The 57,671-nt window shown below is 63.0% G+C and carries 47 protein-coding genes, 1 tRNA gene and 2 pseudogenes (2 of these 50 only partly in view); 28 read left to right on the plus strand and 22 right to left on the minus strand.

Annotated features, from left to right (window positions below; genetic code table 11):
- A protein-coding gene (locus tag AC07FD_RS21535; RefSeq protein WP_478351461.1) for a KpsF/GutQ family sugar-phosphate isomerase crosses the window boundary here: on the minus strand, positions 1-297 show its start. Its footprint begins 705 nt before the window's first position; only the first 297 of its 1,002 coding nucleotides appear in the window; it begins with the start codon at positions 295-297; the stop codon falls past the left edge of the window.
- A gap of 227 nt (positions 298-524) precedes the next feature.
- On the opposite strand from AC07FD_RS21535, the gene AC07FD_RS21540 reads away from it, so the two are divergent.
- Complete coding sequence (locus AC07FD_RS21540; protein WP_478351462.1) at positions 525-2,315, plus strand: outer membrane beta-barrel protein; 1,791 nt, start codon at positions 525-527, stop codon at positions 2,313-2,315.
- Between the two features lie 70 nt (positions 2,316-2,385).
- Here AC07FD_RS21540 and galU read toward each other — a convergent pair whose 3' ends face one another.
- Complete coding sequence (gene galU, locus AC07FD_RS21545; protein WP_457150800.1) at positions 2,386-3,291, minus strand: UTP--glucose-1-phosphate uridylyltransferase GalU; 906 nt, start codon at positions 3,289-3,291, stop codon at positions 2,386-2,388.
- A 209-nt stretch (positions 3,292-3,500) separates the two neighbouring features.
- Here galU and AC07FD_RS21550 point away from each other — a divergent pair, with 209 nt between their 5' ends.
- Together AC07FD_RS21550 and AC07FD_RS21555 are read left to right on the plus strand one after the other, a co-directional pair.
- Positions 3,501-4,721: a lytic murein transglycosylase gene (locus AC07FD_RS21550; RefSeq protein ID WP_477228003.1), complete on the plus strand. Its 1,221-nt coding sequence runs from the start codon at positions 3,501-3,503 to the stop codon at positions 4,719-4,721.
- Positions 4,722-4,847: 126 nt separating this feature from the next.
- On the plus strand, positions 4,848-6,071 hold the full coding sequence (locus tag AC07FD_RS21555) for an SGNH/GDSL hydrolase family protein (RefSeq protein WP_478351463.1): 1,224 nt from the start codon (positions 4,848-4,850) through the stop codon (positions 6,069-6,071).
- Between the two features lie 95 nt (positions 6,072-6,166).
- On the opposite strand, the gene AC07FD_RS21560 is transcribed toward AC07FD_RS21555, so the two are convergent.
- Positions 6,167-7,621 carry a glutamate synthase subunit beta gene (locus AC07FD_RS21560; protein WP_478351464.1) on the minus strand — a complete coding sequence of 485 codons (1,455 nt, stop codon included), beginning with the start codon at positions 7,619-7,621 and terminating at the stop codon, positions 6,167-6,169.
- 141 nt (positions 7,622-7,762) lie between these two features.
- Positions 7,763-12,493, minus strand: coding sequence for a glutamate synthase large subunit (gltB, locus tag AC07FD_RS21565; protein WP_478351465.1), 4,731 nt, complete (start codon positions 12,491-12,493; stop codon positions 7,763-7,765).
- A gap of 468 nt (positions 12,494-12,961) precedes the next feature.
- Between gltB and AC07FD_RS21570 the strand changes: the two genes are divergently transcribed.
- On the plus strand, positions 12,962-14,011 hold the full coding sequence (locus AC07FD_RS21570; protein WP_095084577.1) for a threonine aldolase family protein: 1,050 nt from the start codon (positions 12,962-12,964) through the stop codon (positions 14,009-14,011).
- Between the two features lie 9 nt (positions 14,012-14,020).
- The gene (locus tag AC07FD_RS21575; protein WP_478351466.1) at positions 14,021-14,917 is read left to right on the plus strand and encodes an MBL fold metallo-hydrolase; all 897 of its coding nucleotides are present in this window, start codon (positions 14,021-14,023) and stop codon (positions 14,915-14,917) included.
- A 54-nt stretch (positions 14,918-14,971) separates the two neighbouring features.
- Here AC07FD_RS21575 and AC07FD_RS21580 read toward each other — a convergent pair whose 3' ends face one another.
- Positions 14,972-15,439, minus strand: a complete 468-nt coding sequence (locus AC07FD_RS21580; protein WP_023759726.1) for an Hsp20 family protein — start codon at positions 15,437-15,439, stop codon at positions 14,972-14,974.
- 481 nt (positions 15,440-15,920) lie between these two features.
- Here AC07FD_RS21580 and AC07FD_RS21585 point away from each other — a divergent pair, with 481 nt between their 5' ends.
- Complete coding sequence (locus tag AC07FD_RS21585; protein ID WP_478351467.1) at positions 15,921-16,898, plus strand: alpha/beta fold hydrolase; 978 nt, start codon at positions 15,921-15,923, stop codon at positions 16,896-16,898.
- Between the two features lie 18 nt (positions 16,899-16,916).
- Here the strand turns inward: AC07FD_RS21585 and AC07FD_RS21590 are convergent, their stop codons facing one another.
- Entirely contained in the window at positions 16,917-17,429 is a 513-nt protein-coding gene (locus AC07FD_RS21590) for a DUF1579 domain-containing protein (protein ID WP_478351468.1), read from the minus strand.
- Positions 17,430-17,604: 175 nt separating this feature from the next.
- Between AC07FD_RS21590 and AC07FD_RS21595 the strand changes: the two genes are divergently transcribed.
- The 3 genes and pseudogenes from AC07FD_RS21595 to AC07FD_RS21605 all read left to right on the plus strand — a co-directional run bounded on the left by AC07FD_RS21595 (position 17,605) and on the right by AC07FD_RS21605 (position 19,049).
- Positions 17,605-17,760, plus strand: a complete 156-nt coding sequence (locus AC07FD_RS21595) for a hypothetical protein (RefSeq protein WP_478351469.1) — start codon at positions 17,605-17,607, stop codon at positions 17,758-17,760.
- A 3-nt stretch (positions 17,761-17,763) separates the two neighbouring features.
- On the plus strand, positions 17,764-18,015 hold the full coding sequence (locus AC07FD_RS21600; RefSeq protein ID WP_478351470.1) for a DUF1127 domain-containing protein: 252 nt from the start codon (positions 17,764-17,766) through the stop codon (positions 18,013-18,015).
- A gap of 205 nt (positions 18,016-18,220) precedes the next feature.
- Positions 18,221-19,049 (plus strand): annotated as a pseudogene (locus tag AC07FD_RS21605) (helix-turn-helix transcriptional regulator).
- Between the two features lie 15 nt (positions 19,050-19,064).
- Here AC07FD_RS21605 and hisN read toward each other — a convergent pair.
- Positions 19,065-19,838 carry a histidinol-phosphatase gene (gene hisN / locus AC07FD_RS21610; protein ID WP_095084986.1) on the minus strand — a complete coding sequence of 258 codons (774 nt, stop codon included), beginning with the start codon at positions 19,836-19,838 and terminating at the stop codon, positions 19,065-19,067.
- Between the two features lie 316 nt (positions 19,839-20,154).
- Positions 20,155-21,096, minus strand: coding sequence for an N-formylglutamate amidohydrolase (locus AC07FD_RS21615; RefSeq protein ID WP_478351471.1), 942 nt, complete (start codon positions 21,094-21,096; stop codon positions 20,155-20,157).
- Positions 21,097-21,259: 163 nt separating this feature from the next.
- Here AC07FD_RS21615 and cpdR point away from each other — a divergent pair, with 163 nt between their 5' ends.
- The gene (gene cpdR, locus AC07FD_RS21620) at positions 21,260-21,622 is read left to right on the plus strand and encodes a cell cycle two-component system response regulator CpdR (protein ID WP_006199474.1); all 363 of its coding nucleotides are present in this window, start codon (positions 21,260-21,262) and stop codon (positions 21,620-21,622) included.
- A 198-nt stretch (positions 21,623-21,820) separates the two neighbouring features.
- Positions 21,821-21,895: transfer RNA gene (locus AC07FD_RS21625), tRNA-Val, on the plus strand.
- A gap of 62 nt (positions 21,896-21,957) precedes the next feature.
- Here AC07FD_RS21625 and AC07FD_RS21630 read toward each other — a convergent pair.
- Both AC07FD_RS21630 and AC07FD_RS21635 read right to left on the minus strand, forming a co-directional pair.
- A complete protein-coding gene (locus tag AC07FD_RS21630) occupies positions 21,958-22,764 on the minus strand; it encodes a M15 family metallopeptidase (RefSeq protein ID WP_478351472.1) in 807 nt (268 codons plus the stop codon).
- 73 nt (positions 22,765-22,837) lie between these two features.
- Complete coding sequence (locus tag AC07FD_RS21635) at positions 22,838-23,998, minus strand: dihydrodipicolinate synthase family protein (RefSeq protein WP_478351473.1); 1,161 nt, start codon at positions 23,996-23,998, stop codon at positions 22,838-22,840.
- 240 nt (positions 23,999-24,238) lie between these two features.
- Here AC07FD_RS21635 and AC07FD_RS21640 point away from each other — a divergent pair, with 240 nt between their 5' ends.
- From AC07FD_RS21640 to AC07FD_RS21705, 14 genes are all read left to right on the plus strand, one after another.
- Positions 24,239-25,297 (plus strand): LacI family DNA-binding transcriptional regulator, encoded by a 1,059-nt coding sequence (locus tag AC07FD_RS21640; RefSeq protein ID WP_478351474.1) that lies wholly within the window; start codon positions 24,239-24,241, stop codon positions 25,295-25,297.
- Positions 25,294-26,310, plus strand: coding sequence for a Gfo/Idh/MocA family protein (locus AC07FD_RS21645; RefSeq protein WP_478351475.1), 1,017 nt, complete (start codon positions 25,294-25,296; stop codon positions 26,308-26,310). The genes AC07FD_RS21640 and AC07FD_RS21645 overlap by 4 nt, the downstream gene beginning before the upstream one ends.
- Positions 26,307-27,908 carry an acyl CoA:acetate/3-ketoacid CoA transferase gene (locus AC07FD_RS21650; protein ID WP_478351476.1) on the plus strand — a complete coding sequence of 534 codons (1,602 nt, stop codon included), beginning with the start codon at positions 26,307-26,309 and terminating at the stop codon, positions 27,906-27,908. The genes AC07FD_RS21645 and AC07FD_RS21650 overlap by 4 nt, the downstream gene beginning before the upstream one ends.
- The gene (locus AC07FD_RS21655; protein ID WP_478351477.1) at positions 27,901-28,677 is read left to right on the plus strand and encodes an enoyl-CoA hydratase/isomerase family protein; all 777 of its coding nucleotides are present in this window, start codon (positions 27,901-27,903) and stop codon (positions 28,675-28,677) included. The genes AC07FD_RS21650 and AC07FD_RS21655 overlap by 8 nt, the downstream gene beginning before the upstream one ends.
- Before the next feature lie 14 nt (positions 28,678-28,691).
- Positions 28,692-30,203, plus strand: coding sequence for an aldehyde dehydrogenase family protein (locus AC07FD_RS21660; RefSeq protein ID WP_478351478.1), 1,512 nt, complete (start codon positions 28,692-28,694; stop codon positions 30,201-30,203).
- 59 nt (positions 30,204-30,262) lie between these two features.
- Positions 30,263-31,516, plus strand: a complete 1,254-nt coding sequence (locus AC07FD_RS21665; RefSeq protein ID WP_478351479.1) for an ABC transporter substrate-binding protein — start codon at positions 30,263-30,265, stop codon at positions 31,514-31,516.
- A 114-nt stretch (positions 31,517-31,630) separates the two neighbouring features.
- Complete coding sequence (locus AC07FD_RS21670; RefSeq protein ID WP_478351480.1) at positions 31,631-32,587, plus strand: carbohydrate ABC transporter permease; 957 nt, start codon at positions 31,631-31,633, stop codon at positions 32,585-32,587.
- Positions 32,584-33,528, plus strand: a complete 945-nt coding sequence (locus AC07FD_RS21675; RefSeq protein WP_478351481.1) for a carbohydrate ABC transporter permease — start codon at positions 32,584-32,586, stop codon at positions 33,526-33,528. The genes AC07FD_RS21670 and AC07FD_RS21675 overlap by 4 nt, the downstream gene beginning before the upstream one ends.
- A 4-nt stretch (positions 33,529-33,532) precedes the next feature.
- On the plus strand, positions 33,533-34,648 hold the full coding sequence (locus tag AC07FD_RS21680; RefSeq protein WP_478351482.1) for an ABC transporter ATP-binding protein: 1,116 nt from the start codon (positions 33,533-33,535) through the stop codon (positions 34,646-34,648).
- 3 nt (positions 34,649-34,651) lie between these two features.
- The gene (locus AC07FD_RS21685) at positions 34,652-36,169 is read left to right on the plus strand and encodes a GMC oxidoreductase (RefSeq protein ID WP_478351483.1); all 1,518 of its coding nucleotides are present in this window, start codon (positions 34,652-34,654) and stop codon (positions 36,167-36,169) included.
- Positions 36,166-36,927: a 3-ketoacyl-ACP reductase gene (locus AC07FD_RS21690; protein WP_478351484.1), complete on the plus strand. Its 762-nt coding sequence runs from the start codon at positions 36,166-36,168 to the stop codon at positions 36,925-36,927. The genes AC07FD_RS21685 and AC07FD_RS21690 overlap by 4 nt, the downstream gene beginning before the upstream one ends.
- Before the next feature lie 13 nt (positions 36,928-36,940).
- A complete protein-coding gene (locus AC07FD_RS21695; protein WP_478351485.1) occupies positions 36,941-38,569 on the plus strand; it encodes a GMC family oxidoreductase in 1,629 nt (542 codons plus the stop codon).
- Between the two features lie 9 nt (positions 38,570-38,578).
- Positions 38,579-38,896, plus strand: a complete 318-nt coding sequence (locus AC07FD_RS21700) for a Dabb family protein (RefSeq protein WP_478351486.1) — start codon at positions 38,579-38,581, stop codon at positions 38,894-38,896.
- A 90-nt stretch (positions 38,897-38,986) separates the two neighbouring features.
- Positions 38,987-40,204: an MFS transporter gene (locus AC07FD_RS21705; protein ID WP_478351487.1), complete on the plus strand. Its 1,218-nt coding sequence runs from the start codon at positions 38,987-38,989 to the stop codon at positions 40,202-40,204.
- A 62-nt stretch (positions 40,205-40,266) separates the two neighbouring features.
- Here AC07FD_RS21705 and AC07FD_RS21710 read toward each other — a convergent pair whose 3' ends face one another.
- From AC07FD_RS21710 to AC07FD_RS21720, 3 genes are all read right to left on the minus strand, one after another.
- Positions 40,267-41,112 (minus strand): EamA family transporter, encoded by an 846-nt coding sequence (locus tag AC07FD_RS21710; protein ID WP_478351488.1) that lies wholly within the window; start codon positions 41,110-41,112, stop codon positions 40,267-40,269.
- 7 nt (positions 41,113-41,119) lie between these two features.
- The gene (locus AC07FD_RS21715) at positions 41,120-42,031 is read right to left on the minus strand and encodes an endonuclease/exonuclease/phosphatase family protein (RefSeq protein WP_478351489.1); all 912 of its coding nucleotides are present in this window, start codon (positions 42,029-42,031) and stop codon (positions 41,120-41,122) included.
- A gap of 92 nt (positions 42,032-42,123) precedes the next feature.
- Positions 42,124-43,674, minus strand: coding sequence for a cation:proton antiporter (locus AC07FD_RS21720; protein ID WP_478351490.1), 1,551 nt, complete (start codon positions 43,672-43,674; stop codon positions 42,124-42,126).
- Between the two features lie 126 nt (positions 43,675-43,800).
- Between AC07FD_RS21720 and AC07FD_RS21725 the strand changes: the two are divergent.
- Positions 43,801-44,428 (plus strand): annotated as a pseudogene (locus AC07FD_RS21725) (glutathione S-transferase family protein).
- A gap of 39 nt (positions 44,429-44,467) precedes the next feature.
- Here the strand turns inward: AC07FD_RS21725 and AC07FD_RS21730 are convergent.
- From AC07FD_RS21730 to AC07FD_RS21770, 9 genes are all read right to left on the minus strand, one after another.
- Entirely contained in the window at positions 44,468-45,532 is a 1,065-nt protein-coding gene (locus tag AC07FD_RS21730) for an ABC transporter ATP-binding protein (RefSeq protein ID WP_478351491.1), read from the minus strand.
- Between the two features lie 30 nt (positions 45,533-45,562).
- Entirely contained in the window at positions 45,563-46,354 is a 792-nt protein-coding gene (locus tag AC07FD_RS21735) for an ABC transporter permease (RefSeq protein ID WP_184876711.1), read from the minus strand.
- Positions 46,351-47,265, minus strand: coding sequence for an ABC transporter permease (locus AC07FD_RS21740; RefSeq protein ID WP_478351492.1), 915 nt, complete (start codon positions 47,263-47,265; stop codon positions 46,351-46,353). Before AC07FD_RS21740 ends, AC07FD_RS21735 begins: the two co-directional genes overlap by 4 nt.
- A 63-nt stretch (positions 47,266-47,328) precedes the next feature.
- Positions 47,329-48,435 (minus strand): ABC transporter substrate-binding protein, encoded by a 1,107-nt coding sequence (locus AC07FD_RS21745; RefSeq protein WP_478351493.1) that lies wholly within the window; start codon positions 48,433-48,435, stop codon positions 47,329-47,331.
- A gap of 241 nt (positions 48,436-48,676) precedes the next feature.
- On the minus strand, positions 48,677-49,849 hold the full coding sequence (locus AC07FD_RS21750) for an iron-containing alcohol dehydrogenase (protein WP_477395283.1): 1,173 nt from the start codon (positions 49,847-49,849) through the stop codon (positions 48,677-48,679).
- Positions 49,850-49,866: 17 nt separating this feature from the next.
- Positions 49,867-51,255 (minus strand): aldehyde dehydrogenase family protein, encoded by a 1,389-nt coding sequence (locus tag AC07FD_RS21755; RefSeq protein ID WP_478351494.1) that lies wholly within the window; start codon positions 51,253-51,255, stop codon positions 49,867-49,869.
- 182 nt (positions 51,256-51,437) lie between these two features.
- Entirely contained in the window at positions 51,438-52,808 is a 1,371-nt protein-coding gene (locus tag AC07FD_RS21760; protein WP_128303146.1) for a glutamine synthetase family protein, read from the minus strand.
- 87 nt (positions 52,809-52,895) lie between these two features.
- The gene (locus tag AC07FD_RS21765; RefSeq protein ID WP_095084609.1) at positions 52,896-54,452 is read right to left on the minus strand and encodes an amino acid permease; all 1,557 of its coding nucleotides are present in this window, start codon (positions 54,450-54,452) and stop codon (positions 52,896-52,898) included.
- A 23-nt stretch (positions 54,453-54,475) separates the two neighbouring features.
- Positions 54,476-55,294: an N-formylglutamate amidohydrolase gene (locus AC07FD_RS21770; RefSeq protein WP_478351495.1), complete on the minus strand. Its 819-nt coding sequence runs from the start codon at positions 55,292-55,294 to the stop codon at positions 54,476-54,478.
- Between the two features lie 238 nt (positions 55,295-55,532).
- On the opposite strand from AC07FD_RS21770, the gene AC07FD_RS21775 reads away from it, so the two are divergent.
- Positions 55,533-56,360, plus strand: a complete 828-nt coding sequence (locus AC07FD_RS21775) for a MurR/RpiR family transcriptional regulator (RefSeq protein ID WP_457150364.1) — start codon at positions 55,533-55,535, stop codon at positions 56,358-56,360.
- A gap of 260 nt (positions 56,361-56,620) precedes the next feature.
- On the plus strand, positions 56,621-57,671 hold the 5' portion of the coding sequence (locus tag AC07FD_RS21780; RefSeq protein ID WP_478351496.1) for an efflux RND transporter periplasmic adaptor subunit. It continues 113 nt past the right edge of the window; the window shows 1,051 of its 1,164 coding nt (coding positions 1-1,051); its start codon is at positions 56,621-56,623; its stop codon lies beyond the right edge, outside the window.

The following is a 57,671-nucleotide window of genomic DNA, read 5'->3' on the forward strand; positions in this document are numbered from 1 at the left end:
GAGATCGCCGTGATTGGCTTCGGCGGGATGGACGAAAAAGGCCGGTGTGCCGGTCGAGGCTAGCGTCGCCGCGATCTTCGAACCGATATGGCCGCTTTTGCCGACGCCGGTGACGATCAGCCGACCCTCGATCTTCGAGATCATCTCGACGGCCTGGGCGAAAGGCTCAGCCAGTCCGTTCTCGAGTGCCTCGGCAAGGGCCGCGACACCAGCCTGCTCCGTTGCCACCGTTCTCAGCGCCGAAGCGATCGCGGCTTGCCTGTCCAAAGGCTTCTTATTCAGGGATCCCGCATGCATGGCTGATGCGATTAGCGCGTTGCCGCCCGCCTGTCCAACAGAAATGGCCCCACGATGGCTAGGGACAGTGACAAGCACGCAAGCAAAAGGCTTAACGCACGCCGTGAAACCCTTTGGAAATCGGTACTTGAGGCCGCTGACGACCTCCAGCCTCAACCCTCCGTTAACCATCCCCATTTACGGTTCGGTAAGTATGGCGCGCGTGCGCCGCGCAAGCAGTGGTGACGATGTCCGGGGGCCAGCCAGAAAAATCAGGAGGACGAAAGGGCAAGGCTGCCTGCGCCTTGCTGCTGGCGACCAGCATGCTTGCCTTGCTGCGCCCGACGGCGCTCCATGCCCAGGAAACGGAGCTGCGCGGCGAGGTTTCCGAAACGGCAATCCTGTCCGACCAGCAGCGCAAGGCGAGGCAGCTGGCTCTGGCAGCCCAAGGCCAGCAGGCGCCGGTCAACGCGGCGCAGGACAATGCGCCGGCACGAACCTACCTGCCGGCCAGCGCCGGCGCGGTGCCTGATGACACGGACGCCGGCGCCGCGACCGCGATCGGCAGCGTGTTCGATCCGCCTTCGGCCACCGACGATACCTCCGCCGATGCCGCGGCACCGCCAAAGCCTCGCCGCCGACCATCAACCGCCAGCCAAAATGCAGCGGATCCGGCCAAGGACAAGGCGACCGGCAAGTCGAGGAAGAAAAAGTCGACGACCGCGGCCACAGACGCCACGACCACGGGCGCCACCACCTCTACGACGGACGACGACACCACCGAAACGGATCAGGAGGCAGCCAGCCGCCGCGCCGTCACCATCGACAGCGTCGACAGTCAGAAGCTTGACCGCGGCGCCGAACGCACCGCCTCCATCGAAGGCCAGGACACGAAGGCCGAGGACGATCCGTTTGCCGCCACCGGCGTCAAATGGGGCTCTTTCGTCATCCGGCCGACGATCGAACAGGGCCTGACCGCCACCTCGAACGGCGATGCGAGCAGTGCCGGCACGTCGGCGCTGCTGTCCGAGACGGCGCTGCGCTTTTCCGCCGCCTCCGACTGGCGCGAGAACTCGGCGACGATCGACGGCTACGGCCTTTTCCGCGAGACCGTGTCGGGCTATTCGGTTCATGATGAGCAGGGCCGCATAGAAGGCCAGCTCAACGTCGACCTCGACAACGAGCTGCGTGCGATTGCCAAGCTTGGCTACGAGGCTGTACCGGAAGATGCCTCCTCGCCGAACGCCATTGTCGGTGTCTCCACACAACCGCTGCGGCAGACCATCGACGGCAGCCTCGGCATCGAAAAAGACGTCGGCAAGATGCGCTATGCATTGACCGGCGCGGTGACGCACGACTTCTATGGCGACGCGGAGCTTTCGGACGGCACCTCGTTGTCGCAGAAGGACCGCGACTCCACGCTCTATACGGCAACCCTGCGCACCGGCTACGAGATTTCTCCGGCACTCACCCCCTTCACCGAAATCGAGGTCGGTCGCCGGACCTATGATCAACGCATCGACACCGATGGCTTCGAGCGCTCCTCGACGCGCCTCGGAGGCCGCGCCGGCCTTGAGCTCGACATGGGCGAGAAGCTGTCGGGCGAATTCTCGGCCGGCTGGCTGCGGGAGGCGATCGACGACGATCGGCTCGAAGCGATTTCGGGGGCGACCGTCAACGCCGACCTCAAATGGTCGCCGGAACGCGGCACCACGATCGGCCTGACCGGCGTGACCACCGTCGAGCCCACGACCATCGCCGGGCAAAGCGGCGATATCCTTTATTCAGGCCGCTTGACGGGCGAGCGGCAGATCCGCGCCAACCTCACCGGAAATGCGGCTCTGGGCCTTGATTGGCGCGATTATATCGGCGTCGAGGGCCATGACAGGACCCTGAGCGCCGAGGCGGGCCTGACATGGTGGCTGAACCGCTATGCCGGCCTCACCACCCGGGTGAGGACCGAAAAGCTGACCAGCAATCTGCCGGGCCGCGACTACACCGCCAACAGCATCTTCCTGGGCGTAAAGGTGCAGCGCTAAGGTCTGCACACGCACCAAGCCTATGCCGAGATTCAGGTGAGCCCGGCATCACCTTGATATCGACATAGCCTTAGAAGGCGGCACCGCGACGCTCTGATGGCTTCAGTTCGTCGAGAAGCGTGCGGATGACGCCGGCCATGTTCTCGTTCATGTCGCTGCGCCACAAAGCGAAGGCGACGTTGGCCTCGACGAAGCCTTCCGGCGATCCGCAATCGAAGGTACGGCCCTGATAGTGGTAGCCGTAGAAGGGCTGCTGCTTTTCCAGCTTCAGCATCGCGTCGGTGAGCTGGATCTCGTTGCCGGCGCCCTTTTCCTGGCCTTCCAGGATCTTGAAGATCTCGGGCTGCAGGATGTAGCGGCCGTTGATGTAGAGATTGGACGGTGCGGTGCCGGTCTTCGGCTTTTCCACCATCTCGGTGATGCGGAAGCCGTGATGCGTGTCCTCGCCACGGCCGACGATGCCGTATTTGTGGGCTTCGGCCGGGTCGCATTCCTGCACCGCGATGATGTTGTTGCCGGTTTCCTGGTAGAGCTCGACCATGTCCTTCATGCAGCTCTGTTCTGACTGCATGATCATGTCGGGCAACAAAAGGGCGAACGGTTCGTCGCCGACCAGCTCGCGCGCGCACCAGACGGCATGGCCAAGGCCGAGCGGCACCTGCTGGCGGGTGAAGCTGGTCTGCCCTGGCGCCGGCTGCAGGCGCTGCAGGCGGGCGAGCTGGTCGTCCTTGCCGCGCTGGGCCAGCGTGTCATAGAGCTCGAACTGGACGTCGAAATGGTCCTCGATGACGGCCTTGTTTCGGCCGGTGACGAAGATGAAATGCTCGATACCGGCCTCGCGCGCCTCATCCACCACATATTGGATCACTGGCCGGTCGACGACCGTCAGCATTTCCTTGGGGATGGCCTTGGTGGCCGGGAGAAACCGTGTGCCGAGACCGGCGACCGGGAAGACTGCCTTGCGAACTCTCTTCATGCTGTCAATTATCCATTTGATGGCCTGCTCCGCAATCCCCGTTTCAAGACATTTTCACGCCGGAATTGAGGACTACCGAGCAACTGAGGGGAACATTCCCCGGTAAAGCTTTGAGGCGTCTTTTCGTTCCCGGCAGCACCTATGGTAAACTAATTCCTAACCTGGTTCGGCGATGAATGGTCTTTCCTGAGACAGAGAAAGGGGAAAAGATGTCCGTTCGCAGTGCCGCAAAGCGTTTTACCAGCGTCATCGCGGCAGCCAGCCTCTCGCTCGCCCTGCTGATGCCCGGCCCGGCTTTCGCCGATGCCGGTTTCCGGCAGTGGGTCGCCGGCTTCCGCGCCACAGCCGTGCAGAGCGGCGTTTCCGGTGCCCTCTACGACCAGGCCTTCAGGGACATCAGGGATATCGACCCGGTGGTGCTGGAAAAGGCGCGTACGCAGCCTGAATTCACCGCGCCTGCCTGGGACTATTTCGACAACCGCGTCCATGACCAGTCTGTCGCCGTCGGCCAGCAAATGGCCAAGAAGTGGAAGCCATGGCTGGACAGGATCGAGGCCAGGTTCGGCGTCGACCGCTACATCCTGCTCGCCATCTGGTCGATGGAATCGAACTATGGCGAAATCCTCAAGCGCGACGACATCATGCGCAACGTCGTGCGCTCGCTGGCGACCCTGGCCTATGCCGATCCGAAGCGGGCAAAATTCGCCCGCACCCAGTTGATCGCCGCGCTGAAGATCCTGCAGACCGGCGATATCGACGAAAGCCATCTGAGCGGATCCTGGGCCGGCGCCATGGGCCACACCCAGTTCATCCCGACCAGCTATCTGCACTATGCCGTCGACATGGACGGCAACGGCAAGCGCGACATCTGGAATTCGATCCCCGATGCGCTGGCGACGGCGGCCAACCTGTTGAAGAAGAATGGCTGGCAGGCCGGCAAGACCTGGGGCTATGAGGTCACCTTGCCGGCCGGCAAGCTTCCTGGCGGTTCTAAGACGCTGTCGCAATGGCAGGCGCTCGGCGTTGCCAGGGCCAACGGCAAGCCGTTCAAGAACGGCTCCGACAAGGCGACGCTGAAAGTGCCGGACGGTCGCGGCGGGCCAGCCTTCCTGATGGTCAAGAATTTCTCGGTCATCAAGGCCTACAACAATGCCGACAAATATGCGCTTGCCGTCGGTCTTCTCGCCGACGAAATCGCCGGCTCCAGCGGTCTCGTGCAGGACTGGAAGCGGCCTTTCACCAAGCTCACTTTCGAGGAAAGGCAGGAGCTGCAGAAGCGGCTTTCCCAGCACGGGCTCTACGACGGCAAATTCGATGGCAAGATCGGCGACGGCTCGAAAACCGCCATCATGGCCTTCCAGGCCAAGGCCGGATTGGCCCAGGACGGCTATCCGAGCATGGAAGTGCTGAAGTGGCTCAGGCAGAAATAGGGCCACCTGCGGTGCCACGCGGCCTTTCGGACGCGCAAAGGACACTGTAGCAATCTGTATGGTGCAATGACCTTCGAAAGTCGACGCGACTTTTCAAGGCAGTGCGCCACGGGATGGAGGAAACGATTGGCTTCGGCTGCGCGCATCGCAGGGCTTGTTCGTCGCATGCCGGTGCTGATTCTGGCCGTCGTCGTTATCGCCGTCGGCTTGGCTGGCGCCTTCCATGCGCCGGCCATGGCGCAGGAGCAGCAATACCGCGGCTGGTCGTTGCGCGACCTTTTGTTCCCACGCCGCAGCGAGCGGATCGAGCCGCCGCTGAACATCCAGAAGGCGAAGCCAAAGCCGCGCAAACCCCGCGTCCCGCGTGCGCCGGCCGAGCCGCAAATGCCGATCGCCGAGAAAGTCCCGGATGCCCGTACCGTCCTGGTGGTCGGCGATTTCATGGCGTCCGGGCTTGCCGAAGGCCTCGACACCGCCTTTGCCGAGAACACCGGCATCAGGATCGTGGCTCGCAGCAATGGCTCGTCCGGCTTCGTACGCGATGATTTCTACAACTGGCCCGAACAGATCAAGGCGCTGATCGATACCGAAAAACCGGCCGCCGTCGTCGTCATGCTGGGTTCCAACGACCGTCAGCAGATGAAGGTGGGGGATGTGCGCGAGCAGCCCCGGTCCGAGAACTGGACCAAGGAATACGAGCGCCGCACCGATGCGCTCGGCAAGGCCATCGCCGACGCCAAGGTGCCCTTCCTGTGGGTTGGCATGCCGGCCTTCCGGGTGCCGAAGATGACCTCCGACATGTTGGCCTTCAACGACATCTACCATCAGGCCACCGAAAGCCATGGCGGCGAATTCGTCGACGTCTGGGACGGCTTTGTCGACGAGAACGGCGCCTTCGTCACCAGCGGCCCCGACATGAACGGCCAGCCCGTGCGGCTGCGTGCCGACGACGGCATCAACGTCTCGAAGGCCGGCAAACGCAAGCTCGCCTTCTATACCGAAAAGCCGCTGATGAAGATCCTCGGCCTCGCCGCCCCCGGAAGCGTAACCCCGGCGACCGCACCGGCGGGCGCGCCCGTCGAGGCGCCTGGGCCGGCCGCCGCGCCCATCGTCATCGACCGCACCGCGCCGATGCTGCTCAGCGATCCGGCACTCGACGGCGGCTCCGAACTTCTGGGCGCGGCGCCGCAGCCAAAGCCCAATCAGGATCTGCCCGGTGAAAAACTGGTGGTCGAAGGCAAGGCCCCGGAAGCCTCGCCCGGCCGCGCCGACGATTTCTCCTGGCCACCCCGGCCGCAGCCTGCGGCGGCTGTGGCCGCACCCGGCACGACGACGTCGATAAACCCTTAGAAGCTCCCTGAGCCCGTTTCGAAATTCGCTCCCGCGAGCACCGGAAGCGCAGAAAACGCCTCCAGATGGCTGCGGGAGTAGAATTTCCAACGGGCTCAGCTGGGCAGTACGGTGGACCCCATCAAGGCCTCGTCGATCGAGCGCGCCGCCTGGCGACCCTCGCGGATCGCCCAGACGACCAGCGACTGGCCGCGACGCACGTCGCCCGCCGCATAGAGCCTGTCGACGCTGGTCCTATAGTCGCGATCATTGGCTTCGACGTTCCTGGAACGGCGGCTGTCGGTGACGATCTTCATCTGGCCGTCCAATTCCGACACCAGGCCGGCGATGGTCGGGCCGGCAAAGCCAATGGCGATGAAGGCGAGATCTGCTCGGATGACGAATTCCGTGCCGGCGATCGGCTTGCGCTTCTCGTCGACCTCGCAGCACTTGACGCCGGTCAGTTGACCCTCCTCGCCGATGAACTCGAGCGTCGCCACCTGGAATTCGCGCTCCGCCCCTTCGGCCTGCGAGGACGAGGTGCGCATCTTGGTCGCCCAGTAGGGCCATACCGACAGCTTGTCTTCCTTCTCGGGCGGCTGCGGGCGGATGTCGAGCTGGGTGACGCGCACGGCGCCTTGGCGGAAGGCGGTGCCGACGCAGTCGGACGCGGTATCGCCGCCGCCGACGACGACGACATGTTGGCCGCCGGCGATGATCGGATGTGACGGCCAGGCCACGGACTGGATCGGCTCGCCGCCGACCCGCCTGTTCTGCTGCACCAGATAGGGCATCGCATCATGCACGCCGCCGAGATCGTCTCCCGGGATGCCGGCCGCGCGCGGCGTTTCGGAACCGCCGCAATAGAGCACGGCGTCATGTTCGGCGAGCAGCTCGGCAACCGGCTTGTCGACACCGACATTGACGCCGCAATGGAAGGTCACGCCCTCGCCCTGCATCTGCTCGATGCGCCGGTCGATATAGTGCTTCTCGATTTTGAAGTCGGGAATGCCGTAGCGCATCAGCCCGCCCGGCCGGCTTTCGCGCTCATAGACATGAACGTCGTGGCCGGCGCGGCCAAGCTGCTGGGCAGCCGCCATGCCGGCCGGACCGGAGCCGACAACGGCGACGCGCTTTCCCGTCTTCTTCTCCGGCGGATAGGGCCTGATATGGCCGGTCTCATAGGCCTTATCGGCGATCGCCTGCTCGACCGTCTTGATGGCGACGGGGATGTCCTCGAGGTTCAGCGTGCAGGCTTCCTCGCAGGGCGCGGGACAGATGCGGCCGGTGAACTCCGGGAAGTTGTTGGTCGAATGCAGGTTGCGGATCGCGTTGTCCCAATCGCCATTGTAGACGAGGTCGTTCCAGTCCGGGATCTGGTTGTGGATCGGGCAGCCTGTCGGTCCGTGGCAGAACGGAATGCCGCAATCCATACAGCGCGCGGCCTGTTTCTCGACCTCCTTGTCCGACATCGGCAGCGTGAATTCGCGGAAATGCCGGATGCGGTCAGAGGCCGGCTGGTACTTGTGCACCTGCCGGTCGATTTCGAGAAAGCCTGTTACCTTGCCCATAGTCCAGTTCCTGCTGTCCAGATGGTGCGGTTTTCGCCGCACCCGTTAACCTCTTGAGGCAGCCATGGCAACCTTGCCTTCGAGGTCAAACTGTCGATGAAAGTGGGCCGGGAAACCTGGGCCTCCCGGCAACTGCAAAGTCTATTCCGCCGCAACGCCCATGCGCATGCGTTCCATCTCGATCAGTGCGCGGCGGTATTCGACCGGCATGATCTTGCGGAATTTCGGCCGGAAGGTCGTCCAGTCGTCGAGGATTTCGCGGCCGCGCACCGAACCGGTGTAGTGCACATGGTTCGAGATCAGCTGGTAGAGCCGCTCCTCGTCATGGCTGGTCATGTCGCCGGAGACGTCGACACGACCCTTGTGGTCGAGATCGCCGCCATGGTGCAGCAGCCTTTCCATCAGGTCGTCTTCTTCCGGAACCGGTTCCAGCTCGACCATCGCCATGTTGCAGCGCTCGGCGAAATCGCCCGCCTCGTCCAGCACATAGGCGACGCCGCCCGACATGCCGGCAGCGAAGTTGCGGCCGGTCTTGCCGATGACGACGACAATGCCGCCGGTCATGTACTCGCAGCCATGGTCGCCGACGCCTTCGACGACGGCGGCCACGCCCGAATTGCGCACGGCGAAACGCTCGCCGGCGACGCCGGCGAAATAGGCCTCGCCCTCGGTCGCGCCATAGAGCACTGTGTTGCCGACGATGATGGACTCCGCCGCGACGATCTTGGCCTCTTCCGGAGGCCGGATGACGATACGGCCGCCCGACAGGCCCTTGCCGACATAGTCGTTGCCGGCGCCGACGAGATCGAACGAGATGCCGCGCGCCAGGAAGGCGCCGAAGGACTGGCCGGCGGTGCCGGTCAGCTTCACCGAGATCGTGTCCTCACGCAGGCCCTTGTGCTTGAAGCGCTTGGCCACTTCGCCCGACAGCATGGCGCCCGTCGAACGATCGACATTGCGGATGTCGACCTCGATCTTGACCGGCTGCTTGCTTTCGAGCGCGGGCTTCGCCAGTTCGATCAGCTTGCGGTCGAGCACATCGTCGATCGGGTGCTTCTGCCGCTCGGTCCAATGCACCGCTTCATGCGGCGCGTCCGGCTTGAAGAACATCTTCGAGAAATCGAGCCCGCGCGCTTTCCAGTGGACGATCAGGTCGCGCTTTTCCAGCAGGTCGGCGTCGCCGATGATCTGGTCGATATGGGTGTAGCCCATCTCGGCGAGCAGCGCCCTCACCTCTTCCGCCACATAGAAGAAGAAGTTGATGACATGCTCGGGCGTGCCCTTGAAGCGCTTGCGCAGCACCGGATCCTGCGTCGCCACGCCGACCGGACAGGTGTTGAGATGGCACTTGCGCATCATGATGCAGCCGGCCGCGATCAGCGGCGCGGTCGAGAAGCCGAACTCGTCGGCACCGAGCAGCGCGCCGACGATGACGTCGCGGCCGGTGCGCAAGCCGCCATCGACCTGCAGCGCCACGCGTGAGCGCAAGCCGTTCAGCACCAGCGTCTGGTGCGTCTCGGCAAGGCCCATTTCCCACGGGCTGCCGGCATGCTTGAGCGAAGTCAGCGGCGAGGCACCGGTGCCGCCATCATAGCCCGAGATGGTAATGTGGTCGGCGCGCGCCTTGGCCACGCCCGCCGCAACCGTGCCGACGCCGACTTCCGAGACCAGCTTGACCGACACGTCGGCCGCCGGATTGACGTTCTTCAGATCGTAAATCAGCTGCGCCAGGTCCTCGATCGAATAGATGTCGTGATGCGGCGGCGGCGAGATCAGGCCGACGCCCGGCGTCGAGTGCCGGACCTTGGCGATGGTCGCGTCGACCTTGTGGCCGGGCAGCTGGCCGCCCTCGCCGGGCTTGGCGCCCTGCGCCACCTTGATCTGCATCATGTCGGAATTGACGAGATATTCGGCCGTCACGCCGAAACGGCCCGAGGCGATCTGCTTGATCGCCGAGCGTTCCGGATTCTTGCCGCCGCCGGGCAGCGGCAGATAGCGGTCCGCCTCTTCGCCGCCCTCGCCGGTGTTGGACTTGCCGCCAATGGCGTTCATGGCGCGCGCCAGCGTGGTGTGCGCTTCGCGCGAGATCGAGCCGAAGGACATCGCCCCGGTCGAGAACCGCTTGACGATGTCGGCCGCCGACATGACGTCGTCGAGCGCGACCTTCTTGCGGCCGGTTTCTTCGGCCAGCTTGATCCTGAACAGGCCACGAATGGTCTGGGCTCGGGCCGTCTCGCTGTCGATCTGGGCGGAATAGTCCTTAAACGTCTCCCACGAGCCCTGGCGCACGGCGTGCTGAAGGGTAGCGACCGCGTCGGGCGACCACATATGCGCCTCGCCGCGCATGCGGAACATGTATTCGCCGCCGACTTCCAGGCTGTTGCGCAGCACCGGATCGTTGCCGAAGCCGTCATTGTGGCGGCTGAGCGTCTCGGTCGCGATCTCGTCCAGCCCGACGCCTTCGATCAGCGTCGCGGTACCGGTGAAATACTGCTGCACGAAATCGGTCTTCAGCCCGATGGCGTCGAAAATCTGCGCGCCGCAATAGGACTGGTAGGTGGAGATGCCCATCTTGGACATCACCTTCAGGATGCCCTTGCCGATCGACTTGATGTAGCGCGTGACGACTTCGTAGGCGTCGACCTCTTTCGGCAGTTCGCCGCGCTTGTGCATGTCGAGCAGCGTGTCGAAGGCGAGGTAAGGGTTGATCGCCTCGGCGCCATAGCCGGCAAGGCAGCAGAAATGATGCACTTCGCGCGGCTCGCCGGATTCGACGACGAGGCCGACCGAGGTGCGCAGCCCCTTGCGGATCAGGTGGTGGTGCACCGCGGCCGTCGCCAGCAGCGCCGGGATGGCGATGCGGTCCGGCCCGACCTGGCGGTCGGACAGGATGATGATGTTGTAGCCGCCGGCGACCGCCGCCTCCGCCCGCTCGCACAGGCGGTCGATGGCGCCCTGCATGCCTGCGGCTCCTTCATTCGAGCCATAGGTGATGTCGATCGTCTTGGTGTCGAAGCGGTCCTCTGTATGGCCGATGGAACGGATCTTCTCCAGATCGCCATTGGTCAGGATCGGCTGGCGCACCTCAAGCCGCTTGCGGCGCGAATTGCCGACCAGGTCGAAGATGTTCGGCCGCGGCCCGATGAAGGACACCAGGCTCATCACCAGTTCCTCGCGGATCGGGTCGATCGGCGGGTTGGTGACCTGGGCGAAGTTCTGCTTGAAATAGGTGTAGAGCAGCTTCGACTTGTCCGACATCGCCGAGATCGGCGTATCGGTGCCCATCGAACCAACGGCTTCCTGGCCCGTCGTCGCCATCGGCGACATCAACAGCTTGGTGTCTTCCTGGGAGTAGCCGAACGCCTGCTGGCGATCGAGCAGGCTGACATCCTTGCGCAGCGCGCGCGGTTCGACCGGCTTCAGGTCTTCGAGGATCAGCTGCGTGTTGGCGAGCCAGGTCTTGTAGGGATGCTTGGTCGCGATCTCCGACTTGAGCTCCTCGTCGGAGACGATGCGCCCCTTCTCCAGGTCGATCAGAAGCATGCGGCCGGGCTGCAGCCGCCACTTCTTGACGATCTTATCTTCCGGCACCGGGAGTACGCCGGCTTCCGAAGCCATGATGACGCGGTCATCGTCGGTGACGATGTAGCGCGCCGGGCGCAATCCGTTGCGGTCGAGCGTTGCGCCGATCTGGCGGCCATCGGTGAAGACCACCGCCGCCGGTCCGTCCCACGGCTCCATCAGCGCGGCGTGGTATTCGTAGAACGCCTTGCGATCGGCATCCATGAGCTTGTTGCCGGCCCAGGCTTCCGGGATCAGCATCATCATGGCATGGCTGAGGCTGTACCCACCCTGGAACAGGAATTCGAGCGCATTGTCGAAGCAGGCGGTATCGGACTGGCCTTCATAGGAAATCGGCCACAACTTCGAGATGTTGTTGCCAAACAGTTCGGAATCGACCGACGCCTGGCGCGCCGCCATCCAGTTGTTGTTGCCGCGCACAGTGTTGATCTCGCCATTGTGGGCGACCATGCGGTAGGGATGCGCCAACTTCCACGACGGGAACGTGTTGGTCGAGAAGCGCTGGTGGACGAGGATCAGCGCGGTTTCGAAGCGCGGATCAGTCAGGTCCTTGTAATAGGCGCCGACCTGATAGGCGAGGAACATGCCCTTGTAGACGATGGTGCGTGCCGACAGCGACACGCAGTAGGAGCCGATGTCCTTGTTGTCGTTCTCGGCGTAGATGCGGCCCGATATGACCTTGCGCAGCAGATAGAGTCTGGCCTCGTACTCCTCGTCATCGGGGATGTCAGCGGTGCGGCCGATGAAGACCTGCCGATGAAACGGTTCGGACGCGACGATGTCCGGCGCCTTCGACAGCGACGAATTGTCGACGGGCACGTCGCGGAAACCGATGAGCGGAAGCCCCTCGGACTGCGCCGATTCGGCGATGATGTCCTCGATATGGGCGCGAAGTGCCGCGTCCTGCGGCATGAACCAGTGTCCGACGCCGTACTGACCTACCGGCGGCAGTTCGATGCCCTGGGCCGCCATCTCCTCGCGGAAGAAACGGTCGGGAAGTTGCACCAGCACACCGGCGCCATCGCCGACCAACGGATCGGCGCCGACAGCGCCGCGATGCGTCAGGTTTTCGAGCACGGCAAGGCCGTCCTCGACGATCTGATGCGACTTCACGCCCTTCATGTTGACGATGAAGCCGACGCCGCAGGCATCATGCTCGTTGCGCGGGTCGTAGAGGCCTTGGGCGCCGATGTTGGTTCGGCTAGTATTGGTTCGGGACGCGGTTTTGACGGTTGCCGCTTTCGTCTGCGCGGCCTGGCCGTTCGTCGCAGAGTGCGTCATGTCCGTCATCTCTTGGTCCTCCATTCCCAGCCCTTCGGGCGCTGGTCTGCCCCGGCAAGCGCCTGGCTCACCCTGATCCTTGCGGCACGTCTTGCGAAATCCTTGCCGAACCAGGCGGCTTTCCGCATGGTTCGTATTCGTACAGGCCAGCGTCTGGCTGTCCAACCTGTCGCCCGCAGCAACAGCCGGAGAGGCCCAAATGATACGCCAATCCAGCTCGTTTTGTGCGACAAAATAAGACAGCACTACTGTCCTAAATTTTTATGACAGAAATCCTGGACGCACACAAGACCGATTCACAAAAAACTTGAGCCGCCAGCGACATAAAATTACGTGAAGTTGAGGAAAAACGTAAGCTTCGATCACAGCCGCTTTTCGGATCCGGCTGGCTTTACCGCTTTTCCGACACGTGGCCCTTGCGCGTGAAACCCCAAAGCAGCCAAGGTCGCGCCGTTTTCAACCGAAGCAGGATTCCTGATGTTTTTTGCATCCGACAACTGGGCGGGCGTCCATCCCGACATCTCTGCCAATTTATCCCGGCATGCCGCGGGCATCGCCACGGCTTATGGCGACGGCGAGCTCGACCGCGCCGTCTACCGGCGCTTCAGCGAGATTTTCGAACGGGATGTCGCGGTGTTCTTCGTCGCGACCGGCACGGCGGCCAACGCGCTGTCCATGGCGGCGTGCAATCGCATCGGCGGCGTCGCCTTCTGCCATTCCGAAGCGCACATGAATGTCGATGAATTCGGCGCCGCGGGCTTCTACACCGGTGGAGCGCGCATGTCGCCGGTTCCGGGGCCACTGGGGCGCATCAATCCGCAGGCCCTCGACCGGGCCATCACGCGCTACTCGCAAGACCTCGCCCCCGCCGGCCAGCCGATGGCGGTGACGATCACCCAGGCGACCGAGGTCGGCACCGTCTACACCGTCGACGATGTCAAGGCGATCGCCGAAGTCAGCCGCCGTCACGGCCTGCCTCTGCACATGGACGGAGCGCGGTTCGCCAACGCGATTGCGGCGACGGACATCAGTCCCGCAGAAATGACCTGGAAGAGCGGCGTCGATATCATCTCCTTCGGAGGCACCAAGAACGGCTGCTGGATGGCCGATGCTGTGGTGGTCCTGAACCCCGACGTGGCACGTGACCTGCGCCTGCTTCGCCAGCGGGCCGGGCAGACCTTTTCCAAGGCGCGCTTCATCTCGGCTCAGTTCGAAGCCTATTTCACCGACGATCTCTGGCTGAGGATGGCGCACCACGCCAATGCCATGGCCGCGCGGCTGGCCGCGACGATCGAGGATGCACCGGCAGGCCGGCTGGCCTGGCTGCCGCAGGCCAATGAAGTGTTCGCGATCCTCGACCGCGCCAAAGCCGAAAAGCTGCAGGCGGCCGGGGCAAAATTCTACGAATGGGGTTTGCCGCAGGGCTTCGACAGCCACCTCGGCGACAATGAAGTGATCTACCGTTTCGTCGCCAGCTTCGCGACCACGACCGAAGAGATCGACCACCTTGGCCACCTGATCGCTTGAGCTTTTCCTATGACCATGTCACCGCTCGGCTCGACTATGCGGCTGATCCGCCCCGCTCCAAACGTGCTCGGCTTTTATGACGGCCGGATAGAGGGCGTTCGCGGCTGGTCGGATCAGCCCAATTGGCTCGATGACGGCGCCTATGCCCTTGGCATTTGCACCTATGCAATTGTCGATGGCTCGGAAGCGCTTGTCTATGACACGCATATTTCGCTTCAGCACGCCCGGATCATCCGGCAAACGCTAGAGGGTATGGGCGTCACCTCGATGCGGGTGGTCCTCAGTCATTGGCATGATGATCATGTCGCCGGCAACGAGGTGTTCCGGGATTGCGAAATCATCGCCAACAACCTCACAGCCTCTGCTCTCGCAGAGAACCGGACCAAACTGGAAAATGAGAACCCGCCGATCAGACCCCTTATCCTTCCGAATCGGACATTCGACGGCAATCTCGACCTCATGGTCGGGTCGATAGCGGTCGACCTTCGGCACGTCGAAATCCACAGTCACGACGGTACCGTGTTGGTCATGCCCAGCGCCGGTCTGCTCTTTGCCGGCGATACGCTTGAAGATCCGATCACTTATGTCGGCGAACCGGAACAGCTGACTAAACATCTGGACGATCTCGAACGCATGGCCGGCTGGACCTTTGACCGCATCCTACCCAATCACGGTTCGTTGCAGATGATCCAATCCGGTGGGTACGGTCGCGAGTTCATTGCCGCTACCCGATCCTATGTCGAAAAGCTGCTTCGCTGCCGACACGAGCCCGATCTGGTGAGGCAAGATTTGAGAGCCTTCGCTGCCGAAGTGTTCGCCTCCGGTGCCGTCGGTTATTTCGCGCCATACGAGGCCGTTCACCGACAAAACGTTGACGCCGTGGTGGCTTCGGGGACTGCCAGCTGAACATAAGAAAGGCGGCGCCTTTCAGCGCCGCCTTTGCCTTGGGAGGCTATCAGTTTAGTTGGCGGTCTTGGCCTCGATCTGCTTGGCCTTGGCCGGAGCCGAGGTGATCGCGATCTTGCGCGGCTTCAACTCCTCGGGAATGTTGCGCTTGAGGTCGACGAACAGCAGGCCGTTCTTCAGCGCGGCGCCGACGACTTCAACATGGTCGGCAAGCTGGAAGCGGCGTTCGAAAGCCCTAGAGGCAATGCCGCGATAGAGCAGTTCGGAACCTTCGCCGGTGCCCTCGTCCTTGCGCTCACCTTTTACCGTCAGCACGTTGCGATGGGCTTCGATCGAGATTTCCTCGTCCGAGAAGCCGGCAACGGCCATCGAGATCCGGTAGGAATCCTCGCCGGTGCGCTCGATGTTGTAGGGCGGATAAGTCTGCGCGCCATCGGGCTGCGCAAGCGAATCGAGCATGGTGAAGAGACGGTCGAAGCCGACGGTCGAGCGATAGAGCGGGGAAAAGTCAACGTGACGCATGAGGTGTTCTCCTGTTGAGCAACATGGTTTGCGTATGGCCGGTGCGAAACCCTTGAGCGGCGTTTCGGCTGGACCAGCGGCCCCGATATTGGCGACCGCATCCGACATTTGGGGAGCGCTCGAATGCATTTCAAGATTTCTCCTGTCGGCAAAAACCCGTGCGGCTGGTCGTTGATGAACGGCAGATGAACCGGCGCTTCGGCGCGCGTTCAGACAGCCGGCGCTAGAGTGGGCCCAAGATCAAGGACTGGCGGGCGCCGACTGAATAACAGGCGCCGCAACGAGGCCGACCGGGGTGTAACGTCCCTTCCTCCCGGATCGACAGAGGCCGGAAGCACGCTTTCAAGCGGCTTCCGGCCTTCCCCTTTGTGGGTCTCGCGTCACCGGGAATTCCTTTGCTTTTGGCGCATGGGCGTCTATCACCTTTAGCGGAGCCAGCCTGCACGGGCGGGCACGCGAGACGCCGAGCACGAAGCGCCGAATGACGGATATTGTCCAAGACATCCCCCTTTTTCACGAAATCGAGGGCAATCCACGACCGGAAAACGCCAGTGGCGGCTTCTTCACCACCCGCGACCGCAAGAAGATCCGCTACGGCCTGTTCGGCGCGGTCACTCGCCCGTTGAAAGGCACCGTGGTCGTGCTCACCGGCCGCAACGAGTGCATCGAAAAATATTTTGAAACCATCCGCAATCTTGCCGACCGTGGCTTTGGCGTCGCCACCCTCGACTGGCGCGGCCAGGGCGATTCTTCCCGTCTGATCCGCGATCGCCAGCGCGGCTATGTCCGTAGCTTCCGCGACTACACAGCCGACCTGGAGCAGTTCTTCGAGGAGATCGTGCTGCCCGACTGCCGCGGCCCCTACTACATCCTCGCCCATTCAGCCGGTGCGGTGATCACGCTGCTTGCCACGCCGTCTATGGTCAACCGCGTGCGGCGCATGGTGCTGATCGCGCCATTCCTGACCGTGCCCGACCTGCCGGTCTCGATATCGACGGTTCGGCGCGTCTGTTCGTTCTTCTGCGCGCTCGGCCTTGGCAGGCTCTATGCCGCCTGGGGTCCACGGCCGAAGATGCCGGCCCCTTTCGAGACCAACAAGCTGACGTCCGACCCGGTGCGCTACCGGCGCAACACGCGGATCTACGAAGAGTACCCGCAGCTGGCGCTCGGCGGCCCGACCATCCGCTGGCTGCAGGCCGCCGCCAAAGCATCCGAAGCTGTCAGCGACCCCGACTTCATGGCTCGCATTCAGGTCCCCATGCTGATAATCGCCGCCGGCGCCGACCAGGTCGTCTCGACCAAGGCGGTGGAAGCCTATGCCAGGCGTCTGCGGCTCGGTTCGCTGCTGATGATCGACGGCTCCCGCCACGAAATCCTGCAGGAGGCCGACATGTACCGCGAGCAACTCCTCGCCGCCTTCGATGCCTTCATTCCCGGCAGCGACGACCCTACGGCCTGACAGACGCCGATCCCCGGCTCACGCCTGGCGGGCGAACTCCATGACCCAGTTGGTCTCCCAGCTCGTGCCGCCATCAAGCGAAAAGGCCTGTTCCCAGCGCGCCGAATTCTCCATCATCCGTGACCAGAGGAAACGAACCTGGGTCGGCCGTCCGTCGAAGACGTCGTCACACAGGAACGTGCCGACACCGTCGATGAACGCGCCGCGCACCGGCACATCGATGGTTAGCGGGTTGCGGCCGTCGATCCACCAGATCGACCATTGCCGTGTCGCCGGATCGAAGGTCCGCACCGCTGCGGCGCGATAGGCGCCGCCCGGCAGCTCGATCACATTGTCGTCGACATTGCCGAGACCGCCGAGGAGCGGGCGCACCTCGCATGTGCCGCCGAATTCGTCCCAGTTGGTGTCACTCGCAAGGCGCTTTTGCAGCCTTCGATGGCTGACATTCCAGCAGCCGAAGAAGAAGTCGAAATCGCTGCGGCCGTCCGCTGGAGTGTCATTGGCGTGGCTGGCTGTTGATTGCATCGGCATGTCTGGTCCTCCTCTGGAAAGGCCCTTCCATAGTCGGTGCCAACTGACACCCTGTTGTCAGTAGGGATGGGCCGGCGCTGCCCGCGGGATGCAAAGTGCTAAAGATTCTGACAGCCCGCGCCGTCCCGGAGTGCTCATCTGCCCGCGTCGAACTGAACGCCAAGGAGATGAGATCATGACCGAGAAAACCTGCGCCGCCTGCGATTGCCAGCTGGACGCCAACCCGATCCGCGTCAAGGTCGGCGGCAGGACCGTCGAAGTCTGCTGCGAGGAATGCGCACAAGCGCTGAACGAAGCCGGCGCCTCGGCAGCCGGCACCAGGGAGGACTGAGCGATGCGCCCTGATCATACGGCGACGCAATGCCTGGCCGGCACGGTGCCGACGCAGGCGCCGACAATCCGCACCGTGACCATTCGCCAGACTTTGTACGCACAATTCGTTGCGACGGCTGGCTGGATCAGCTGTCAGATGGAGAGGCGCCGAAGCCGCCGCGCTTTGCTCGAGATGACCGACGACCAACTCAAGGACATCGGTCTGTCGCGCGGCGAAGCCTACTCAGAATTCACGCGCCGGCTGTGGGATTGATGCATATCGCCGAAAAGTGGTCCCCGTTTTGGGGCGACGACATGCGTGAAACAAAAACTCAAAGCGCGTCGCGTGAATCCATTTTGACGCGACGCGCTTTGAGAAGCAGCCTGCCTGGAAGTCTCCTGACAGGAATGGGTAGGCCGATTGCGTAGAGTGCCGATGCAGGACCCATGGCCCGGCGCAGGAAAACAACGCAATGGCCATATCGCAATTCACGGTCCAGCCGCTTCTCGACACCGGCACTGTCAGGGTGCGCGACGTCGTCTGCAGCGGCGAATGCCGGCACAGGAGCGAGGAAGAGTGCACGTCGGCGACGCATCTGGTGTTTCCCTATCGCGGCGTCTTCGTGCGCCATGTCGGCCGCAATGACGCCGTCGCCGAAGCCAATCAGCTGCTGTTCTTCAACGAGGCGGAAGCCTATCGGATCAGCCACCCCGTCGACGGTGGCGACGCCTGCCTCGATCTCGTCGTCGAGGAGGCACAGCTGCTGGAGCTGGTGCCGAAGGAGCAATTGCGCACCGGCGCCACCTCGGCGTTTCGCCGCCAACGCCGGCGTATCGACCCGCGGGCGCAGGCTTTGGTGGCTTTGCTACGCCACAGCTTGAGCCGCAACGTAGCCGAAACGCTCGAGGCCGAAACCCTGGCGCTGACGCTGGTGCGGCGCTCTCTCGGCGAGGAGACCTCGCATGTCGCCGGCGCCAGCCCGGGCCGACAGAAATTGGTCGACCGCGCCAAGCTCGTTTTGTCCTCGGATCTGTCGCGACGCTGGACGCTGGCCGAAATTGCCGCCGAGGTCAGGGTCTCGCCGGTCTACCTGACGCAGGTGTTCCAACTGGTCGAGGCCATGCCGCTCTACCGTTATCATTTGCGCCTGCGGCTGGCGCGCGCTCGACCTGCTTGGCCGCTACGACAATCTGACGACGCTGGGCATGGACCTCGGCTTCTCCAGCCACAGCCATTTCAGCTCCGCATTCAGGCAGGTTTACGGCCGCACCCCGGCGGAGTTCCAGCGCTCGATCAAGCCGCGCTGAAGCAATTCCAGGAAGTCAGCCTCGGAGCGCAGCCATCGCGGCCGCATGCAGCTCCGGCGTCGCCGCTGCGACGACATCGCCGCCCTTCTCCGCCGGCCCACCGTCGAATGTGGTGACCACGCCGCCGGCCTTTTCGATGATCGGGATCAGCGCCACGATGTCGTACGGCTTCAATCCGGGATCGGCGACGATATCGACGCTTCCCGATGCGATCATGGCGAAGGCATAGCAATCGGTGCCGTAGCGGGCGAGCTGCACCTGCTTTTCGAACTGGTCGTAGCGCTCGCGCGCCTCGCCCTTGAACAGTGCCGGCGTGGTGGTGAACAGCGTCGCGTCGGCGAGCTTCGTCGTCTTGCGTGTTGTCAGCTTGCGCGGGCCACCCGGCCCCTCATAGTGGGAGCCCGAGGCGTTGGCGTAGTAGAGCTCGCCGGTGAAAGGTTGCGACATCATGCCGGCAACCGCATCGCCGTCGACCGTGAGTCCGACCAGCGTCCCCCACACCGGCAGGCCGGAGATGAAGGCGCGCGTGCCGTCGATGGGGTCGATCACCCAGACATGCTTGCTCGAAATGTTTTCGCTGCCGTGCTCCTCGCCAAGGATGCCATGGTCGGGATACTCAGCCGATATCAGCGCCCGGATGGCGCGCTCGGCCTCGCGATCGGCTTCCGTGACCGGGTCGAAACTGCCTTTTTCCTTGTTGGCGACGGCGCCCTGGCTGCGGAAGCGCGGCAAGGTTTCCGCTGCCGCCGCCCGCGCGATGCGGCGCATGAAATCGATGCTGATGTCCAACTGATTCTCCCGCATTGCAGCATGCCCGAGCCGTGCTCTGCCGCCAATTTCCTGCCTTAACAAGGGTGTTCGACGATTTTTCCGCGACGGCACCTGTTGCCCGGATGTCACACAAGCGTCACCGAAAAGCAATTTCCACATCAGAGTGAATTAAAAAAGCCTGAAGGTCGCTTGACATTTGTGCAGCGCACAATACCCTCAGCCTCGGACAGGTTTTCCTGTCCATGCCCTCCTTGGGCGTTTCCTCCCTAGACTTCGACCGTATCGTGCAAACGATGCGGTCTTTTTTTACGCCGGAGCACCCCGGACCAAGGTTTCACTCCGCCGCCAGCGGCAGGTCGATGAAATGATGGTCCGGCATTGCCATCAGATCCGCCGAAAATCGCGACAGATCGTCGGCCAGCGCGTCGAAGCCGGCGGCCTTCTCGAATGTCCGCTCGTTCATGTAGAGCCCGCGATTGACCTCGATCTGGAGGGCGTGGAGATGGCGCGCAGGGCGGCCATAGTGCTCGGTGATGAAGCCGCCGGCATAGGGCTTGTTGTGGGCGACGGTGTAGCCCATGGCGGTGAGCAGGCCGATCGCGGTCTCGGTCAGGGCCGCGGTGGCCGAGATGCCGAAACGGTCACCGATGATGAAGTCGGGCCGCAAGCCGTTGTCGCCGACGCGGATGCTCGCCGGCATCGAATGACAGTCGATCAGCACCGCAAAGCGGAAACGCGCATGGGTTCTGGTCAAAAGCCGTTTCAGCGTCTCATGATAGGGCTTGTAGACGGCCTCGATGCGGGCGACCGCTTCGGACAGCGGCAAGCGGCCGGAATAGATATCGAGCCCCTCGCCGACCAGCTTGGGCACCGTGCCAAGCCCGCCGGCCACCCGCGCCGAGCGGATGTTGCAGAACGACGGCACCGGCTCGGCGAACATGCGCGGATCGAGCTCCCATGGCTCGCGGTTGACGTCGAGATAGGCGCGCGGGAAATTCGCCGCCAGCATCGGCGCCCCCAGCGCCACGGCGCCGCCGAACAGTTCGTCGACATAGCAGTCTTCCGACCGGCGGATGGCGTTGCGGTCCAGCCTTGCCATGGCAAGGAAACGCTCCGGATAGTAGCGGCCGCTATGTGGTGAGTTGAAAAGGAAGGGGACGCGCTGCTCGGCGCCCGAACGGATTTCGAAGGGTGGAAAGACCGAAAAATCCTCGGCTGCCGTCTTCAATTTGTGCGAACCCGCAAACACCAGTGCATCATGATGTGAAGGTGCCACCTTGCTGGCCGCGTGTCCAGCATTTCAGCGGCAGGACAGGCCGGGCAAATATGGTCCATCCCGGTTCTCGTTCACTTGATGTTTACCCTCACCTCCTCATATACAGGATGGTTAACGGGCTTGCCCAACGGCAATCTCGAGCGGGTGATTCGGACGGGATATCATGGCACGCATTCTTTTGGCGGAAGACGACGACGATATGCGTCGATTCCTCGTCAAGGCGCTGGAGCGCGCCGGCTACCAGGTCAGCGATTTCGACAATGGCGCCAGCGCCTATGAGCGGCTGCGCGAGGAACCGTTCTCGCTGCTTCTGACCGACATCGTCATGCCGGAGATGGACGGCATCGAGCTGGCCCGCCGCGCCACCGAGATCGATCCCGACCTCAAGGTCATGTTCATCACCGGTTTCGCCGCCGTTGCGCTGAACCCTGATTCCAAGGCGCCGAAAGACGCCAAGGTGCTGTCGAAGCCGTTCCACCTGCGCGACCTCGTCAACGAGGTCGAAAAGATGCTGCAGGCGGCCTGAGCCGCTTTCTGAGCCAATGCATGTCGCCTAAAAGTGGCCCCGGTTTTGGGGGAACGACATGCATGAAAACAAAGACCTAAAGCGCCACGCGCTTTAGGCATCGGCGCCCTTGTCACCGCTGCGGCGAGACGACGCCTTCTTTCCTTTTTCCTGCTATTGACGCGCTGGATCAAAAATGGTGTATGCGCGGCTTCGGATGGGCGTGTAGCTCAGCGGGAGAGCACTGCATTGACATTGCAGGGGTCACAGGTTCAATCCCTGTCACGCCCACCATCCAATCCCAGACGATCAATACATTGCGCCGAGTATCCGCTGGCCAGGCATCCAAGGGCTGGCTAGCCCTGCTTTTCCTTGTAGAGGAGCAATTCAGGCCGATATTCGAAGTGCATGGTGTCGTAGTGATACCAGCGCCCACCCCAGATAAAACCTTGCCTTTCAAACAGCCTAACGATTGATAAGGGAATGCGGTTCTTGAACGGGATACGGCCCTTGCTGTCGGGCTTATTCCAGAACCAATAGTCGGAATAACCGACATTGATGTCGAATGCGGCCCCGAAGGAATGAACGCTGAGTTGATCCGTGCCGGCGATGACCCGCCAATTGAAACCGCCGCCCGGCTTGAGGCCGTAGCGGCTCATGTCGACGGGCAAATCCTGCAAGGCATTCGAGATTTTGGAGAGGCGCGCGTCGACACCGAAGAGCGACGTTATCCGAACCGAATACTTGCCCAGTTTGGGCAGCCATTTGACGATTGTTAAATGATGGCCGACCGCCGCGGCACTGGCCCCATAGAGTTTCTTGAAGAAAGCCTCGTTGCGAGTCCGCCCGGGATCGAAATCCACGTCAGGGATAAGGTCTCCGGCACTGGCTGTCGGATAAACGTAGTGGAACATGTCCTCGATATCGGGGGACTTGATCAACTCCTCGGCTGTGCGCGCCTTGCCGTCATCCCACACCATCGTGGCACCATCCGACCACGTCACCGTATTGCCCGAGATGGTAAAAAGGCCGGGGTAGGCTTCGAGCAGCGCAGCCTTGGCGTCAGCCTGATCGACACCATCACCGCCTTGCGCGGCTGACAAAGGGATGGCCGCCAGCAAAACCATGAAAACGATGGAAATCCTTAGGTTCATCGCCAGCATGGCCCCCGAAATCGCACGCCTACCATTTCGATCATAAACGAAAGGGAATGTGGATCAGGGGACGAGCCCACATTTATCCTGAGATGCCCGCGACGGCACACAAACTTCTCATCCTGGCCACCGCCAGTTCCGGATAGGCCAGCAACCCGGCCTGGTCGGCAAGGCGGAAGACATCGGCATAGTGGCAAATGCCCCGCGCCGACTGCATGCCGCCGACCATCGCGAAATGATCCTGATGGCCGTTCAGCCAGGCCATGAAGACGATGCCGGCCTTGTAGTACTCGGTCGGCGCCTCGAAGATTTTTCGCGACAGCGGCACGGTCGGCGCCATCAGCGCGTCATAGCCTGCACGGTCGCCGTCCGCCAGTTTCGCCAGTGCCACATTGGCGACAGGCGCGATCGCATCGAAGATGCCGAGCAGCGCGTGCGAGTGCTTCCTGCTGTCGCCGGCGATCAGCTCGGGATAGTTGAAGTCGTCGCCGGTGAACATGACGACGCCGTCCGGCAGCCGGTTCCTGAGCGCGACCTCCTTGCCGGCATCGAGCAGCGAGATTTTTATCCCCTCCACCTTGCCGGCGTGGCGTTCGATGATGGCGACGACGGTGTCGAGCGCGGCCTCGAACTCGCTGCTGCCCCAGTAACCCTTCAGTGCCGGATCGAACATGTCGCCCAGCCAGTGCAGGATGACCTTGCCGGAGGCCTGTCCCAGGATGCGGTCATAAACGCACGCATAGTCGTCCGGGCCCTTGGCCACCGCCGCGAGGGCGCGGCTTGCCATCATGATCGCCTTGCCGCCCAGCCCTTCGATGAAAGCGAATTGCTGCTCGTAGGCGGCGATGACATCGTCGAGCGTCCGGGCGGCGCTTGGCGCCAGGTGGTCGGTGCCGGCACCCGAGGCGAGATCCGCGCCTTCGACGGTGCGCGCTTCCGCGATCGAACGACGGATCAATTCCTGCGCATTTGTCCAATCGAACCCCATGCCGCGCTGCGAGGTATCCATCGCCTCGGCGATGCGGAAGCCGAACCGCCACAGATGATGACGGAACGCCATCGTCCTGTCCCAATCGACCACCGGCTGCGACCACGGATCGGTCATCGCCAGCGGATCGGCAACGACATGGGCCGCGGCATAGGCGATGCGCGAAAACCGCGCGCCGACCACCGGCTGCACCGGCTGGCCGACCAGAGTGTAGCGGCTGCTGCGGCCACCCTCACCAGGCAAGGAAATGTCCATCGATCTCTCCTTATCGCCGTGCCTATAAATGGAACGTTCCAATAAATCAAGAACCTTTAAGATTCAAGGCTCATTCGCGGGCAAATGCTGCGCCGCAACACGGAAAGCCATATGGAATGGGCTTGCAGGCCTCATCAGATCAATTTTTCAAATCCGGAAGGAACCTCGATTGACTCCAGATAGGGTTAGTGATTAGAACGTTCCAATAGATCGGCTTGAAAAGCGGGAGAATGCATCTGGATGGCCAGCCGGGCCAAGGCAACGATATTCGACATCGCCCGCGAAGCAGGCGTGTCCAAATCGACGGTGTCGCTCGTGCTCCAGGGCAGCGGGCTGATCCGGCCTGAGACCGCGGTCAAGGTTCGTAAGGCGATCGAGGATGTCGGTTACGTCTACAACCGTGGCGCCGCCAATCTGCGCAAGGCTCACTCCAACGTCATCGGCATGGTCATCAACGATCTCACCAATCCCTTCTTCGCCGAACTGGCGGTAGGCATGGAGCGCGTCTTCCAGTCGGCCGGCATCGTGCCTTTCATAGCCAACACGGCGGAAAATCCGGTGCGCCAGGAAGAGGTGCTCAAATCGCTGATGGAGCAAGGCGTCGCCGGCCTCATCGTGTCGCCGGCGCGCGGCACCACGCCAGGCGCATTCCGCCGCCTGGAGATGGCGGGCGTTCCGGTCGTCTTCGCCATGCGCCGGCTGCCCGAAAGCCGCATTCCGGTGATCACGCCCGACAATCATCGCGGCGCCTACCTGGCTGCCGCCCATCTCATCGGAAAGGGGCATCGCCGGCTGGCCTTCTTCGGCGGCTCGGCAGACCTCGTGGTCTATCAAGAGCGGCTGGGCGGCTTTCGTGAAGCCTGCGAGACGCTTGGCATCGCCGCCCGCGACATGACCGTGATCGAAGGCGAGACCAGCCGCAGGGGCGGCATCGCCTGTCTGGATACCGCTCTCGCGACATCCGAGCCGCCGACCGCGGCACTCTGCTTCAACGATGCGGTCGCTTTTGGCGTCATGCTGGCGCTGCGCAAGCGTGGGCTTGAGCCCGGACCGGATTTCGCCGTCGTCGGCTTCGACGACGTGGTCGAGGCCGAGCACTACATGCCGGCCTTGACCAGCGTCTCGGTGGACACGGCCGGCCTCGGCGAACGTGCCGCCCATGTCATGCTTAAGATGATCCAGTCGCGCACGACGCGGGCCGAAGATCATATCGGTGCGGTCAATCTGGTGGTCAGGGAAAGCTGCGGCCCGGATCGCCGCACCCGAAACAGGCCCGCAGGAATGGGGGATGCGGCATGAGCGTCAGATGGGGCTTGATCGGCGCCAGCACGATCGCCGGACAGTTCATGATCAACGCCATCCGTTCGCAGGGTGATGGCGAGATCGCAGCGGTGATGAGTTCCAGCCCCGAGCGCGCCACAGCCTATGCCGCGGAAAACAACATCCCGCTGGCTGTTTCGACGCTTGACGCTCTGCTTGGCGCCGACATCGACGCGGTTTATATCTCGACCACCAACGAACTGCATCTCGAGCAGGCTTTGGCCGCAGCCAAGGCAGCAAAGCATGTGCTGTGCGAAAAGCCGCTGGCGCTGACCAGCGACGGCGCGCGCACAATGGTCGCTGCTGCGAAGGCAGCCGGCATCGTGCTCGGCACCAATCACCATCTGCGCAATGCCGGCGCACACCGCGCCATGCGCGAAGCCATCGCCGCCGGCCGCATCGGCAAGCCGATCGCCGCGCGCGTCTTCCATGCCGTCTACCTGCCCAAAAACCTGCAGGGCTGGCGCATCACGAAGCCTGAAGCAGGCGGCGGCGTGGTACTCGACATAACCGTGCACGATGCCGACACGCTGCGCTTCGTGCTCGGCGACGATCCCATCGAAGTCTCGGCCTTCACGCAGTCGGCCGGCATGGCCGGTAGTGGGCTGGAAGACGGCGCCATGTGCATCTGGCGCTTCAAGTCGGGCGTCATCGCCCAGTCGCATGAAGGCTTCACCACGAAATTCGCCGACACCGGTTTCGAGGTGCATGGCTCCGAGGGCTCGCTGATCGCCAGGAATGTGATGACGCAGAAACCGCTCGGCTCGGTGTTGCTGCGCACGGCCAACGGCGAGGAGGAGCTGAGCTTCGACCGCGAGGACCTCTATTCCCGGTCACTGCGTCAGTTCCACGCCGCGATCCGTGGCGAAGGCCAACCTTCCGCCACCGGCGAGGACGGCATCTGGTCGCTCACTGCTGCCGAAGCGGCCCTTCAATCGGCCAGCTCCGGCAAGGCCGTCAAGATCGACCCGAAACTCGGGAGCAAGAATTGAGCAAGGTCGTTTCCGCCGCTGAAGCCGCAGGCCTGATCAAGGACGGCATGGTGGTGTCCGTCTCGTCGTCGAGCGGTCTCGGCTGCCCGGACGCGGTGCTGGCCGCGATCGGCGAACGCTTCGACGGCGAAGGCCATCCGAAAGACATCACCACGCTGCACCCGATCGCCGCCGGCGACATGTATGGCATCAAGGGCATCGACCATCTGGCCAAGCCTGGCCTGTTGAAGCGCACATTGTGTGGCTCCTATCCGTCGGGCCCCTCTTCGTCCGAACCGCCGCAGATCTGGAAGATGATCGGCGACAATTCGGTCGCTGCCTACAATGTGCCGTCCGGCATCCTGTTCGACATGCACCGCGAAGCCGCCGCCAAGCGTCCGGGCGTGTTGACCAAGGTCGGCCTCGACACTTTCGCCGACCCCCGCCACCAGGGCTGCGCCATGAACGCGGCCGCCAGGGACCCGATCGTTTCGGTGCAGCAGTTCGACGGCGAGGAATGGCTCTATTTCCGCTCGATCGTGCCGCAGGTCTCGATCATCCGCGCCACCACGGCCGATGAGCGCGGCAACCTCACCTACGAGCATGAGGGCGCCTATCTTGGCGGCCTGGAACAGGCGCTCGCCGCCCGCAACAATGGCGGCGTCGTCATTGCCCAGGTCAAGCGCGTCGTCGAGAACGGCACGCTGAAGCCGCACGACGTGCGCGTGCCCGGCGTGCTGGTCGATCACATCGTCGTCGCGCCCGACCAGTTGCAGACGACGCTGACGCCCTATGATCCGGCAATCTCCGGCGAGGTCTTCCGGCCGCTGTCGAGCTTCCGCAACGCCGAAATGAACGTGCAGAAGGTGATCGCGCGCCGCGTCGCCTTGGAGCTTCGCGACGGCATGGCCGTCAACATCGGCTTCGGCATCTCGGCCAATGTGCCGCGCATCCTCCTCGAGGAAGGCCAGCACGGCAAGGTCACCTGGGTGATCGAACAGGGTGCTGTCGGTGGCGTGCCGCTGCTCGACTTCAAGTTCGGCTGCGCTTCCAACGCCGAGGCGATCATGCCCTCGCCGCACCAGTTCATCTATTTCCAGGCCGGCGGCTTCGACGCGTCGCTGCTGTCCTTCCTTCAGATCGACCGCCACGGTTCGGTCAACGTCTCGAAACTGTCGGCACGGCCGCATGTCACCGCCGGTGCCGGCGGCTTCGTCGACATCACCGCGCGGGCAAGGAAGATCGTCTTCTCGGGCTTCTTCAACGCCGGCGCGAAGCTCTCCCTGGCCGATGGCGGCATCCGCATCGACCAGGAGGGCAAGGTCAAGAAGGTGGTCAACGAGGTCGAGCACATCTCCTTCTCGGGCAAGCGAGCGGTCGCGCAGGGACAGGACATCACCTATGTCACCGAGCGCTGCGTGATGACGCTGACGCCGGAGGGTCTAGTCGTCACCGAACTCGCCCCCGGCATCGACCTGCAGCGGGACGTGCTGGCCCAGGCCGAGATCCCGCTCGGCATCGCCAAGGATCTCAAGACGACACCGGCAGCGCTCTACCTGGACCAGCCGATCGGGCTGTCGCTGAATGGCGGCGCCTCGCTTGGAGGCGCGCATGGCTGAGCGTCTCGTCACCTTCGAGCAGGACGGTGCCATCGGCATCGTCACCTTGCGCCGGCCGGAGAAATTCAACGCGCTTGATATTCCGATGCTGCGCGCGCTGGAGGCAGCGCTGGACGAAGCGGAGATGGCGGAAGGCGTTCGTGTCGTGCTGCTGCGCGGCGAAGGCAAGGGCTTTTGCGCCGGCGGCGATGTCGAGGCGTGGGCGCACATGAGTGCCGCCGATTTCCAGGTGCAATGGGTGCGCTACGGCCATCGTGTCTTCGACCGGTTGGCACGGCTACGGCAGCCGACCATCGCCGTGCTGTCCGGCCATGCGCTGGGCGGCGGGCTGGAACTGGCGGTCGCCTGCGACTTCCGCGTGGCGGAGACACAGGTGAAATTGGGCTTCCCCGAAACCTCGATCGGCGTCGTTCCCGGCTGGTCCGGCACGCAACGCGCGGTGCGCCGCTTCGGCGCGCAGACGGTGCGGCGCATGGCGCTGGGCGGCGAGATTCTGCTTGCTCCCGAAGCGCTGGCGCTCGGCGTGGTCGACCGGGTGGTCGAAACCGGCAGCGGCCTGTCCGAAGCCAAGGCCTGGGCCGAAAAGATCGCCGAGCGCGGCCCGCTGGCGACGGAAGCCGCCAAGCTGATGATCGCGGTCGCCGAAGGCGAGGAAAGCGCCGCGGCGACGGAAACGCTGGCCAGCGGCTTCATCGCCCTGACCGGCGATCTCAAAGCCGGCGTCAGCGCTTTCAAGACCAAGCAGAAACCAGCATTCTCAAGAACCTAGAGAAACGAAACCTGATGAACGCCCCTCTCAACATCATCATGCCCGCCGAGGCATCCGCAGCGCCAAGAACCTATCGGCTGCTGATCGACGGCAAACATGTCGATGCCCGCGATGGCCGCACGCTGGAGCGCAAGAGCCCTGGCCACGGCTTCACCGTCTCGAACTATGCACAGGCCGGCGAAGCCGAAGTGGAAGCCGCGGTGCAGGCCGCGCACAAGGCGTTCGAGACCGGCCCATGGCCGCGCATGAAAGCGGCCGAGCGCGCTGCGATCCTGCTCAAGGCAGCCGACCTGATCGAGACGCGGCTGGAGGAGATCGCCCGGCTCGACGCACTGGAATCCGGCAAGCCGATCGCCCAGGCGCGCGGCGAAATTGGTGGTGCTGTCGACATCTGGCGCTATGCCGCCTCGCTCGCCCGCACCCTGCACGGCGAATCCTACGCCAATCTCGGCGACGCCATGCTTGGCGTCGTGCTGCGCGAGCCGATCGGCGTGGTCTCGATCATCACGCCATGGAATTTCCCTTTCCTCATCGTCAGCCAGAAACTGCCCTTCGCGCTCGCCGCCGGCTGCACGGCGGTGGTCAAGCCGAGCGAAATGACCTCGGCCTCGACCTTTGTTCTCGGTGACATCCTGATGCAGGCCGGCCTGCCCGCCGGCGTCGTCAACATCCTTGCCGGTCTTGGCGCCGATGTCGGCGCGCCGATGGTCAGCCATCCCCTGGTCGAAATGGTCTCGTTCACCGGCTCCACCCGCGTCGGCAAGATGACCATGGCCTCCGCCGCGCAATCGTTGAAGAAAGTCTCGATGGAGCTCGGCGGCAAGAACGGCCAGATCGTCTTTCCGGACGCGGACCTCGAAGCGGCCGCCGACGCGGCCGTGTTCGGCGGCTTCTTCAATGCCGGCGAATGCTGCAATGCCGGCAGCCGCCTGATCGTGCATGAGGCGATCGCCGATGATTTTCTCGGCGCGGTCAAGGCGCTCACCGCCAAAGTGACGGTCGGCGATCCGCTCGACGACGACACCAAGGTCGGCGCGATGATCTCGTCCGACCATCTGGCCAAGGTAGCCGGCTATGTTACGGCAGCGGCGAGCAACGGCAGCAGTGTCTACAGCGGTGGTAAACAGTTGGCCTCGAATGCCGGCCAGTACCTCGATCCCACCATCATCCGCGGCGTCACCGAGGACATGGCCATCGCGCGCGAGGAAGTGTTCGGACCGGTGCTCTCGGTGCTGACTTTTGAAACGATTGAAAAGGCGTTGCACATCGCCAACAACACGCCTTATGGTTTGTCTGCGGGCGTGTGGAGCGCCAGCATCGACACCTGCATGTCGGTGGCGCGGAATGTGCGTTCGGGAACCGTCTGGGTAAACACGTTCATGGAAGGTTACCCCGAGCTGCCATTCGGAGGCTACAAGCAGTCCGGTCTCGGACGCGAACTCGGCAAACGCGCCGTAGAGGACTATACCGAAGAAAAGACAATCCAGTTTCATCGCGGCCAACGCACCGGATGGTGGGTTGGCTGAGTTGAGAAGAACCCGGCGGACATTCGCCGGTCGTGTAGATGCAACAAGGGAGGAAGTACATGTTGCGCAAACTTCTTATCGGAACGGCTCTCGCATCGGGCCTTGCTTTCGCGGCCCATGCCGAGGACGTCAAGGAAGTGCAGATGCTGCATTGGTGGACGTCGGGCGGCGAAGCGGCTGCCCTCAACGTGCTCAAGCAGGACCTTGCCAAGGAAGGCTATGCCTGGAAGGACGTGCCGGTGGCCGGCGGTGGCGGTGACCCCGCAATGGTTGCGCTGAAGGCAATGGTGGCTGCAGGCAATCCGCCGACGGCTTCTCAGATGCTCGGCTACACCGCGCTCGACTATGCGGCGGCCGGCAAGATGGGCGATATCACCGCCATCGCCGTCAAGGAGGGCTGGGACAAGGTTGTTCCCGCGGCGCTGCAGAAGTTTACCGTCTATGACGGCAAATGGGTCGCGGTTCCCGTCAACGTCCATTCGGTCAACTGGTTGTGGATCAACAAGGCGGTGATGGACAAGATCGGCGGCACCGAGCCCAAGACCTTCGACGACCTTATTGCGCTGCTCGATAAGGCCAAGGCGGCCGGCGTCATTCCGCTCGCCCTGGGTGGCCAGAACTGGCAGGAAGCCACCATGTTCGACTCTGTCGTGCTGTCGACCGGCGGACCTGAGTTCTACAAGAAGGCCTTCAACGACCTCGACGACGCATCGCTGAAGTCCGACACGATGAAGAAGTCGTTCGACAACCTCGCCAAGCTCGTCACCTATGTCGACCCGAACTTCTCGGGCCGCGACTGGAACCTCGCCACCGCCATGGTCATCAAGGGGGATGCCCTGGTTCAAGTCATGGGCGATTGGGCCAAGGGCGAGTTCCACGCCGCCAACAAGACCCCGGGTACCGATTTCCTGTGCTACCGCTTCCCGGGCACCGACGGCAGCGTCGTCTACAATTCCGACGTGTTCGGCATGTTCGACGTATCTGACGACCGCAAGGCCGCCCAAGCCGCACTTGCCACCGCCACTTTGTCGAAGAGCTTCCAGTCGGCCTTCAACGTCGTCAAGGGCTCGGTTCCGGCCCGCACCGACGTTCCGGACACCGACTTCGACGCCTGCGGCAAGAAGGGCATCGCCGATCTTAAGGCCGCCAACGAGAAGGGCACGTTGTTCGGTTCGCTGGCCCAGGGCTATGGCGCCCCGCCCGCGATCGCCAATGCCTACAAGGATGTCGTGACCAAGTTCGTCCACGGCCAGATCAAGACCTCGGACGAGGCCGTGACCGAGCTGGTCAAGGCGATCGACGACGCCAAGTAAGCGCCACACACCAAAAACGCCTTCCCCGCCCCGGCGGGGAAGGCTCCGATCCGCGAACTCGGCTAGCCTCTTATCGGCTAACCTGGTTGGCCTCGCGTCGACGGGAGGAGCCCTATGAGCACGGTAGCGACAAGCCAGATCAAGCTGACGCCGGAGCACGCCCGTCCGCGCGCCTCGGTGCGCTCGCGCCTGCAGGATGCCCTGCCGAAGATCGTGCTGGCGCCGAGCTTCGCCATCACCATTATCTTCGTCTATGGCTTCATCTTGTGGACGATCTATCTGTCCTTCACCAACTCCAAGACCTTCCCGTCCTATGTCATCACCGGCTCGCGCGCCTACCAGCGGCTGTGGGGCTGGACCTTCGACACCGACCCGCCATCGAGCTGGTACACGTCGATCACCAACATGGGCATTTTCGGCTTTCTCTACATCTTCATCTGCCTGGCACTCGGCCTGTTCCTGGCCATCCTGCTTGACCAGAAGATCCGCGGCGAAGGCGTGCTGCGGCCGATCTATCTCTACCCGATGGCGCTGTCCTTCATCGTCACCGGTGTCGCCTGGAAGTGGTTCCTCGATCCCGGCCTCGGCCTCGAGCAGACCTTGCACCAATGGGGATGGACGAGCTTCCATTTCGACTGGATCAAGAACAAGGATTTCGTCATCTACACGGTGGTCATTGCCGGCGTCTGGCAGGCCTCCGGCTTCATCATGGCGATGTTCCTGGCCGGCCTGCGCGGCATTGACGGCGAGATCATGAAGGCAGCGCAGATCGATGGCGCCACCACCTTCCAGCTCTATCGCCGCATCGTCATCCCGCTGCTGCGACCGATCTTCCTGTCGGCCTTCATCGTGCTCGCGCACCTTGCCATCAAGTCGTATGACCTTGTCGTGGCGCTGACCAGCGGCGGGCCGGGCGGCTCGGCCTGGCTGCCGTCGAACTTCATGTATGAATACACTTTCAAGCGCAACGAGATGGCCGTCGGCTCGGCCAGCGCCGTGATCATGCTGATGACCATCGTCGCCATCATCGTGCCCTATCTCTATTCGGAACTGCGGGAGAAGCCGCGATGAGCGCCATCACCACGCCCGCCCGTCAACCCTCCGGCGGTGTCAACGCTAGGATCGTCAACCGCATCGTCATCTACGGGCTGCTGGCGCTGTTCGCGCTGTTCTACCTGATGCCGCTGTTCGTCATGCTAGTCACCTCGTTCAAGACCATGGACGAGATCCAGAACGGCAACATGCTGGCGCTGCCACAAGCGCCGACCTTCGAGCCATGGATAAAAGCGTGGAGCGAAGTTTGCTCGGGCCTGACCTGCGTCGGCATGAAGGGCTATTTCTGGAACTCGATCAAGATGGTGGTTCCGGCAGTCATCATCTCGACCCTGCTCGGCGCGCTCAACGGCTATGTGCTGACGAAGTGGCGCTTTCGCGGGGCGACGCTGGTGTTCGGGCTGATGCTGTTTGCCTGCTTCATCCCGTTCCAGTCGGTCCTCTTGCCGATGGCAACGGTCCTCGGCAGCTTCGGCAGGTTCGGCGTCAAGTTGAAGAACGCGACCGGCTTCACCTTCGGCTTCGGCAATCCGACCGTGAACCTGGTATTCGTTCACGTCGTCTACGGCATCGGTTTCACCACCCTGTTCTTCCGCAACTATTACGAGACGTTTCCGAACGAGCTGGTTAAGGCGGCGCAGATCGACGGGGCAAGCTTCTTCCAGATCTTCCGGCGCATCATGCTGCCCAACTCCCTGCCGATCATCGTGGTGACGGTGATCTACCAGTTCACCAACATCTGGAACGACTTCCTGTTCGCCTCCGCCTATGCCGGCTCTGGCGACGTGATGCCGATGACGGTGGCGCTCAACAATGTCGTCAACACCTCGACCGGCGTCGTCGAATACAACGTCAACATGGCGGCCGCGATGATCGCGGCACTGCCCACCCTTCTCGTCTACGTGCTCGCCGGCCGCTATTTCGTGCGCGGTCTGATGGCTGGCGCCGTCAAAGGATAATCTGATGGCTTTTCTGGAAATTGATGGTCTGAAAAAGCGCTTCGGCCAGGTCGAGATCCTCAAGGGGATCGATGTCGAACTCGAGAAAGGCGGCTTCCTGGTGCTCGTCGGGCCGTCCGGCTGCGGCAAGTCCACGCTTCTGAACACCATCGCCGGACTGGAGACGATCACCTCGGGTGAAATCCGTGTCGACGGTCGCACCATCAACGATCTGCACCCGTCGAAGCGCGACATCGCCATGGTGTTCCAGAGCTATGCGCTCTATCCGAACATGACGGTGGCCGGGAACATCGCCTTCGGCATGGAGATGCGCGGCGTATCGGCGGCAGAGCGCCAGAAGGCGATCGACAAAGTGGCCAAGGTGCTGCAGATCGGCCATCTGCTGCAGCGCAAGCCAAGCCAATTGTCCGGCGGCCAGCGCCAGCGCGTCGCCATGGGCCGGGCACTGGTGCGCGACCCGAAACTGTTCCTGTTCGACGAGCCGCTGTCCAATCTCGACGCCAAGCTGCGCGTCGACATGCGCATCGAGATCAAGCGCCTGCATGCCACCACCGGCACCACCATCGTCTACGTCACTCACGACCAGATCGAGGCGATGACGCTGGCGACCAAGATCGCTGTCATGCGCGACGGCGAAGTACAGCAGTTCGGCACCCCGGCCGAGATCTACAACAACCCGACCAATCTCTTCGTTGCCGACTTCATGGGTTCGCCGGCGATGAACCTGATCCCGGCGACGATCGGCACCAAAGGCAACGCGCTATCAGTCGTGCTGCAGCGCGAGGCGCGCGAGCCGATCTCGCTGCCGATGGCCAATGCACCAGCCGGCCTGTCGGCATTCCAGGGCAAGCCGATCATCTTCGGTGTTCGCCCCGAAGCCCTGACCGATCCGGAAGGCGCCGAGCGCAACGCCTCGAACATCGCCACCGCCGACTGCCACATCGAGGTCGTTGAACCGGCCGGCTCCGACACCTTCGCCGTCACCAATCTCGGCGGCAAGGGCGTGGTGGCGCGGCTGCGCGCCGATGCCAACATCCAGCCGGGCACCAGCACGCCACTCGCCTTCAACCTGACCAAGGCAGTGTTCTTCGATCCGGCGACCGAAAACCGCATTCGTTAGACCATGGCCAGCCCGGACATCGTCATCATCGGCTCCGGCATCGGCGGCGCCACGATCGCCTCCGGTCTGGCCGGCAGCGGCGCTTCGATCCTGATGCTGGAACGCGGCGAGCCGTTGCCGGCAACGCCGCATGCGCGCGACACCCGCTCGATCTTCATCGACGGCCACTATCGGCCGAAGGAGATGTGGCGCGAAGCCGGCGGTGCGGCCTTCAATCCCGGCAATTACTATTATGTCGGCGGCAATTCGAAATTCTACGGCGCGGTGCTGATCCGCTATCGCAGGGAAGATTTTTTGGCCATGGAGCATTTCGGCGGCGTCTCGCCGGCCTGGCCGTTTTCCTACGAAGAATTCGAGCCCTGGTATTCGAAGGCCGAGCAGCTGTTTCGGGTGCGCGGCACGCTGGGCGAGGACCCGACCGAGCCGTTCCACTCGATCCCTTACGCCTTCAAGCCGGTGCCCGATGAGGCGCCGATCGCGCGCGCCCGTGCCGAGCTTAGGGGACTCGGCCTGCATCCGGCTTCGCTGCCGCTCGGCGTCGACATCGACACCTGGCTGAAGGATGGCAAGACCGGCTGGGATGCTTTCCCGAACACCGGGCAAGGCAAGGTCGACGCGCAAACAGGACCGCTGACGGCAGCCTTGACCGACCCGAGCATAAAGATCGAGACCGGCGCTTACGTCGAATATCTCGAACCCTCGGCCGACGGCAAAACCATCGTCGCTGTTCACTACCGCCAGAATGGCGCGTTGAAAAAGCTGACGCCGAAGCTGGTCATCCTCTCCGCCGGCGCGGTCAATTCCGCCGTCATCCTGCTGCGTTCGCCGTCACCCGCCACCGGCAAGGGAGGTGGCAAGGGCCTCGCCAATCGCTCCGACCAGGTCGGCCGCAATTTCATGAACCACAATTCCAGCGCCATGCTGGCGATCGATCCGCGCCGCCGCAACGATGCCGTCTACCAGAAGACGCTGATGCTGAACGATTATTATCTCTCCGACGGCAAGGGCGGCAAGCCGCTCGGCAACGTCCAGCTGCTCGGCAAGATCGACGGCAACATCCTCAGCGCCAATGTGAAGTTCGCGCCCAAATTCGCACTCGATTTCATGGCTGGCCATGCTGTCGATTGGTACTTGATGTGCGAGGACCTGCCTGATCCCGAAAGCCGCATCATGGTCGACGGCAAGGACATCGTCATGCAATGGCGCCGCTCCAACATGCAGTCGCTCGACGGCTTGACCAAGGTGATGCGCGAAAACTTCCGCGCCTGCGGCTATCCGATCGTGCTGTCGCGCCCCTTTGACAAGCGCACCCCGTCGCACCAGTGCGGCACCGTCAAGATGGGCGACGATCCGGCCACCGCGCCGCTCGACCCGTTCTGCCGGTCCTTCGATCATCAGAATCTGTTCGTTGTCGATGGCGGCTTCCTGCCGAATTCGGCCGCCGTCAATCCGGCGCTGTCGATCGCCGCGCAAGCGCTGCGTGTCGCCGACCATATCCGCAAGAGCGAGCTTTCCCAATGAGCCGCCCGGCGGCCATCGTCACCGGCGGCGCGCGCGGCATCGGCCTTGCCTGCGCGCAGGCGCTTGCCGATGCCGGCTTCGACATCCTCGTCGCCGACCTTGCCGAAAAACCCGCTGACGGGTTAGCCGAGGACATCACCACGCACGGCGCGAAGTTCGCCTATGTCAGCTGCGACATCGCCGATCTCGGCGGCCATGCGGCACTGGTCGATGCCGCGATGCGCGCCTTCGGCCGCATCGACTGCCTGGTCAACAATGCCGGTGTCGGCGCCGTGGTGCGCGGCGACCTCCTGGAGCTGAAGCCGGAGAATTTCGACAAGGCGCTCGGAATCAATCTGCGCGGCACCGTGTTTCTCAGCCAGGCCGTCGCCAAATCAATGCTGGCCGCACCGGGCGATCACCCGAAATCGATCATCACCATCACCTCGGTCAGCGCCGAAATGGCGTCGCCGGAACGGCCGGACTACTGCATCTCGAAAGCCGGCCTGTCGATGTGGGTGAAGACCCTGGCGCTCAGGCTTGCCACCGAAGACATCGCTGTGTTCGAGGTGCGGCCCGGCATCATCCGCACCGACATGACATCGGGCGTCACCGCCAAATACGGCGCCTTGATCGACGGTGGGCTGGTGCCGGCAAAGCGCTGGGGCGAAGCATCGGACGTCGGCGCCGTGGTGGCGGCGCTTGCCGGCGGCAAGCTCGGCTTTTCGACCGGCTCGATCATCAATGTCGACGGCGCGCTCTCCGTGCCGCGGCTGTAAGGTGGATAGTGTCATGACCGACTACATCATCGTGGGCGCCGGCCCGGCCGGCTGTGTTCTGGCCAACCGGTTGAGCGAGGATCCGACGCATCAGGTGCTGCTGCTGGAGGCCGGCGGCAAGGACTGGCATCCCTACATCCACATGCCGGCGGGCTTTGCCAAGATGACCAAGGGCATTGCTTCGTGGGGCTGGTCGACCGTTCCGCAAAAGCACATGAAGGACCGCGTCTTCTGGTACACGCAGGCCAAGGTTGTCGGCGGCGGTTCTTCCATCAACGCCCAGATCTACACGCGCGGCAATGCCCGCGACTATGACGCCTGGGAGAAGGAAGAAGGTCTCACCGGCTGGGGCTATCGCGATGTGCTGCCCTATTTCAAGCGAGCCGAAAACAACCAGCGCTACGCCAACGACTTTCATGGCGACCAGGGCCCGCTCGGCGTGTCGAACCCGATTTCGCCACTGCCGATCTGCGAGGCCTATTTCCGCGCCGGCCAGGAGATGGGCATTCCCTTCAACCCGGATTTCAACGGCGCCAGCCAGGAGGGCGTCGGCTACTATCAGCTGACCCAGAAGGATGCGAGGCGTTCCTCCGCTTCGGTCGCCTATTTGAAGCCGATCCGCGCTCGCAAGAACCTCACCGTCAGGACGGATGTGCTGGTGACTCGCATCGTCGTCGAGAAAGGCCGCGCCATCGGCGTCGAAATCGTCGACAGGCCGGGCGGCGAGAAGAAAATCCTGCGCGCCGACCGCGAGGTGATCGTCTCGTCCGGCGCCATCGGCTCGCCGAAGCTCTTAATGCAGTCCGGCATCGGCCCGGCCGACCATCTCAAATCTGTCGGCGTCACGCCGGTGCATGACCTGCCCGGCGTCGGCTCCAACATGCAGGACCATCTCGACCTGTTCGTCATCGCGGAATGTACCGGCGACCACACCTATGACAATTACGCCAAGCTGCACCGTACGGCCTGGGCCGGCCTGCAATATCTGCTGCTGAAGAAGGGACCGGTGGCCTCCAGCCTGTTCGAGACCGGAGGCTTCTGGTACGCCGACCCAACCGCCGCCTCGCCCGACATCCAGTTCCACCTCGGCTTGGGCTCCGGCATCGAAGCCGGCGTCGAGAAGCTGAACAACCCGGGCGTCACCCTGAATTCCGCCTTCCTGCGGCCGCGCTCGCGCGGCACGGTGCGGCTGAAGAGCGCCGACCCAGCCGACCATCCGCTGATCGATCCGAACTACTGGTCCGACCCCTACGACCACGCCATGTCGATCAAGGGGCTGCGGCTGGCGCGCGAGATCATGCGGCAGAAGGCGCTTGCGCCCTACGTGTTGCGCGAGGTGCTGCCCGGCCCGTCGCTCGCTAGCGACGACGAGCTGTTCGACTATGCCTGCCGCAGTTCCAAGACCGACCATCATCCGGTCGGCACCTGCCGCATGGGCCATGATGACATGGCCGTGGTGACACCCGATCTACGGCTGCGCGGCATCGATGGCCTGCGGGTCTGCGACGCCTCGGTGATGCCGCGCGTGCCCTCCTCCAACACCAATGCGCCGACCATCATGGTCGGCGAAAAGGGTGCCGATCTGATCCTCGACCGCGATCCGCTGCCGCCGGCCGTGTTTTCCGGAAACCGGGCGGCTTAGGAGCAAAAAATGATCAGGCACTGTGTCTTCGCCAAGTTTCGCAACGATGTTCCCGCCGCCGAGCGCATGGCAATCCATGCCGATCTCGAAGCGCTGCGACAGGTGGTGGAGGGCATGGAAGCGGTCCAATTCAGCGCCAATGTCAGCCCCGAGCCGTTCGGCCGCGGCTTCACGCATGGCTTCACCATCGATTTCCGCGATGCCGCCGCCCGCGACGCCTATCTGGTGCATGAGGCGCATCAGCGCGCCGGCGCCCGACTGGTCGCCGCTCTCGAAGGCGGCACCGACAGATTGATGGTCTTCGATCTCGATCTTACGAAAAAGTGACCGCCGGTTTTTCGAAAGCCGGCTGACGGCTGTTCTCTTTTGCCGACCGGGCGACATATCGTTGCCCGGGGACGGCAAAGGAGGAAGGTCTTGAACCTCAATTCCCAACAGAAAAAAACCGTCCTGGCTTCATTTCTGGGCTGGACGCTCGACGCTTTCGATTTCTTCCTCCTGACATTCCTGCTCACGGATATTGCGACTGAATTCCAGACCGACGTCCCGGCCGTCTCGAAGGCGCTGTTCCTGACTTTGGCGACACGCTTCATCGGCGCGTTTTTCTTCGGCATGCTTGCCGACAAATACGGGCGCAAGCCCGTCCTCATGCTCAACATCGTCAGCTATTCGGTGATTGGCGCGCTGGCCGCCTTCTCGCCCAATCTCGGCATCTTCCTGGCACTGCGCGCCCTGTTCGGCATTGCCATGGGCGGCGAATGGGGACTTGGCAGTTCGCTCGCCATGGAGTCTATCCCGCCCAGCGCGCGCGGCATGGTCTCGGGCATCCTGCAATGCGGCTATCCGACGGGCTACCTCTTGGCGGCAGTGGTCTATGGCCTGCTCTATCAGCAGACGATCGGCGGCTACACGATCGGCTGGCGCGCCATGTTCCTGCTCAGCTTCGTGCCGGCATTGATCGTGCTGTTCATCCGCTCTCACGTGCCGGAATCGCCGGCCTTCGTCGACGCGCAGAAGACCGCCAGGCCGGGACTGTTGGAAACGCTGCAAAAGCACTGGGGCGTCGCCCTCTATGCCGTCGTGCTGATGATGTTCTTCAACTTCTTCAGCCATGGCACGCAGGACCTCTACCCGACCTTCCTGAAGAAGCAGCACGGCTTCGATCCGCATACGGTGAGCTGGATCACCATCGTTGCCAACATCGGCGCCATCGTTGGCGGCCTGGCGTTCGGCGCGCTGTCCGAGAAGATCGGCCGCGTCAACGCCATCACCTTGGCGTGCCTGATTGCCTTGCCGTCGATTCCGCTGTGGGCCTACAGCTCCACGCCTTTCATGCTCGCCATTGGCGCCTTCGTCATGCAGGTCGCGGTCCAGGGCGCCTGGGGCGTCATCCCGGTGCACCTCAACGAGCTTTCGCCGGGGTCCGTGCGTGCGACCTTGCCCGGCTTCATCTATCAGGCCGGCAATCTCGCGGCGTCCTATGGCGGCCCTTACCAGGCAGGCATCGCTGAAGCCCCTGGAGGCAGCTACGGCTATGCGCTGGCGCTTTTTGCCGGCGTGGTTGCCGTCTGCATCATCGTCGTCATCCGCTTCAGTCCGGAGCGACGCGGCCAGGTGATGACCGTGCTGGGCTGAAAGACTAGGTGTTTTTTCGCATGATTCTTTTCCGAAAAGTCCGCAACTTTTCGGGATCAAGCTCAGCCCAGTCGGAGCGCGACGACGCCGGCGACGATGCTGAGCGCGGCGGCAGCGCGCCAGCTGGTCATCTTCTCGCCGAGAGCAAAGACCGAGATCAGCATGGCGAACAGGATCGAGGTCTCGCGCAGCGACGCCACCGATGCGATCGGCGCCTTGGTCATTGCCCACATCACGATCCAGTAGGCCGCACCGCTGAGCACGCCGGTGAACAGGCCCACCTTCCAGTCGCGCGCCAGCACCGGCAGCGCTTTCGGTCCCCGGAAGATAAGGCACAGCACCAGCGCTCCGAGGGCATCGCAGATGAACAGCCAGGCGGCATAGCTTTGCGCCGTAGCCGCCAGCCGCGCGCCGATGCCGTCGGACAGCGTGTAGCTGGCGATGAAGATCGAGGTGCCCAGCGCAAAGCCGACCGCGCGCAGGTTCAGCTTTTCCAGATGCGCACCGCCGCGAAACGACATCACCAGCGTGCCGGCTGACAGCAGAAAAATGCCTAGAATGGCAAGCGGCGCCGGCACCTCGGCGACCACGAACATACCGCCAAGGGCTGCCAGCAAAGGTGCTGTGCCACGTGCCAGCGGATACGTCTGGGCGAAATCGCCGGCCTGGTAGGCGCCGATCAGGAAGGTCCGGTAGCCCATGTGGAAGATCACCGAGGCGACGATGTAGGGCCACACCTGAGCCTTCGGCACTTCGACGAAAGGCAGCACGACAAGGGCGGCGGCTCCCATGCCGAGCGTCATCAGCGTGATCGACAGGAAGCGGTCGAGATGGACCTTGACCAGCGCGTTCCAGATCGCGTGCATGGCGGCGGCGGCAAGCACCGCGAAGAAGACGAAGGGCGTCATTGCCGGCTCATCCGCCGCGCAGCACGGCGAGCGGCGTTTCGAGGTCGATGTCGACCCGCAGCGGGAAATGGTCCGATGCGACCTCGCCGACATCGGCGCCGACCGAGCGGACGCGCCCGGCAAACATGCCGCCGACAAAGCAATGGTCAAGCCGGCGTTTGGCCGGTTTACCGTCGATGGTCTTCACATGGGTGTGGAAATCCGCCGTCGGCTGGCTGGCAACGGCGGCGGCATCGACGAAGCCATCGAGGTAGGCGGCGCCGCGATGATAGGGCGTGCTGCCGACGATGCGGCTATATTCGGCGCTGCCCGGCTCCATGTTGAAATCGCCCATCCAGATCGCTTCCAACGGATTTTCCGGCTCCGGCTCGCCATTGCTCCAGTTGCGCGACGGCTCGTCATCGACGCCGCTCCACGGTCCGCCCTCGCGGGTCGCACGGCGATGTTCGCCCAAGAGGTAATCGATCTGCTCCAGCCGCTCCTCCGCCGCGATATGGGCGAGATGCAACGAAAACACCCGAACCGGCCCGGCCGGCGCTCGGATCATGCATTCAAGCGCCGCGTTGCGCGTGTTGAGCGGCCGCAGTGTGCGGCGCATTGGCAGCGCATGCAGCCGCGACCAGACGATCGGCAACTTCGACAGCACCATCGTACCGAACTGCCGGCGTCGGTTGATCAGACGGCCGTCGCGCTGCTCGCTGGCGTCCATGTCGAAGGCCGGACCATAGACCCAGTGATAGCCCGGCAGCAGATGGGAAATAAGCTCCGGCTGGTCGTCGTCATTGCTGCGCTGCCAGTGCCGCTCGACTTCCTGCAGCGCGATGATGTCGGCGCCGGCGACGATGCGCGCGGCGCGCGAAAGATCGTAGCGGCCGTCGCTGCCGAACCCGTACTGGATGTTGTAGCTGACCAGCTTCATTGCTTATCCGGCTCAATTTCGATGATGGCAGTAGCGGTTCGGCAGATTGGTTGCAATGTGCAGGGAAATGGCAGCGGCTTGGGCCAGATATCTCACGTCGTCAGCGGCTGGAAACTTCCAGCTGGCGATGCCGCCAGTTCCGACCAGTCGATTTCCTCTTCAAGCCGGTGATAGGCCTCGTCACCGATTGTGCCGTTGCGGCGCAGTTCCTCGAGCGTGTCGCGCTGGCGGTTGATGGCATAGAGGCGCAGCCGGTCATATTCGGTTGCCGCCTGTGCGTCCTCCGGGTTTTGAGCGATCAGGCGCTGAGCCTCATACTGCTCGCGCACAACAGCAGCAGCGGCCGATGTCTTGCGGCTCAACACGTCAAGGGCGGCCTGCATGATGGCCACCCGCGCCTGCGCCACCTCGTTGTCGACCGTTCTGTCCGGGTCGAAGTTGAGTATCCGCAGCAGCGGCTTCAGGGTCATGCCTTGCAGCACCAGCGTGCCGAGAACGACCGCGAAGGCGGCAAGCACGATCGGATCGCGGCCGGGAAAACCCGCCGGCAGCGCAATGGCCACCACCAGCGTCACTAGCCCCCGCATGCCACACCAACCGACGAGCACCGCGCCGCCAAACGTCGGCACATCTCGCCTTTGGCCTTCGCTTCCGAAGCGGGCCAACCATCGGATGATCGCAACGTAACTCCCCACCCAGACGAGGCGTGCCACGATGACGACGGCCAGCACCGTTGCAGCGAAGAGAAAGGCCTCGCCTTGCCCTTCGCCGGAGAGGCGGCCAACGATCGATCGTGCCTGCAGGCCCATCAGCACAAAGGCCAGCACGTTGAGCACGAAGACCGCCGATTCCCACACCGAATAGGTGCTGACGCGCCGCCTGGCCGACATGCGGCGCGGCGCCGTCCGCGCAATGGTCATGGCGTAGACGACGATGGTGATGATGGCGGACAGGCCCAGCCTGTCGGCCAAGATCCAGACTCCGAATGTCCCGGCGAATTGCACCACTGTGCTGCTTGCCGCATCCTCGATCCGGCTGAGCGTCAGCAGCGAAAAGCGGCCGAGCAGATAACCCGCGACGAGGCTGCCTATCGTCGACAGTAGAATCGTCGGAATGGCGTTGCTCAGCATGATCGAGCCGAGCGCTGCAGAAACCGCCAGGCGGTAGATCAGGAGTGCGGAGGCATCGTTGAGCAGGCTCTCGCCCTGCAGGATGGCGGTGATGCGGTGCGGCACCTTGAACTGCCCGAGTACGGCGCTCGCCGCGACCGCATCGGGTGGCGCGACGATGGCGCCGAGCGCGATTGCCGCAGCGATCGGCAGCCCGGCCATCTTCCAGCCGACGAAAGCAACGACCACCGTGGTGAAGACGACGGCGCCGAGCGCCAGCAGCACGAGCGAAAGCCGATATCGCTTCAGGTCGCGCAACGACGTGTCGTAGGCGGCATCCAGAAGCACCGGCGCAATGAACAGGGCAAGGGCCAGTTCCGGATCGATCTCTATCATTGGCGCACCAGGCACGAAGGCAATCCCGACCCCGGCCAAGGCCAGCAGGGACGGATAGGGAATCTCCAGCTGCCGCGACAGCGCCGTCAGCGCAACGGCAGTCAAAAGCAGGACAAGCGTCAGTTCGAAAAGAGCCATGGCCTGTTATCCCCTTGATGCTGCAATGTCGGCAGTGGCAAGCCAGCAACATGCTGTTGATTGGCCATTGCGCACAAGCCCCGTGGCAGCATGTCCTGCAGTCACTTGCAGCGTAAGAGTCCGACCATGATCCTCATCGGCCAATTTGACTCCCCCTTCGTTCGCCGCGTCGGCATTGCGATGACCTTGTACGGCATCGCCTACGAGCACCGTCCATGGTCGGCCTTCGGCGATGCCGACAAGATCCGGCCCTACAACCCACTGACGCGAGTGCCAACCCTGGTGCTGGACAATGGCGAGGTGCTGATCGAAAACCATTTGATGCTCGACTATCTCGACAGCCTCGTTCCGGCCGAGCGGAGGATGTTTCCGACGGCCGAACCCGCGCGTCACCAGGCGCTGCGGATAACAGCCCTGGCAACCGGCCTCGGCGACAATGCGGTCAGCCTGTTCTATGAGACGCGGCTGCATGAGAAGGTTTCCGACCTTTGGGCCGGGCGCTGCCGCACACAGATCGAGGCTGTCCTTGCAGTCCTGGAAACCGATCGTCAGGGAAGGTCGACACCTTATTGGTTCGGCGACCGCATCGGGCCATGTCGACATCGCGGTTGCCGCCGTGCTCCGCTTCATCGGCGAGGCGCATCCGGGGCTTGTGTCGCTGGCCGACTTCCCGGCGCTGGACGCACATGCCGCAAAAATGGAAGCGCTGCCGGTCTTTCAGACAGTCATGCAGCCATTCATAGCGCCGGCCTGAGGGGGCTTGGTTCTTCCTCTGCCCCGTCTGCTCTACCGCCTAGTGCAGCACCAGCATATCGCTCGACGAGAACGAAATCTCGGCCTTTTCGCCGACAGCGGGCGGTGGTGTGGCCGGGCTGTTGAACGTATCGAGCGACACGGTGTTGCCGCCGATGCCGACGCGAACCCGGATCACCGAGCCGAGGAAATGCACTTCGGAGATCTCGCCGGAAAGGCTGGAGTCCCGACCGGGCTGAAGGCCCAGCGAAATCGCTTCCGGACGCAGGGCAAGCGACAGCGTGTCGCCGGACTTCGAGCCGTTGAGCTTGCCCTTGAGCGAGACTTCCTGGGTGTCGACCTGCACTTTGCCGGATGCAGCATCGGTGACCTTGCCTTCGAGCACGTTCAGCGTACCGACGAAATTGGCGACGAACTTGGTTGCCGGCCGGTTGTAGATCTCGAACGGCGTGCCGACCTGCTCGGCCTTGCCGCCATACATGACAGCAATGCGGTCCGAGATCGACAGCGCCTCTTCCTGGTCATGGGTGACGAAAATGGTGGTGATGCCGAGCTTCTTCTGGATCGAGCGGATTTCCTCGCGCAGCGACACGCGCACCTTGGCGTCGAGCGCCGACAGCGGTTCGTCGAGCAGCAGCAGCTTCGGCTTCGGCGCGATGGCACGGGCCAGCGCTATGCGCTGCTGCTGGCCGCCCGAGAGCTGGTAGGGATAGCGATCCGCCATCTGCGGCAGTTTGATGATGCCGAGCATCTCGGCGACACGCGCATCGATGTCCGCCCTGGGCATACCGGCAACCTTCAGGCCGAAGCCTATGTTCTGCGCCACGGTCAGGTTCGGGAACAGTGCGTAGGCCTGGAACACCATGCCGACATTGCGCTGGTTGGGCTTCAGCCTGGTAATGTCCTTGCCACCGACGACGATTTTGCCGGCTGACGGTTCCTCGAAGCCCGCAACCATGCGCAGCACGGTGGTCTTGCCGCAGCCGGACGGGCCGAGGAACGAGACGAATTCGCCACGCTCGACGTCGAGATTGAAATCCTCCACCACCGTGGTGGCACCGAAGGATTTTCGCACGTGCTGGATGGAGAGGAACGGGTCGGCCATGGTGTTGTTCTTTCGATCAGTACTTTTCGATCAATTGGGGCGGTTCGCCGATCTCGGCGCGAAGCGGGACAGGATCTGGATCAGCGACATGCAGCCCCAGGTGATGGCAAAGGCGATGATGGCAAGGGCTGCCGGCTCATAGGCGCGGTTGGCGCCGATGTTCTGTAGATACGGGCCGAAAGCGGGCCGGTTGAGCAGGCTGGCCATGGTGAACTCGCCAATAACGATCGCGAAGGTCAGGAACGCGCCCGACAACACAGCGATCAGCACATTGGGCAGGATAACGCGCGTGATGATCGTCGACCAGCCGGCGCCAAGGATCTGCGCCGCCTCCGTCAGCGTTCGCACATCGATGGTTCTGAGCCCGGTGTCGACCGCACGGTACATATAGGGCAGCGACAGCGTGGCATAACCGATCACCAGCAGGGCGTTCGTACCGGTGTCGCTGGCCAGGAACGGCAGCGGCGAGTTCGATCCGTACATCCTGATATAGCCGAACACGATGACGATGGCCGGAATGACCAGCGGCAACAGCGTGATGAACTCGACGAGCGGCCGCAGCTGCGGCAGGCGCAGCCGGATCCAGTAGGCGGCCGGCACCACGATCAGCACGCCGAGGATGATGGTGAAGACGGCGGCAAGCACCGAATAGCCGAAGGTCGCCTGGAAGCGAGGATCGCCCAACACCACCTTGTAGGCGTCAAAGGAGTACGCGCCACGCCGCATGCGCATGGAAAACTCCACCGTCGCGATCAGAGGGATGAAGAAATAGGCCGCGCCCAGCGCGAAGACGACCCAGGCCCAGAACTTTCCCGACTTCATTTGAGCCACCTCTCGGAACGGGTCCGGAACCAGATATAGAAGACATTGGCTAGGCCGGTGATGAAGATCATGCCGAAGGCGATCGCGTAGCCAAGATGGGCATTGTGCAGCACGTCGCCGCGAATCTGCGCGTAGAGCAGGATCGGCACGATGTTGAGCGACGAGCCTGTCAGCGCATAGGCGGTGGCGATGGCGCCGAAGGCGTTGGCGAACAGCAGGATGACCGTGCCAAGGAAACTTGGCCAGATCACCGGGATGACCACCATGCGCCAGTACTGCGCCATGGTTGCACCGAGTGTCGCGGCGGCCTCGCCCCACTCCTTCTTTAAGCCGTCGATGGCCGGCACGATGATCACCACCATCAGCGGGATCTGGAAGTAGACATAGGTCAGCGTCAGCCCCCAGAAAGACAGGATGTTGAAGCCGTGAGCGTAAATGTTGAGGCCGAAAAAGGTGTTCAGGATCACCGTGGCAAGGCCAAGCCGGCCGAGCGTGGCGATAAAGGCGAAGGCCAGCGGCACACCGGCGAAATTGGAAGCGACACCGGAGAAGGTCAACGTCGCGGAGCGTATCCATCCCGGCAGACCGCCGCGCACGATGGCGATGGCGATGGCGAGACCGGCGAAGGCACCAATCAACGATGAGGCAAGGCTGACCTTGATCGAGATCCAGTAGGCGGCAACGATCGACGGCTGCGCCAGTGCTGCGATATTTTCGAAGGTGAACTCGCCCGCATCATTCTGGAAAGCGCCCAGCATCAGATAGAGCGTGGGCAGGATCAGGAACATGATGGCGAAGATGAAGAAGGGGGCAACGCCGAGCCACTGCGTCGGCAGCCTCATGCTGCGTGCCTCGGCCGGAGGCGCGGTCTTCCCGGCAACAGCGTGGTCTGACATTGGGATATCGGTCATGCGCCGGCTACCGTCTTCGAGAAAAGGACCGGGCGGCCTCGAGGCCGCCCGGCATGGTGTGGATTACTTGACGTTGGCGCCGACGACGGCATCCCAGTTCTTGGTGATGGCTTCCTTGGACTTGGCCTGCTCGTCGAGCGTCGGGAACACCGCCGCGGCATAGGATTCGGCGGGCGGCAGCTTGGCCAGCACGTCTGCGGGGATCTTGCCGTTCTTGGCGAGATCGTTGAAGCGGATCGGGTGGCAATAGCCCTTCAGCCAGCCGACCTGGCCTTCGTCGGAGTAGAGGTATTCCAGCCACAGTTTGGCAGCGTTCGGATGCGGCGCGTAAGCGCTGATCGCCTGCACGTAGACACCGGCGACGACGCCGGTCTTCGGCACGACAACGTCGACGGGCGGATTGCCCTTCAGCGTGTCACGGCCGGCGAGCGCGTTGTAGTCCCAGGTGATCAGGATCGGAGTCTGGCCCTGGGCGAGGGTCGCGGCCTTACCGATGACGGGGACAAAGTTGCCGGCGGCGTTGAGCTTCTTGAAGAAATCGAGGCCAGCGGTGCCGGCGGCTTCACCAGCAGCGGCGCCCGACGACAGGCCAGCAGCATAGACGCCCTGGATGGCCTGGTTCGACGCGCGCGGATCGCCGGCGAGTGCGACGGTGTTGGCGAATTCCGGCTTCAGCAGATCGGCCCAGTCAGCCGGAGCTTCCTTGACGATGTCCTTGTTCACCTGGAAGGACAGCACGCCGTAGTAGTCCCCGGTCCAGTAGCCGTCAGCATCCTTGGCGCTGTCCGGGATCGAGTCCCAGGTCGACACCTTGTAGGGCTGGATCAGGCCGTCTGCCTTGGCCGACGGGCCGAAGGACAGGCCGACGTCGATGACGTCAGGCGCCTGCGGGCCCTTGTTGTCCTTGTTGGCCTTGATCGCCTCGACCTCGTCGCCGGAGCCGGCATCGGGGTTGAGTTCGTTGATGGTGATTTCCGGATACTTCGCCTTGAAGCCGGCGATGACGTCGCCGTAGCCACACCAGTCATGCGGCAAAGCGATGGTGGTGAGCTGGCCTTCGGCCTTGGCGGCCTTGACGAGATCGTCCATCGAAGCCGCGGACGAAATCACCGACGACACCATCAGGGTCGCGGCCGAAAGGGAAAGCACTTTCCCCGTGAATTTGAACATGTGTTCTCTCCGTTGAACTGACGCCGTTGGACGCCTGCGATCCGGTATCGTTTTCATGTGACAGCCAGATGAAAGCTTTGTGAAACCGGCTGCTCGCAGCGCGAAAAGTTAACTCTTTTTAACCGGCTGTAGCAATTAGCCATCACTTATTTTCCGGCTAATTACTTTCTGCCATGTGTTTCATCCTTTCCCCCTTGGTTTGCCCTGATTTTCCAGATCAATTTTCAACAAGAAAGCCGTCTTACACCGTGCCGGCGATAGCGTTTTCGAGCAAAGTCAGCGCCGCCTTCTTGGTCAGCTTGACCGGGTTGCCGCCAGCGGTCGGATCGACCACCGCCATGTCGGCGATCAGCCCCTTGCGCTTCTTGTCCATGTCGAGCCCCTTGATCAGGCCCGGCAGCGCATGCGGCACCTTGAGTTCCTTGCGCAATTTGATGATCGCCTTGGCGAAACCGTCAAAGCCGCCCTTGATGCCACAATAGGCGGCAAGCCGGCCGATGCGTTCCTCGATGGAGTCCCGGTTGAAGGCCAGCACATAGGGCATGAACACCGCATTGGTCATGCCGTGATGGGTGTCGTAAAGCGCGCCGACTGGATGCGACAGCGAGTGGATGGCGCCAAGCCCTTTCTGGAAGGCGGTGGCGCCCATCGCGGCGGCGCTCATCATATGCGCTCGGGCAACAAGATCCTTGCCGTTGGCATAGGCCTTCGGCAGGTTCTCGAAGACCAGCCGGACACCTTCGACGGCGATGCCGTCGGCCATCGGATGGTAACCCGGCGCGCAATAGGCCTCGAGGCAGTGGGCAAGCGCGTCCATGCCGGTGCCGGCGGTGATGAAGCCGGGCATGCCGACCGACAGTTCCGGATCGGCAATGACGATGGCCGGCAGCAATTTGGGATGGAAGATGACCTTCTTGGTGTGCGTCGCCTCGTTGGTGATGACGCCGGCGCGGCCGACTTCCGATCCGGTGCCGGCCGTGGTCGGCACCGCGATGATCGGCGCGATCGCGTCGGAATTGGCACGCGTCCACCAGTCGTCGACATCCTCGAAGTCCCACACCGGACGCGTCTGGCCGGCCTGGAAGGCGATCAGCTTACCGAGATCGAGCGCCGAGCCGCCGCCGAAGGCGATGACGCCGTCATGTTTGCCTTTCTTGAACACCGCGATGCCGGCGGTGAGATTGGACTCCACCGGGTTCGGCCTCACCTCGGAAAAGACGCCGTAGGGGACCTTGGCATCGTCGAGGATTTTCAAGGTGGACGCAACGACCGGCAGTTTCGCCAGGCCCGGATCGGTGACGAACAGCGGCCGCTTGATGCCGGTGGCCGCCAGCACCTCAGGCAGTTCCTTGATGCGCCCGGCGCCGAAGCGGACGGTGGTGGGGTAGTTCCATTTGGAGATGAGTTTGGACATTTTTTATCTTTCGAAAATCAGATGGCTTCGCGCAGATGGAACGACTTCGGCCTGGTCAGATTGTCATAGCCGATGGCCGACAGGCCAGCACCCTTGCCGGTGTCCTTGACGCCAGTCCAGACCAGGGCCGGATCGAGGTAGTCGCAGCGATTCATGAATACCGTGCCGGTCTCGACGCGGTTGCCGATCGCCACGGCATGCTCTGTATCGCGGGTCCAGATCGAAGCGGTCAGCCCGTAAGGACTGTCGTTCATCAGCGCGATCGCCTCTTCATCGTTGCGCACCTTCATGATGCCGACGATCGGCCCAAAGCTCTCCTCGCGCATGACGCTCATCTGATGGTCTACTTGCGTCAGCACTTCCGGCGCCAGATAGGGCGAGCCGGCCTTGTCGGTGGCCACCTTCATGTTGATGTGCGCCACCGCGCCCTTGCGCAGCGCCTCGGCCTTCTGCTCGCGGATCAGGTCGGCGAAACGCGCCTGCGCCATCGGCCCCATCGTCGTTGCCTGGTCGAGCGGATTGCCGACGACATAGTTCTTGGTCTCGGCGATAAAGCCCTCGACGAACTCGTCATAGACCTTTTCGTGCACATAGACGCGCTCGATGCCGCAGCAGCACTGGCCGGAATTGTAGAAGGCGCCGTCGACCAGATTGGCGACCGCATGATCCATCTTGGCATCAGGCAACACATAGGCCGGATCCTTGCCGCCAAGCTCAAGGCCGAGCGTCATGAAGGTGCCCGCCGCCGCCTTTTCGATGGCGCGGCCACCGCCGACCGAACCGGTGAAGTTGACGTGGTCGATCTTGCCCGAACCGAGCAGCTTCTCGGTCTGCGCATGGTTGAGCACGACATTCTGGAACACACCCTTGGGCAGGCCAACTCTGTCGAAAGCCTGTTGAAAGCGCTCACCAACCAGCAGCGTCTGCGCCGCATGCTTGAGGATGACGGCGTTGCCGGCCATCAGCGCCGGCACGATGGTGTTGACCGCGGTGAGATAGGGATAGTTCCACGGCGCGATCACCATGACCACGCCAAGCGGGTCCTTTTTCACATAGCGACGGAAGCCGTCCTTCGGGTTGGAAGCCGGCACGGCCTTGAGCGCCGCCTCGGCGATCTCGACCATGTAGTTGGTGCGTTCCTTGACGCCACCGAACTCGCCGCCATAGCGCACCGGGCGCCCCATCTGCCAGGCGATTTCCGGCACGATCTCGTCGGTAATCGCGACCAGCGCTTCCAGCATCGCCAGCATGTACTTGCCGCGCTCGACGATCGGCGTCTCGGCCCATTTCTCTTGCGCCGCCTTGGCGCGCTCAACCGCGGCATTGATCGCCTGGTCCGTTGCCACGGGCCGCTCGGCGTAGATCGAGCCATCGATGGGGGATTTGAGTTTGACCGTCTCGGTCATTTTGTAAGTCCTCGCATTCTACAATAAAATCTTATGGCTTGGCGCTACCCCTCATCCGCCTGCCCGGCACCTTCGCCTCGTATGGTCACGGGGAGAAGGGAAGTGTTCCGGCGCGGGCATCCCCTGCCCGTGTTTCACGGGAGGGGTGCGGAGAGAGGCGGCGCCTACGTTCGCGAACCAGTTTAGTACCGCTCGAACCCTCTGTGCAGCTCCCAATCCGTAATCCGGCGGTCGTATTCGAACTGCTCCCACTTTGCGGTGTGGACATAGTGTTCGAGCACGTCCTCGCCGAGCGCCTGCTTGAGCATCTTCGACTTCGCCAGCGTCTCGGTGGCGTCGCGCAGCGTCTTCGGGATCTCCGGCAAACGCGACGCCTGATAGGCATCGCCGACGAACGGCTTCTGCAGTTCCAGCTTCTCATCGATGCCGGCAAGGCCGGCGGCGATCAGCGCCGCAAAGGCGAGATAGGGGTTGAGGTCGGCGCCGCCGATGCGGCATTCCATGCGGATGCCCTTGGTGCCCTCACCGCACAGGCGGAAGCCGGCGGTGCGGTTGTCTTCGCTCCACATGATCTTGGTCGGCGCGAAGGTGCCGGCCTGGAAGCGCTTGTAGGAGTTGATGTAGGGCGCCAAGAACCAGGTGAATTCCTTGGCGTATTTCAGCTGTCCCGCCGCCCATTGCTGGCCAAGCGTCGACAGCGTCCAGTCGGCCTTCTTGTCGAAAAACAGCGGCGTCTTGCCGTCGGCGCTCCACAGCGAATTGTGGATATGGCTGGAATTGCCAGCCAGCCCGTAATTGTACTTGGACATGAAGGAAATCGCCTTGCCTTCGGACTCGGCAATCTCCTTGGCGCCGTTCTTCAGGATGACGTGGCGGTCGGCCATGTCGAGCGCCTCGGCATAGCGCACATTGATCTCTTCCTGGCCTGGGCCCCACTCGCCCTTGGAATTCTCGATCGGGATGCCGGCCGCTTCCATCTCGTTGCGAAGCCGGCGCATGACGCCCTCTTCCTTGGTGGTGATGCCGATCTGGTAGTCGCCGATATAGGGCGAAGCGGTATCGAGACCCTGCCAGTGCTTCTTGCGGGCGGAATCGTAGGTCTCGTTGAAAAGATAGAATTCGAGCTCGGAAGCGAAATAGCCGATATAGCCGCGCTCCGTCAGCCGCTTGACCTGCTTCTTCAGGATGGCGCGTGGCGAATGCGGCAGGTCGTCATGCGTGTGGTGGTCGAGCACGTCGCAGATCACCAGCGCTGTCTTCTCCAGCCACGGAATACGCCGCAGCGTCGCCAGATCCGGCTTCATGACGAAATCGCCATAGCCCTTCGACCAGCTCGCCGCCTTGTAGCCGGGCACCGGCTCCATATCGATGTCGGCGGCCAGGAGATAGTTGCAGCCGTGCGTCTCATCATGCGCGGAATCGACGAAATACTGCGCCAGGAACCGTTTTCCCGCGAGCCGGCCCTGCATGTCGACGATGCAGGCCAGCACCGTGTCGATCTCGCCACTGGAGACCGCCTTCTTCAACTGATCGAACGAGAAATTTCCGGCCATTCTTGTGGCACTCCAGCGCTTGAGCTTTGAATGAGTTAAACAAAACCATGGCCGGCACGATGCCGGCCATGGCCATGACGGTCGATGTCAGTGGCCGGTTTCGCCGACGGCCTGTTCGGCCGCCTTAATGGCTGCCTGGCGCGCCGCGATGATGTCGCCAAGCGGCGGCCCCTGGAAGCGGCGCTTCTCGAAGCCGAACCAGACGATCGCCGTCAGGATGAAGAAGCCGACGGTGATGTAGAGCGCCCAGTCGTTCGGCGGCTGGATGCCGATGATGAAGATCAGGATCATCGACACGATCGACAGGAAGCCGAACAGCATGAATACCCCGCGGCCCATGTTCCACGGACCCATCTTATCCCACTTCGGCGTTCCCCAAGCCAGCATGCCGAGCACGATCGGAACAATGAAGGACAGGAACAGGAAGATGACGGTGCAGGACACGACGATGGTGTAGGCCGAGGTGCCGGCAACCGAAACCAGCGTCGACCCCCAAACGAACAGCACCGACAGGATCGACGCCGTCCAGATCGCCGCCACCGGCGTGCGATAGGTCGGGCTGACCTTGGCGAGTGCCGATGAACCCGGCAAGCCGCCGTCACGCGAGAAGGCGAAGATCATGCGCGACGCCGAAGTGACGGTGGCGAGGCCGCACAAAAGCTGCGCCAGGAACACGACGAGGTAGACGAATTCCTTGACACCAGGGCTGACGCGCTGATCGAAGGCCCAGAAGAATACGTTCCAACCCTGCTTGGCGGCATCGTCCATGTTCGGGATCATCAGCACGAAGGCGGCGAGGAAAAGATACCCGAACAAAGCCGACCAGATCACCGACATGACCATGGCGCGCGGCACCGAGGAGGCTGCCTTGATGGTTTCCTCTGACGTATGTGCCGAAGCATCGTAGCCGGTGATTGTATAGATCGGCAGCAAGAGGCCAAGCGCGAACACCCATGCATTCGACACCGCCGGCCAGACACCGCCGCCGGCGTCGCCGGAGTAGTTGTGGAAGGTGAAGAGACGGCTGAAATCCCAGGTTTCGGCGGAGATCAGGCAGACCACGGCGATCAGGATCGCGCCAAAAAAGATCAGATAGCCCGAAAAGTCGGTCAGCTTCGCTGTCAGTTTGATACCGAGATGGTTGATCAGCGCCTGAGCGCCGGTGATGATGACCAGGAAGATCATCTGGTTGGTCAGCGTGCCCTCGATGCCGAGCGCCGGTCCGAAGGCGCCGACGAAGAACGTCCAAGTGCCGACATTGATGGCGCCGAGCACGGTGATCAGGCCGAGCAGGTTGAGCCAGGCCGTGACCCAGCCGGTGCCGCGGTTGCCGAGGATCGAACCCCAGTGATAGAGGCCGCCGGCCGTCGGGTAGGCAGAGCTGATCTGCGACATGGCGACAGCGAACGTCAGCGAGACGAAGCAGCCGACCAGCCAGCCGATGCCGATGCCGATGCCGCCGGCGCCGGAGGTGCCTTGCGCCAGCGAATTGATGCCGCCCGACAGAATGCAGATGATGGAGAAGGAAACGGCGAAGTTTGAGAAGCGGCTGAGGCGCCGCTCCAGTTCCTGGGCGTAACCCATGCTGTGGAGGGCCTTTACGTCCTCCGCCTTGTCAACTTCAGTGTAACCCGGTGCTGCCATTGGAAGTCCCCTGTTGTTGGTTCTTAGCTGGCCGATTGAACTGACTTTCCGACTGAATGCGATCTGGTGTGTCCGGCCTCCTCTGGCTCCAGATCCGAAAAAATGCCCGTTAGCAGATCCGCCCATTTCCGCTGCCCGGTCTCGCCGGCGATTTCGTCGTTGCGGATTTCGATCATCGCGCACGGCAGGCCGCGCGAACGTGCGTGGCGCTCCAGCGTGAAATAGACGCGGTCGGCCGGCGAATAGGGCTCGTTGACGCCGACGGTGACGCCGGCAAGCCGCTTCAGCGCGCCAATCAAAGGCGACGCCAGCCGGCGGTCCTCGTCATGGATGATGCCGATATGCCAGGGCCGGTTGCGGGCCTTGTAGACCGGCGTGAAGGAATGCACGGAAACCAGGCGGGTTTCCTGCCCGCGCACCAGCCTGCCGTCGACAATCTCCTCGATGGCGGCATGAAACGGCTGCCACGACAGCGCTACACGGGCCGCGCGCTGCTTGTCCGACAGGCCGGCATTGCCGGGTATTGCCGTCGTCTCGCTGACAGGCGGCACCAGATCGGGCGCATCAAGCGGACGGTTGCAGTCGATGACGAGGCGCGAAATGCGGGTTTCGACCAGCGTCGCGTCGAGCGCCTCGGCCATGCGGCGGGCAACCGGCAACGCGCCTGGATCCCAGGCGATGTGGCGGGACAGATCCTCGGCGGCGAGCCCGAGCGTGCCGAATTCGGCTGGCAGGAAATTCGAGGCGTGATCGCAGGTCAGCACGAAAGGGCTTGATCCGCCGGGGTTGGTCACCCTCACGGTATCAGACGATGCAAGGCTGGCGGGCCGTGCTTGCTCCATAGTCTGCCGTCCCCGGGGAGCGCTGTATCGTATGTTACGTATTTTGTCTCATTGCGTCCCTATGGATGATTTCATACAGTTTACCCGGTTTTGTCAAATGCGATTTCGGAAAAGACAGTGGACAGGGCCAAGGCATTTTGCAGCCAGGTGGAATCACCTGGCGTCGCAAAAATGCGGCCAAGACAAACAGACGGAGCCGGATGGGTTTAGCCATTCCGCTCCGGGGGCGGGGGGAAACATGATTTCCAGCATTGCCGAACTGATCGCCGACCGCGTCGGCACGATGCCGGCCAGTGAAAGGCGCGCAGCCCAGACCCTGATCGCCAGCTATCCGATGATCGGCCTCAAGACGGTTGCTGAATTCTCGGCCGCGGCCGGCGTCTCGTCGCCGACGATCCTGCGCTTCGTTGCCCGGCTCGGCTTCCAGAATTACCCTGAATTCCAGTCGAGCCTGCAGGACGAACTGGCGGCGCAACTGCAATCGCCGGCGATAAGGACGCTCAACCCGCCCTCGCCCGGCGGCGGCACCGCGTCACCGATGCTGGAAGCGACGCTCGACAATATGCGCGAGACGTTCAGGCACCTGTCCGACAAGCAGCTTGCCGACATCGCCGCCCGCCTTGCCGACCGACGCGGCAAGACCTTCCTGATCGGCGGCCGCTTCACCGATCCGCTGGCGCGTTACATGGCCGCCCACCTCGCCATCATCCAGCCCGAGGTCTTTCACCTCGCCGGCCAGGAAAGCATGTGGCGCGACCGGCTGATCGACATGGGCAAGCGCGACGTGCTGGTGATTTTCGACATCAGGCGCTACCAGGACAGCCTCCTCCGCTTCGCCGAGAAAGCACACCAGCGCGGCGTTCAGATCGTGCTGTTCACCGACCAGTGGCTGTCGCCGATCGCCCGCTTTGCCCGCCACGTCATTGCCGGACGAACCGCGGTGCCGTCGGCATGGGACTCTTCGGCAGCCCTCTTCGTCGTCGCCGAAACACTAATCGGAGCCGTCACAAGGCAGCTGGAAGCAGAAGGCGCCAAGCGCATCCGCGAGATGGAAGGTCTGCGTTAGACCGTCAACGTTACACAGATTTAATGTGCGCAGACACTGGCGAGTTGTCATAAAGGCGCGATATCGGGGCGTCTTCTTGCCTTAGAATAGCCTCGCTGCGTCTGCTTCCTTTCGGGAAACCGCCAATGCATGTCGCTCAAAAGTGGCCCCGGTTTTGAGATAACGACATGCATAAACAAAGACCTAAAGCGCGTCACATGAATCCGTTTCGACGCGACGCGCTTTAGACGGAAGGATCGTTTTGCCCAACCGGAGTGCCGATGGCCGCCTGGAAACAGATACTTTTCGCGCTTGTGCTGCTGGTCGTGGCGGCAGCCGCCTGGCTGCGCTTTTTTCCGGGCGCACCCGACGTGCTGGCACGCTGGGGGATAGACTGGGTTTATGCGGCAACGCCCCCGGCTGAAACCGGGGCCGCCAACGCCAAGCAGGCAAACGGCGGCAATGGCGGCAACCGGCGGGTGAACGTGGTCGCCCTGGCCGCCACTACGGCGACCATCAACGACCGCCTGCAGGCGATCGGCACCGGCCGTGCCAATGCCTCGGTGACCGTCAATCCATACAGTTCCGGCCGCCTTGCCGAACTGCTGGTCGAATCTGGCAGCCATGTCGACAAGGGACAGATCATTGCCACCCTCGATTCCGAGACCGAGGTGATCGCGCAGGATCGTGCCAAGCTCGTCTTACAGGACTCGCAGAACAAGCTCGACCGGGTGAAATCGCTGCGGGCTTCCAACGCAGCGACACCGGTCGCCGTCGCCGATGCCGAAGTGGTGCTGGCGGTCGCCAACCTGGTACTTCGCGATGCCGAACTTGCCCTGCAGCGCCGCTCCATCATCGCACCGATCGCCGGCACTGTCGGCATCCTGCCGATCGCCGCTGGCAATTATGTGACCAACCAGTCGGCGATCGCCACGCTCGACGACCGCTCCAGTATCCTTGTCGATTTCCTCGTGCCCGAACGTTTCGCCGCCACCGTCAAGGTCGGCGCGCAATTGACGGCGACGCCGATCGCCAATCCCAGCAAAACCTACACCGGCACGGTTTCGGCCATCGACAACCACATCGATGAAAAGAGCCGCACCCTTCTGGTCAAGGCCAAGATAGCCAATCCGGCCGATTCGCTGCGCGCCGGCATGTCGTTCGGCATCGTCATGAAGTTCCCCGGCGAGACCTATCCGGCCGTCAGCCCGCTGGCGATCCTGTGGGGCTCGGACGGCGCCTATGTCTGGCAGGTCGAGGACGGCAAGGCCAGGCGGGTCCCGGTGCGCATCATCCAGCGCAACACCGAGACCGTGCTGATCGACGCGGAGA

Source organism: Mesorhizobium waitakense, from assembly GCF_056431085.1.

Coding starts and splice junctions, on each gene's coding strand:
- AC07FD_RS21540 (WP_478351462.1), top strand. CDS start 525: ATGTCCGGGGGCCAGCCAGAAAAATCAGGAGGACGAAAGGGCAAGGCT.
- galU (WP_457150800.1), bottom strand. CDS start 3,291: ATGAAGAGAGTTCGCAAGGCAGTCTTCCCGGTCGCCGGTCTCGGCACA.
- AC07FD_RS21550 (WP_477228003.1), top strand. CDS start 3,501: ATGTCCGTTCGCAGTGCCGCAAAGCGTTTTACCAGCGTCATCGCGGCA.
- AC07FD_RS21560 (WP_478351464.1), bottom strand. CDS start 7,621: ATGGGCAAGGTAACAGGCTTTCTCGAAATCGACCGGCAGGTGCACAAG.
- gltB (WP_478351465.1), bottom strand. CDS start 12,493: ATGACGGACATGACGCACTCTGCGACGAACGGCCAGGCCGCGCAGACG.
- AC07FD_RS21570 (WP_095084577.1), top strand. CDS start 12,962: ATGTTTTTTGCATCCGACAACTGGGCGGGCGTCCATCCCGACATCTCT.
- AC07FD_RS21575 (WP_478351466.1), top strand. CDS start 14,021: ATGACCATGTCACCGCTCGGCTCGACTATGCGGCTGATCCGCCCCGCT.
- AC07FD_RS21580 (WP_023759726.1), bottom strand. CDS start 15,439: ATGCGTCACGTTGACTTTTCCCCGCTCTATCGCTCGACCGTCGGCTTC.
- AC07FD_RS21585 (WP_478351467.1), top strand. CDS start 15,921: ATGACGGATATTGTCCAAGACATCCCCCTTTTTCACGAAATCGAGGGC.
- AC07FD_RS21590 (WP_478351468.1), bottom strand. CDS start 17,429: ATGCCGATGCAATCAACAGCCAGCCACGCCAATGACACTCCAGCGGAC.
- AC07FD_RS21595 (WP_478351469.1), top strand. CDS start 17,605: ATGACCGAGAAAACCTGCGCCGCCTGCGATTGCCAGCTGGACGCCAAC.
- AC07FD_RS21600 (WP_478351470.1), top strand. CDS start 17,764: ATGCGCCCTGATCATACGGCGACGCAATGCCTGGCCGGCACGGTGCCG.
- cpdR (WP_006199474.1), top strand. CDS start 21,260: ATGGCACGCATTCTTTTGGCGGAAGACGACGACGATATGCGTCGATTC.
- AC07FD_RS21630 (WP_478351472.1), bottom strand. CDS start 22,764: ATGCTGGCGATGAACCTAAGGATTTCCATCGTTTTCATGGTTTTGCTG.
- AC07FD_RS21635 (WP_478351473.1), bottom strand. CDS start 23,998: ATGGACATTTCCTTGCCTGGTGAGGGTGGCCGCAGCAGCCGCTACACT.
- AC07FD_RS21640 (WP_478351474.1), top strand. CDS start 24,239: ATGGCCAGCCGGGCCAAGGCAACGATATTCGACATCGCCCGCGAAGCA.
- AC07FD_RS21645 (WP_478351475.1), top strand. CDS start 25,294: ATGAGCGTCAGATGGGGCTTGATCGGCGCCAGCACGATCGCCGGACAG.
- AC07FD_RS21655 (WP_478351477.1), top strand. CDS start 27,901: ATGGCTGAGCGTCTCGTCACCTTCGAGCAGGACGGTGCCATCGGCATC.
- AC07FD_RS21660 (WP_478351478.1), top strand. CDS start 28,692: ATGAACGCCCCTCTCAACATCATCATGCCCGCCGAGGCATCCGCAGCG.
- AC07FD_RS21665 (WP_478351479.1), top strand. CDS start 30,263: ATGTTGCGCAAACTTCTTATCGGAACGGCTCTCGCATCGGGCCTTGCT.
- AC07FD_RS21670 (WP_478351480.1), top strand. CDS start 31,631: ATGAGCACGGTAGCGACAAGCCAGATCAAGCTGACGCCGGAGCACGCC.
- AC07FD_RS21675 (WP_478351481.1), top strand. CDS start 32,584: ATGAGCGCCATCACCACGCCCGCCCGTCAACCCTCCGGCGGTGTCAAC.
- AC07FD_RS21680 (WP_478351482.1), top strand. CDS start 33,533: ATGGCTTTTCTGGAAATTGATGGTCTGAAAAAGCGCTTCGGCCAGGTC.
- AC07FD_RS21685 (WP_478351483.1), top strand. CDS start 34,652: ATGGCCAGCCCGGACATCGTCATCATCGGCTCCGGCATCGGCGGCGCC.
- AC07FD_RS21690 (WP_478351484.1), top strand. CDS start 36,166: ATGAGCCGCCCGGCGGCCATCGTCACCGGCGGCGCGCGCGGCATCGGC.
- AC07FD_RS21695 (WP_478351485.1), top strand. CDS start 36,941: ATGACCGACTACATCATCGTGGGCGCCGGCCCGGCCGGCTGTGTTCTG.
- AC07FD_RS21700 (WP_478351486.1), top strand. CDS start 38,579: ATGATCAGGCACTGTGTCTTCGCCAAGTTTCGCAACGATGTTCCCGCC.
- AC07FD_RS21710 (WP_478351488.1), bottom strand. CDS start 41,112: ATGACGCCCTTCGTCTTCTTCGCGGTGCTTGCCGCCGCCGCCATGCAC.
- AC07FD_RS21715 (WP_478351489.1), bottom strand. CDS start 42,031: ATGAAGCTGGTCAGCTACAACATCCAGTACGGGTTCGGCAGCGACGGC.
- AC07FD_RS21720 (WP_478351490.1), bottom strand. CDS start 43,674: ATGGCTCTTTTCGAACTGACGCTTGTCCTGCTTTTGACTGCCGTTGCG.
- AC07FD_RS21730 (WP_478351491.1), bottom strand. CDS start 45,532: ATGGCCGACCCGTTCCTCTCCATCCAGCACGTGCGAAAATCCTTCGGT.
- AC07FD_RS21735 (WP_184876711.1), bottom strand. CDS start 46,354: ATGAAGTCGGGAAAGTTCTGGGCCTGGGTCGTCTTCGCGCTGGGCGCG.
- AC07FD_RS21740 (WP_478351492.1), bottom strand. CDS start 47,265: ATGACCGATATCCCAATGTCAGACCACGCTGTTGCCGGGAAGACCGCG.
- AC07FD_RS21745 (WP_478351493.1), bottom strand. CDS start 48,435: ATGTTCAAATTCACGGGGAAAGTGCTTTCCCTTTCGGCCGCGACCCTG.
- AC07FD_RS21750 (WP_477395283.1), bottom strand. CDS start 49,849: ATGTCCAAACTCATCTCCAAATGGAACTACCCCACCACCGTCCGCTTC.
- AC07FD_RS21755 (WP_478351494.1), bottom strand. CDS start 51,255: ATGACCGAGACGGTCAAACTCAAATCCCCCATCGATGGCTCGATCTAC.
- AC07FD_RS21760 (WP_128303146.1), bottom strand. CDS start 52,808: ATGGCCGGAAATTTCTCGTTCGATCAGTTGAAGAAGGCGGTCTCCAGT.
- AC07FD_RS21765 (WP_095084609.1), bottom strand. CDS start 54,452: ATGGCAGCACCGGGTTACACTGAAGTTGACAAGGCGGAGGACGTAAAG.
- AC07FD_RS21770 (WP_478351495.1), bottom strand. CDS start 55,294: ATGGAGCAAGCACGGCCCGCCAGCCTTGCATCGTCTGATACCGTGAGG.
- AC07FD_RS21775 (WP_457150364.1), top strand. CDS start 55,533: ATGATTTCCAGCATTGCCGAACTGATCGCCGACCGCGTCGGCACGATG.